This is a genomic window from Ruegeria sp. CE6 (assembly GCF_056537485.1).
In genome coordinates, this window is the sequence record NZ_JBQFRR010000004.1 from 228,843 (window position 1) to 283,109 (window position 54,267).

The 54,267-nt window shown below is 59.1% G+C and carries 60 protein-coding genes and 1 tRNA gene (1 of these 61 cut by a window edge); 33 read left to right on the forward strand and 28 right to left on the reverse strand.

All coding sequences use genetic code 11. The annotated features are described in order from the left end of the window. Positions 1 to 2,116, reverse strand: the 5' portion of a protein-coding gene (locus tag ACR0DK_RS17245; RefSeq protein WP_480737310.1) for a valine--tRNA ligase. The gene continues 1,046 nt to the left of window position 1, outside the view; the window shows 2,116 of its 3,162 coding nt (coding positions 1–2,116); its start codon is at positions 2,114 to 2,116; its stop codon lies off the left edge, out of view. 93 nt (positions 2,117 to 2,209) lie between these two features. Continuing rightward, positions 2,210 to 3,109 carry a phytanoyl-CoA dioxygenase family protein gene (locus ACR0DK_RS17250; protein ID WP_170404230.1) on the reverse strand — a complete coding sequence of 300 codons (900 nt, stop codon included), beginning with the start codon at positions 3,107 to 3,109 and terminating at the stop codon, positions 2,210 to 2,212. Between the two features lie 177 nt (positions 3,110 to 3,286). Between ACR0DK_RS17250 and ACR0DK_RS17255 the strand changes: the two genes are divergently transcribed. The 3 genes from ACR0DK_RS17255 (at position 3,287) to ACR0DK_RS17265 (ending at position 7,834) form a co-directional block, all read left to right on the forward strand. Continuing rightward, positions 3,287 to 5,578 carry a xanthine dehydrogenase family protein molybdopterin-binding subunit gene (locus ACR0DK_RS17255; RefSeq protein WP_480737312.1) on the forward strand — a complete coding sequence of 764 codons (2,292 nt, stop codon included), beginning with the start codon at positions 3,287 to 3,289 and terminating at the stop codon, positions 5,576 to 5,578. After that, positions 5,556 to 6,632: a DUF2235 domain-containing protein gene (locus ACR0DK_RS17260; protein ID WP_170397244.1), complete on the forward strand. Its 1,077-nt coding sequence runs from the start codon at positions 5,556 to 5,558 to the stop codon at positions 6,630 to 6,632. The genes ACR0DK_RS17255 and ACR0DK_RS17260 overlap by 23 nt, the downstream gene beginning before the upstream one ends. A 110-nt stretch (positions 6,633 to 6,742) precedes the next feature. Continuing rightward, complete coding sequence (locus ACR0DK_RS17265; protein ID WP_480737315.1) at positions 6,743 to 7,834, forward strand: Hint domain-containing protein; 1,092 nt, start codon at positions 6,743 to 6,745, stop codon at positions 7,832 to 7,834. 53 nt (positions 7,835 to 7,887) lie between these two features. Here the strand turns inward: ACR0DK_RS17265 and ACR0DK_RS17270 are convergent, their stop codons facing one another. Further along, positions 7,888 to 8,457, reverse strand: a complete 570-nt coding sequence (locus ACR0DK_RS17270) for a GcrA family cell cycle regulator (RefSeq protein WP_170397240.1) — start codon at positions 8,455 to 8,457, stop codon at positions 7,888 to 7,890. Positions 8,458 to 8,583: 126 nt separating this feature from the next. Between ACR0DK_RS17270 and ACR0DK_RS17275 the strand changes: the two genes are divergently transcribed. Beyond that, entirely contained in the window at positions 8,584 to 9,387 is an 804-nt protein-coding gene (locus ACR0DK_RS17275) for an ABC transporter permease (protein WP_170397238.1), read from the forward strand. Here ACR0DK_RS17275 and ACR0DK_RS17280 read toward each other — a convergent pair. Next, a complete protein-coding gene (locus ACR0DK_RS17280) occupies positions 9,369 to 10,259 on the reverse strand; it encodes a DMT family transporter (RefSeq protein ID WP_170397236.1) in 891 nt (296 codons plus the stop codon). The two genes, ACR0DK_RS17275 and ACR0DK_RS17280, sit on opposite strands and share 19 nt — an antisense overlap. A gap of 294 nt (positions 10,260 to 10,553) precedes the next feature. On the opposite strand from ACR0DK_RS17280, the gene ACR0DK_RS17285 reads away from it, so the two are divergent. Genes ACR0DK_RS17285 through ACR0DK_RS17295 form a run of 3 tightly spaced genes read left to right on the forward strand, consistent with a single transcriptional unit; the run spans position 10,554 to position 13,096 of the window. Then, the gene (locus ACR0DK_RS17285) at positions 10,554 to 11,741 is read left to right on the forward strand and encodes an aspartate aminotransferase family protein (RefSeq protein ID WP_170404221.1); all 1,188 of its coding nucleotides are present in this window, start codon (positions 10,554 to 10,556) and stop codon (positions 11,739 to 11,741) included. Between the two features lie 27 nt (positions 11,742 to 11,768). After that, positions 11,769 to 12,695 carry an ornithine carbamoyltransferase gene (gene argF, locus ACR0DK_RS17290; protein WP_170404219.1) on the forward strand — a complete coding sequence of 309 codons (927 nt, stop codon included), beginning with the start codon at positions 11,769 to 11,771 and terminating at the stop codon, positions 12,693 to 12,695. A 56-nt stretch (positions 12,696 to 12,751) separates the two neighbouring features. Beyond that, positions 12,752 to 13,096 (forward strand): tautomerase family protein, encoded by a 345-nt coding sequence (locus tag ACR0DK_RS17295; protein ID WP_170511329.1) that lies wholly within the window; start codon positions 12,752 to 12,754, stop codon positions 13,094 to 13,096. 27 nt (positions 13,097 to 13,123) lie between these two features. Here ACR0DK_RS17295 and ACR0DK_RS17300 read toward each other — a convergent pair whose 3' ends face one another. Further along, positions 13,124 to 13,720, reverse strand: coding sequence for a ferric reductase-like transmembrane domain-containing protein (locus tag ACR0DK_RS17300; RefSeq protein ID WP_370644448.1), 597 nt, complete (start codon positions 13,718 to 13,720; stop codon positions 13,124 to 13,126). 6 nt (positions 13,721 to 13,726) lie between these two features. Continuing rightward, on the reverse strand, positions 13,727 to 14,215 hold the full coding sequence (locus tag ACR0DK_RS17305) for a peptidase associated/transthyretin-like domain-containing protein (protein WP_170397223.1): 489 nt from the start codon (positions 14,213 to 14,215) through the stop codon (positions 13,727 to 13,729). 256 nt (positions 14,216 to 14,471) lie between these two features. On the opposite strand from ACR0DK_RS17305, the gene ACR0DK_RS17310 reads away from it, so the two are divergent. Further along, positions 14,472 to 15,437, forward strand: a complete 966-nt coding sequence (locus tag ACR0DK_RS17310) for a pirin family protein (protein WP_170424227.1) — start codon at positions 14,472 to 14,474, stop codon at positions 15,435 to 15,437. Between the two features lie 65 nt (positions 15,438 to 15,502). After that, entirely contained in the window at positions 15,503 to 16,477 is a 975-nt protein-coding gene (locus ACR0DK_RS17315) for a 2-dehydropantoate 2-reductase (protein ID WP_480737320.1), read from the forward strand. Positions 16,478 to 16,538: 61 nt separating this feature from the next. Here ACR0DK_RS17315 and ACR0DK_RS17320 read toward each other — a convergent pair whose 3' ends face one another. The 3 genes from ACR0DK_RS17320 to hrpB all read right to left on the reverse strand — a co-directional run bounded on the left by ACR0DK_RS17320 (position 16,539) and on the right by hrpB (position 21,198). Then, positions 16,539 to 18,017, reverse strand: coding sequence for an inorganic phosphate transporter (locus ACR0DK_RS17320; protein ID WP_170397220.1), 1,479 nt, complete (start codon positions 18,015 to 18,017; stop codon positions 16,539 to 16,541). A gap of 89 nt (positions 18,018 to 18,106) precedes the next feature. Continuing rightward, positions 18,107 to 18,565: an NUDIX hydrolase gene (locus tag ACR0DK_RS17325; protein ID WP_170404203.1), complete on the reverse strand. Its 459-nt coding sequence runs from the start codon at positions 18,563 to 18,565 to the stop codon at positions 18,107 to 18,109. A gap of 194 nt (positions 18,566 to 18,759) precedes the next feature. Beyond that, a complete protein-coding gene (hrpB, locus tag ACR0DK_RS17330) occupies positions 18,760 to 21,198 on the reverse strand; it encodes an ATP-dependent helicase HrpB (protein ID WP_480737322.1) in 2,439 nt (812 codons plus the stop codon). Positions 21,199 to 21,318: 120 nt separating this feature from the next. On the opposite strand from hrpB, the gene meaB reads away from it, so the two are divergent. From meaB to ACR0DK_RS17355, 5 genes are all read left to right on the forward strand, one after another. Beyond that, entirely contained in the window at positions 21,319 to 22,296 is a 978-nt protein-coding gene (gene meaB, locus ACR0DK_RS17335) for a methylmalonyl Co-A mutase-associated GTPase MeaB (RefSeq protein WP_480737324.1), read from the forward strand. Between the two features lie 170 nt (positions 22,297 to 22,466). Beyond that, entirely contained in the window at positions 22,467 to 23,660 is a 1,194-nt protein-coding gene (locus ACR0DK_RS17340; RefSeq protein WP_480737326.1) for a Hint domain-containing protein, read from the forward strand. Between the two features lie 119 nt (positions 23,661 to 23,779). Beyond that, entirely contained in the window at positions 23,780 to 24,067 is a 288-nt protein-coding gene (rpmB, locus tag ACR0DK_RS17345; RefSeq protein WP_008756960.1) for a 50S ribosomal protein L28, read from the forward strand. Between the two features lie 405 nt (positions 24,068 to 24,472). Continuing rightward, complete coding sequence (locus ACR0DK_RS17350) at positions 24,473 to 24,823, forward strand: glycosyltransferase family protein (protein WP_170404192.1); 351 nt, start codon at positions 24,473 to 24,475, stop codon at positions 24,821 to 24,823. A 45-nt stretch (positions 24,824 to 24,868) separates the two neighbouring features. After that, a complete protein-coding gene (locus tag ACR0DK_RS17355; RefSeq protein ID WP_170736443.1) occupies positions 24,869 to 25,333 on the forward strand; it encodes a copper chaperone PCu(A)C in 465 nt (154 codons plus the stop codon). Between the two features lie 68 nt (positions 25,334 to 25,401). Here the strand turns inward: ACR0DK_RS17355 and ACR0DK_RS17360 are convergent, their stop codons facing one another. Next, on the reverse strand, positions 25,402 to 26,010 hold the full coding sequence (locus ACR0DK_RS17360; RefSeq protein WP_170397206.1) for an HdeD family acid-resistance protein: 609 nt from the start codon (positions 26,008 to 26,010) through the stop codon (positions 25,402 to 25,404). 61 nt (positions 26,011 to 26,071) lie between these two features. After that, positions 26,072 to 26,770 carry an NAD-dependent deacylase gene (locus tag ACR0DK_RS17365; protein ID WP_170663844.1) on the reverse strand — a complete coding sequence of 233 codons (699 nt, stop codon included), beginning with the start codon at positions 26,768 to 26,770 and terminating at the stop codon, positions 26,072 to 26,074. A 28-nt stretch (positions 26,771 to 26,798) separates the two neighbouring features. Here ACR0DK_RS17365 and ACR0DK_RS17370 point away from each other — a divergent pair, with 28 nt between their 5' ends. Then, positions 26,799 to 27,242: a low molecular weight protein-tyrosine-phosphatase gene (locus tag ACR0DK_RS17370; protein WP_480737329.1), complete on the forward strand. Its 444-nt coding sequence runs from the start codon at positions 26,799 to 26,801 to the stop codon at positions 27,240 to 27,242. Positions 27,243 to 27,423: 181 nt separating this feature from the next. On the opposite strand, the gene ACR0DK_RS17375 is transcribed toward ACR0DK_RS17370, so the two are convergent. From ACR0DK_RS17375 to ACR0DK_RS17385, 3 genes are all read right to left on the reverse strand, one after another. Continuing rightward, positions 27,424 to 27,969 (reverse strand): hypothetical protein, encoded by a 546-nt coding sequence (locus ACR0DK_RS17375; RefSeq protein WP_223117711.1) that lies wholly within the window; start codon positions 27,967 to 27,969, stop codon positions 27,424 to 27,426. Positions 27,970 to 28,192: 223 nt separating this feature from the next. Then, positions 28,193 to 29,134 (reverse strand): LysR family transcriptional regulator, encoded by a 942-nt coding sequence (locus ACR0DK_RS17380; protein ID WP_170404783.1) that lies wholly within the window; start codon positions 29,132 to 29,134, stop codon positions 28,193 to 28,195. Positions 29,135 to 29,199: 65 nt separating this feature from the next. Continuing rightward, positions 29,200 to 29,508, reverse strand: coding sequence for a hypothetical protein (locus ACR0DK_RS17385; RefSeq protein ID WP_170404173.1), 309 nt, complete (start codon positions 29,506 to 29,508; stop codon positions 29,200 to 29,202). Between the two features lie 244 nt (positions 29,509 to 29,752). Between ACR0DK_RS17385 and ACR0DK_RS17390 the strand changes: the two genes are divergently transcribed. After that, positions 29,753 to 30,307, forward strand: a complete 555-nt coding sequence (locus tag ACR0DK_RS17390; RefSeq protein ID WP_480737332.1) for an RNA ligase family protein — start codon at positions 29,753 to 29,755, stop codon at positions 30,305 to 30,307. A gap of 86 nt (positions 30,308 to 30,393) precedes the next feature. Beyond that, on the forward strand, positions 30,394 to 32,193 hold the full coding sequence (gene lepA, locus ACR0DK_RS17395; RefSeq protein WP_170397199.1) for a translation elongation factor 4: 1,800 nt from the start codon (positions 30,394 to 30,396) through the stop codon (positions 32,191 to 32,193). Between the two features lie 28 nt (positions 32,194 to 32,221). On the opposite strand, the gene ACR0DK_RS17400 is transcribed toward lepA, so the two are convergent. Next, positions 32,222 to 33,169, reverse strand: coding sequence for an aldo/keto reductase (locus ACR0DK_RS17400; protein ID WP_480737335.1), 948 nt, complete (start codon positions 33,167 to 33,169; stop codon positions 32,222 to 32,224). Positions 33,170 to 33,356: 187 nt separating this feature from the next. On the opposite strand from ACR0DK_RS17400, the gene ACR0DK_RS17405 reads away from it, so the two are divergent. Next, complete coding sequence (locus ACR0DK_RS17405; protein WP_170397195.1) at positions 33,357 to 33,677, forward strand: hypothetical protein; 321 nt, start codon at positions 33,357 to 33,359, stop codon at positions 33,675 to 33,677. 130 nt (positions 33,678 to 33,807) lie between these two features. Continuing rightward, the gene (locus ACR0DK_RS17410) at positions 33,808 to 34,257 is read left to right on the forward strand and encodes a hypothetical protein (protein WP_170511300.1); all 450 of its coding nucleotides are present in this window, start codon (positions 33,808 to 33,810) and stop codon (positions 34,255 to 34,257) included. An 82-nt stretch (positions 34,258 to 34,339) separates the two neighbouring features. On the opposite strand, the gene ACR0DK_RS17415 is transcribed toward ACR0DK_RS17410, so the two are convergent. From ACR0DK_RS17415 to ACR0DK_RS17425, 3 genes are all read right to left on the reverse strand, one after another. Further along, positions 34,340 to 34,831 (reverse strand): hypothetical protein, encoded by a 492-nt coding sequence (locus tag ACR0DK_RS17415; protein WP_480737338.1) that lies wholly within the window; start codon positions 34,829 to 34,831, stop codon positions 34,340 to 34,342. A gap of 765 nt (positions 34,832 to 35,596) precedes the next feature. Next, a complete protein-coding gene (locus ACR0DK_RS17420) occupies positions 35,597 to 35,734 on the reverse strand; it encodes an entericidin A/B family lipoprotein (protein ID WP_010443271.1) in 138 nt (45 codons plus the stop codon). Between the two features lie 99 nt (positions 35,735 to 35,833). Continuing rightward, a complete protein-coding gene (locus tag ACR0DK_RS17425; RefSeq protein ID WP_170397190.1) occupies positions 35,834 to 36,175 on the reverse strand; it encodes an ArsR/SmtB family transcription factor in 342 nt (113 codons plus the stop codon). A gap of 309 nt (positions 36,176 to 36,484) precedes the next feature. Between ACR0DK_RS17425 and ACR0DK_RS17430 the strand changes: the two genes are divergently transcribed. From ACR0DK_RS17430 to ACR0DK_RS17455, 6 genes are all read left to right on the forward strand, one after another. Continuing rightward, entirely contained in the window at positions 36,485 to 37,117 is a 633-nt protein-coding gene (locus ACR0DK_RS17430) for an ATP-dependent Clp protease proteolytic subunit (RefSeq protein ID WP_039970058.1), read from the forward strand. 136 nt (positions 37,118 to 37,253) lie between these two features. Beyond that, positions 37,254 to 38,519 (forward strand): ATP-dependent Clp protease ATP-binding subunit ClpX, encoded by a 1,266-nt coding sequence (gene clpX / locus ACR0DK_RS17435; protein WP_170397188.1) that lies wholly within the window; start codon positions 37,254 to 37,256, stop codon positions 38,517 to 38,519. A 62-nt stretch (positions 38,520 to 38,581) separates the two neighbouring features. Continuing rightward, complete coding sequence (locus tag ACR0DK_RS17440) at positions 38,582 to 38,944, forward strand: RidA family protein (protein ID WP_170397754.1); 363 nt, start codon at positions 38,582 to 38,584, stop codon at positions 38,942 to 38,944. Between the two features lie 79 nt (positions 38,945 to 39,023). After that, the gene (locus ACR0DK_RS17445) at positions 39,024 to 39,407 is read left to right on the forward strand and encodes an NADH:ubiquinone oxidoreductase subunit NDUFA12 (protein WP_010443266.1); all 384 of its coding nucleotides are present in this window, start codon (positions 39,024 to 39,026) and stop codon (positions 39,405 to 39,407) included. A gap of 10 nt (positions 39,408 to 39,417) precedes the next feature. Then, complete coding sequence (mlaD, locus tag ACR0DK_RS17450; RefSeq protein WP_170466091.1) at positions 39,418 to 39,870, forward strand: outer membrane lipid asymmetry maintenance protein MlaD; 453 nt, start codon at positions 39,418 to 39,420, stop codon at positions 39,868 to 39,870. After that, positions 39,867 to 40,226, forward strand: coding sequence for a DUF2155 domain-containing protein (locus tag ACR0DK_RS17455; RefSeq protein WP_170397184.1), 360 nt, complete (start codon positions 39,867 to 39,869; stop codon positions 40,224 to 40,226). The genes mlaD and ACR0DK_RS17455 overlap by 4 nt, the downstream gene beginning before the upstream one ends. Here the strand turns inward: ACR0DK_RS17455 and aat are convergent. The 4 genes from aat to ACR0DK_RS17475 all read right to left on the reverse strand — a co-directional run bounded on the left by aat (position 40,190) and on the right by ACR0DK_RS17475 (position 43,410). Then, the gene (gene aat / locus ACR0DK_RS17460) at positions 40,190 to 40,822 is read right to left on the reverse strand and encodes a leucyl/phenylalanyl-tRNA--protein transferase (protein WP_170663837.1); all 633 of its coding nucleotides are present in this window, start codon (positions 40,820 to 40,822) and stop codon (positions 40,190 to 40,192) included. The genes ACR0DK_RS17455 and aat overlap by 37 nt on opposite strands. Positions 40,823 to 40,873: 51 nt before the next feature. After that, the gene (accC, locus tag ACR0DK_RS17465; RefSeq protein WP_170397180.1) at positions 40,874 to 42,220 is read right to left on the reverse strand and encodes an acetyl-CoA carboxylase biotin carboxylase subunit; all 1,347 of its coding nucleotides are present in this window, start codon (positions 42,218 to 42,220) and stop codon (positions 40,874 to 40,876) included. Positions 42,221 to 42,229: 9 nt separating this feature from the next. Then, positions 42,230 to 42,724: an acetyl-CoA carboxylase biotin carboxyl carrier protein gene (gene accB, locus ACR0DK_RS17470; RefSeq protein ID WP_170564810.1), complete on the reverse strand. Its 495-nt coding sequence runs from the start codon at positions 42,722 to 42,724 to the stop codon at positions 42,230 to 42,232. 149 nt (positions 42,725 to 42,873) lie between these two features. Then, positions 42,874 to 43,410: a helix-turn-helix domain-containing protein gene (locus ACR0DK_RS17475; RefSeq protein WP_170397176.1), complete on the reverse strand. Its 537-nt coding sequence runs from the start codon at positions 43,408 to 43,410 to the stop codon at positions 42,874 to 42,876. Positions 43,411 to 43,586: 176 nt separating this feature from the next. Between ACR0DK_RS17475 and ACR0DK_RS17480 the strand changes: the two genes are divergently transcribed. From ACR0DK_RS17480 to ACR0DK_RS17500, 5 genes are all read left to right on the forward strand, one after another. Further along, positions 43,587 to 44,882, forward strand: a complete 1,296-nt coding sequence (locus ACR0DK_RS17480) for a helix-turn-helix transcriptional regulator (RefSeq protein ID WP_170511509.1) — start codon at positions 43,587 to 43,589, stop codon at positions 44,880 to 44,882. Between the two features lie 78 nt (positions 44,883 to 44,960). Beyond that, positions 44,961 to 45,341, forward strand: a complete 381-nt coding sequence (locus ACR0DK_RS17485; RefSeq protein ID WP_170511295.1) for a response regulator — start codon at positions 44,961 to 44,963, stop codon at positions 45,339 to 45,341. Continuing rightward, positions 45,338 to 45,658 (forward strand): hypothetical protein, encoded by a 321-nt coding sequence (locus ACR0DK_RS17490; protein ID WP_170397170.1) that lies wholly within the window; start codon positions 45,338 to 45,340, stop codon positions 45,656 to 45,658. The genes ACR0DK_RS17485 and ACR0DK_RS17490 overlap by 4 nt, the downstream gene beginning before the upstream one ends. Further along, positions 45,646 to 48,327 carry an ATP-binding protein gene (locus ACR0DK_RS17495; protein WP_480737346.1) on the forward strand — a complete coding sequence of 894 codons (2,682 nt, stop codon included), beginning with the start codon at positions 45,646 to 45,648 and terminating at the stop codon, positions 48,325 to 48,327. Before ACR0DK_RS17490 ends, ACR0DK_RS17495 begins: the two co-directional genes overlap by 13 nt. 77 nt (positions 48,328 to 48,404) lie before the next feature. After that, complete coding sequence (locus tag ACR0DK_RS17500) at positions 48,405 to 49,499, forward strand: FliM/FliN family flagellar motor C-terminal domain-containing protein (RefSeq protein WP_480737348.1); 1,095 nt, start codon at positions 48,405 to 48,407, stop codon at positions 49,497 to 49,499. Positions 49,500 to 49,504: 5 nt separating this feature from the next. Here the strand turns inward: ACR0DK_RS17500 and ACR0DK_RS17505 are convergent, their stop codons facing one another. Genes ACR0DK_RS17505 through ACR0DK_RS17520 form a run of 4 tightly spaced genes read right to left on the reverse strand, consistent with a single transcriptional unit; the run spans position 49,505 to position 51,685 of the window. Next, on the reverse strand, positions 49,505 to 49,933 hold the full coding sequence (locus tag ACR0DK_RS17505; RefSeq protein ID WP_170397163.1) for a protein tyrosine phosphatase family protein: 429 nt from the start codon (positions 49,931 to 49,933) through the stop codon (positions 49,505 to 49,507). Between the two features lie 9 nt (positions 49,934 to 49,942). Further along, positions 49,943 to 50,374: a DUF6691 family protein gene (locus tag ACR0DK_RS17510; protein ID WP_170424184.1), complete on the reverse strand. Its 432-nt coding sequence runs from the start codon at positions 50,372 to 50,374 to the stop codon at positions 49,943 to 49,945. Continuing rightward, positions 50,374 to 50,802, reverse strand: coding sequence for a YeeE/YedE family protein (locus ACR0DK_RS17515; protein WP_170511517.1), 429 nt, complete (start codon positions 50,800 to 50,802; stop codon positions 50,374 to 50,376). The genes ACR0DK_RS17510 and ACR0DK_RS17515 overlap by 1 nt, the downstream gene beginning before the upstream one ends. Positions 50,803 to 50,821: 19 nt before the next feature. Continuing rightward, entirely contained in the window at positions 50,822 to 51,685 is an 864-nt protein-coding gene (locus tag ACR0DK_RS17520) for an MBL fold metallo-hydrolase (protein WP_170397158.1), read from the reverse strand. Between the two features lie 242 nt (positions 51,686 to 51,927). Between ACR0DK_RS17520 and ACR0DK_RS17525 the strand changes: the two genes are divergently transcribed. Next, on the forward strand, positions 51,928 to 52,143 hold the full coding sequence (locus tag ACR0DK_RS17525) for a hypothetical protein (protein ID WP_170397156.1): 216 nt from the start codon (positions 51,928 to 51,930) through the stop codon (positions 52,141 to 52,143). A 9-nt stretch (positions 52,144 to 52,152) separates the two neighbouring features. Here ACR0DK_RS17525 and ACR0DK_RS17530 read toward each other — a convergent pair whose 3' ends face one another. Continuing rightward, the gene (locus ACR0DK_RS17530) at positions 52,153 to 52,371 is read right to left on the reverse strand and encodes a hypothetical protein (protein WP_170397154.1); all 219 of its coding nucleotides are present in this window, start codon (positions 52,369 to 52,371) and stop codon (positions 52,153 to 52,155) included. A gap of 147 nt (positions 52,372 to 52,518) precedes the next feature. Between ACR0DK_RS17530 and ACR0DK_RS17535 the strand changes: the two genes are divergently transcribed. After that, positions 52,519 to 52,785: a DUF2312 domain-containing protein gene (locus tag ACR0DK_RS17535; RefSeq protein ID WP_170397751.1), complete on the forward strand. Its 267-nt coding sequence runs from the start codon at positions 52,519 to 52,521 to the stop codon at positions 52,783 to 52,785. Positions 52,786 to 52,795: 10 nt separating this feature from the next. Here ACR0DK_RS17535 and ACR0DK_RS17540 read toward each other — a convergent pair whose 3' ends face one another. Continuing rightward, complete coding sequence (locus ACR0DK_RS17540; RefSeq protein WP_480612840.1) at positions 52,796 to 53,671, reverse strand: hypothetical protein; 876 nt, start codon at positions 53,669 to 53,671, stop codon at positions 52,796 to 52,798. Between the two features lie 179 nt (positions 53,672 to 53,850). Between ACR0DK_RS17540 and ACR0DK_RS17545 the strand changes: the two genes are divergently transcribed. Beyond that, a tRNA-Thr gene (locus ACR0DK_RS17545) sits at positions 53,851 to 53,926 on the forward strand. The last annotated feature ends 341 nt before the right edge of the window (positions 53,927 to 54,267 follow it).

The following is a 54,267-nucleotide window of genomic DNA, read 5'->3' on the forward strand; positions in this document are numbered from 1 at the left end:
ACGGGTCGATCACGTTGCCGGTGGTTTTGGACATCTTCTTGCCCTTCTCGTCGCGGACGAGCTGGTGCAGATAGACGGTGTGGAACGGGATCTCGTTCACTACGGCCAGTTGCATCATCATCATCCGCGCGACCCAGAAGAACAGGATGTCAAAGCCGGTGATCAACACATCGGTTGGGAAATAGCGCTCTAACTCTTCGGTCTTTTCGGGCCAGCCCAGCGTGCCGATAGGCCAGAGGCCGGAAGAGAACCATGTGTCGAGCACGTCGGGGTCGCGCCAGACCGGGTAGACCAGCTTGGTCGGGTCTTGTTCGACTGCGTATAGGGCAAGGCTTTCGGCGAACTGATGGATCGCTTCCTGCTTATCGGCAACTTCGATGACCGTCGCGTGGCTCAGCGGGCTGGGTATGTTGGCATTGTCGTCGAGGAACTTCTCTGTAACTGCCTCAAGGCTTGCCGCGCATTCCATGACATTGCCACGATGCAGCATGCCGCCTTCGTTCAGCAAACGACCCAATTCGACCAAATCAAGGTCGCCGTCGTTTTCGTCGTCCTTGAAATTCTCAGCCGAGAGATCGAGGCCATACCAAACCGGTATCTGATGCCCCCACCACAGCTGGCGCGAGATGCACCAGGGCTCGATGTTTTCCAGCCAGTGGTAATAGGTCTTCTCGCCCGATTCAGGGATGATCTTGACCGTGCCGTCCTTGACCGCGTCCAGCGCAGGGCCGACGACCTTGGCGGCGTCGACGAACCATTGGTCGGTGAACATCGGCTCGATGACGACTTTCGAGCGGTCGCCGAAGGGCTGCATGATCGGTTTGCTTTCGACCAGCGGCACCAGCTTGTCCGCGCCTTCGTGTTCCGGCTTTAAAGCGGTCGAACCCAGACGTGGATCATCGGCGCGAGTCATGACAGCCAGACCGTCTGCAGTGATCTCCTCGACGACCTTCGCACGTGCCTCGAACCGGTCGAGGCCGCGCAGATGATCAGGGATCAGGTTGATCGCGTCGATCTCGTTCTCGGTGAACTCACGCCCGCGCGCGTATTCCTGCGCCTTGTCCGCCTCTTCGGCATAAGGCGCACCATCGGCGCGCATTGCGCCTTTGGTGTCCATCAGGCGATACATTGGAATGCCGCCGCGCTTGGCGACCATATTGTCGTTGAAGTCATGCGCACCGGTGATTTTCACCGCGCCCGAGCCGAAATCTGGATCAGGGTAATCATCGGTGATGATCGGGATCTGACGGCGATGCTCTTTCGGGCCTACCGGGATTTCGCAAAGTTTTCCGACGATGGGCGCATAGCGCTCATCGGATGGGTGAACCGCAACTGCGCCGTCGCCGAGCATGGTTTCGGGGCGAGTCGTGGCGATCGAGATATAGTCGCGCTCTTCCTCCAGCACGATATTCCCGTCCTCATCTTTCTCGACGTAGGTATAGGTCTCACCGCCCGCCAGCGGATACTTGAAGTGCCACATATGGCCCGCAACTTCGATATTCTCGACTTCGAGGTCCGAGATCGCGGTTTCAAAATGTGGGTCCCAGTTGACCAGCCGCTTGCCGCGATAGATCAGGCCCTTTTCGTACATGTCGACAAAGACCTTGATCACCGCGTCGTGAAAATTCGCAGAATTTTCGTGGCCCGTGCGCGGGTCACGCGGCGCACCCGCCATGGTGAAGGCGTTGCGCGACCAATCACAGGACGAGCCCAGGCGCTTGAGCTGCTCGATGATCGTGCCGCCGTATTCTCCCTTCCATTCCCAGACCTTGTCCAGAAACGCCTCACGTCCCAGCTCACGACGTCCCGGCTGCTGGGTGTTGGCCAACATCTTTTCCACCTGCATCTGCGTGGCGATACCAGCGTGGTCCTGACCGGGCTGCCATAGCGTGTCGAACCCGCGCATCCGGTGCCAGCGGGTCAGAATATCCTGCAGTGTGTTGTTGAACGCGTGGCCCACATGCAGCGCACCCGTCACGTTCGGTGGCGGGATCATGATGGTAAAACTCTCGTCGCGCGATTTGTTCGCGCCTGCCTTGAAGGCTCCGGCCGCTTCCCAGGCCTGATAGATGCGGGCCTCGGCCTCGGCCGCGTTGAATGTCTTTTCCATCGCCATGGGATGCGTCCTGCGTCAACAATATCGGGTCAGCGCCTGCAATAGCGAATGGACGCAGGAAGGGGAAGGCCCCGCGCGGCGGTCCTGCAATGATCAGCCGGGATTTGATGGGGCGGGCGCATAAAGATCCAGCTTTTCGCTGGCCCCTTGCCCCATCGCCTTGGCCTGATCGCTGCGGATGCGCGCGTGCAGGTCCAGCGCCTCAGGAGCAAACAGCTCGGTCGGCTCAGGGATATGGATGAAATTCCCCACCCGGTCTTCGCCCCGCGCCAGAATGGCATAGTCGCGATCCGCCACTTTTTGCTGCGCATTGGGGTTGAGATAACGGATAGCCAGGCCAATTCGACGATCATCAGATACGTTCGGCCCTGACCCGTGAATGGTCAGCCCATGGTGCAGCGACATCTGGCCGGGCTGCAACTCGATATGGGTTTTGTCTTCCTCCGCGACATCGACTGCCACCTCTTGCCCACGCGACAGCAGGTTGTTGTCGGAAAACGTATCATTATGCGGCAGGATCGGGTTCTTGTGGCTGGCCTTCACGAAATCCATGCAGCCACTTTCAACCGTCGCAGGGGACAGCGCGATCCAGGCAGTCAACTGGTCCGAGGTTTCACCCATACCCCAATATGTCAGGTCCTGATGCATGCCCACCACTTGCGTCGTGCGCGGTTCCTTGATGAACAGCTCAGCCGACCACAACAGCAGGTCTGGGCCCAAAACACCTTCGACAACGTCCAAAACGCGCGGGTCCAACGCGATGCGAGTGGCAAATGGCATCACCACATGCGCGTTGATGCGTTTGTACATGTTCAGGGGTAGCGGCAGGTCAGCCTCGCGCCAGCTGGCCTCGACATCCTCCAACTCGGCACGGTACCCGGCGGCTTCTGCGGCAGAGAACACGGGGATCGGAAATATAAACCCATCATCCCAATAGGCCTCGGCACTTTGGCTGTCCAATCGGCCATTCGTCAGCTTGATTTCTTTGGGCATGGAAACCTCCACTCGACTGAATTTAGGTTCAGCCTAGGCGCGGCCCAGATCGGCGCGCAACGCTGTTTCCAGACATGAATGTCGCTTTCAGACCGTGCGGAGTTAATTTTCTCAGCCACTGGACAAGGTCCTGCTTCACGCTAGGGTCGCGCATTCAGGCAGCCAGAGGATCATCCCATGGAAAAATTCGGCAAAAGCCAGCCCATCAAACGGACCGAGGACCAGCGGTTTCTGACCGGGCAGGGGCAATACATGGACGATTCTGTGCCCGAGAATGCGCTGTTCGCAGCATTCTTTCGCAGCCCGGTGGCGCATGCCACGATCACGTCGCTGGACCTTGAAGATGCACGTACAGCGGATGGGGTGCGCTTGGTCATGACGCTGGAAGATCTGACTGCTGCCGGGATCGATACGGTGATGAACGCGACTACAGTCGCCAACCGCGACGGCAGTCAAGGCGCTGCGTCCGAGCGGAACATGCTGGCCAAGGACCGCGTGCGTTTCGTCGGAGAACCCGTTGCGGTCGTCATTGCCGACTCGTTGTTACAGGCCCGCGATGCAGCCGAATTGATCTGGATGGAAACCGAAGACCTGCCGGTCAAGATGGATGTCGCTGCGGGTGGCGAACCTTTGCATCCACAAGCCCCCGACAACCGCGCCTTTGACTGGGGCTTGGGTGATGAGAAGGCGACCAATGCCGCCTTTCAGGCAGCGGCGCGCACCGTCGCGCTGAACGTGCATGACAACCGGGTCATCGTGAGCTCGATCGAACCGCGTGGCTGTCAGGCCGATTGGTCGGGTGGCCGTATGCATTTCTCATATGGCGGGCAGGGTGTCTGGGGGATGAAAGCGCAACTGGCACAAAAGCTGAAACTGGACCCCGAGGCGATCCGTGTTACTACGCCAGATGTCGGCGGCGGATTTGGTATGAAGGCGATGCCTTATCCCGAATATTTCACCGTTGCTGTTGCTGCCATGAAACTGGGCCAGCCCGTGCACTGGATGTCGGACCGGTCCGAAGCGATGTTGTCAGATCACCACGGCCGTGACCTGACGTCGCTGGCGGAGCTCGCCTTTGATGCCGATCACAAGATCACTGCTTACCGGGTCCACAGCAAGATCAACCTTGGCGCTTATAACAGCCATTTCGCGCAGGCGATCCAGACCAGCCTGTTCAGTAAGGTTTTGATGGGTGTCTACGATGTTCAGACCACCTACTTGCGGGTCGAAGGATTCTTCACCAACACCACGCAGGTCGACGCCTATCGCGGTGCCGGGCGACCCGAGGCGATCTATGTGCTGGAACGCGTCATGGACCGTGCTGCGCGTGAGTTGGGGATTGATCCGTGGGAGTTGCGGCGCAAGAATTTCATCCGACCCGAAGCCTTCCCCTATAAGACCGTAACCGGCGAAACCTATGATGTGGGTGAGTTCAACATGGTCCTCAGCCGCGCCGCCGAACAGACTACGGGCTTTGAGGCCCGCAAGGCGGCGGATGCGGAAAACGGCCTGATCCGGGGGCAGGGGCTTTGTTACTATATCGAAAGTATTTTGGGAGACCCTTCCGAAGGCGCGAAGATCGAGTTTTGCGAGGACGGAACGGTGAACCTCTATGTCGGCACTCAGTCCAATGGGCAAGGGCATGAGACCGTCTATGCCCAGTTCCTATCGGACCAGACAGGGATTCCTTCACACCTGATCAATGTTGTGCAAGGCGACACGGACAGGCTGGCGCAGGGCGGCGGGACTGGCGGTTCACGCTCGGTCACGACCCAAAGCAACGCGACACTGGTCACAGTTGATACGATGATCGCCGCATTCACGCCCTATCTTGCGGATAAGATGGGGGTCGAGGAAATCGATGTGACCTTCGACCATGAAACCTTCCGCGCGCCGGGGTCCAACCTGACCCCCACGCTGACCGAGGCGGCCGAGATGGCGCGCGCGGACGGGCGCACGGATCTGTTGCATCACGAAGCCCGCGCCACGCTAGATGCACGCAGCTATCCCAATGGTGCACATGTTGCCGAAGTCGTTATCGATTCTTTCACTGGTGAAACATGGGTCGACCGCTACACGGTGGTGGATGATTTCGGCAATCTTATCAACCCGATGCTGGCCGAGGGGCAGGTGCATGGCGGCGTGGTTCAGGGTATCGGCCAAGCACTGACCGAGCATGTTGTTCATGATGCCGAGGGGCAACTGCTCACGGCTTCGTTCATGGACTACGCCTTGCCCCGCGCTGCTGAGATACCCATGATAGAGTTTACCTCGGCGCCGGTTCCGTCAACCGCCAACCCGATGGGGATGAAAGGCTGTGGCGAGGCAGGCACCGTGGGCGCACTGGCCGCAGTGGCGAACGCGGTACAGGATGCGCTCTGGGATCACGGGGTGCGGCAGGCGGATATGCCTTTCACACCTCACAAAGTTTGGGAATTGTTGACGCATGGTTCTGTCGCGGCTGAGTAGAAAGGTACTGGGATGGCTCGGACGGCCTCTGCGGTCCGAGCACTCGGCCGAAACGCGCCACCGCGAACCTGTCAGCCATGTCATCATTCTTGACGGCACCATGTCGACGCTGGAAGCAGGGCGGGAAACCCACGCGGGCCAGACCCTGCGTCTGTGCTGCGAGATGGGCAGCCAGGTTTCGGTTTTCTACGAATCCGGCGTGCAGTGGGAAAGCTGGAAGTCGACTATGGACGTGATGATGGGGCGGGGTATCAACCGTCAGATTCGTCGGGCCTATGGTTATTTGGCTTCGCGTTACAAACCCGGTGATAAGATCTTTTTCATCGGCTATTCACGCGGCGCATACGGGGTCCGCAGCCTTGCGGGCGTGATCGATGCTATCGGGTTGCTCAAGGCCGAACACGCCACTGTCCGCAATATCAAACAGGCCTATCGACACTATGAATGTAACGCCAATGGCGAAGCGGCGGCGGTCTTTCGTCGGGAGTTCTGTCACGAGGATGTCGCCATCGAGATGGTCGGCGTCTGGGACACGGTCAAGGCGCTGGGCCTGCGCCTTCCGCTGCTCTGGCGCTGGGCCGAGGAACGCCATGCCTTCCACAACCACCAGCTTGGCCCTGCCACCCGCCACGGCTATCACGCCATGGCGCTGGACGAGACCCGCGAGGTGTTCGAGCCGGTGCTGTGGAAATGCACGCCTGACTTCAAAGGCCATATCGAGCAGGTTTGGTTCCGCGGCACCCACGGCGATGTTGGCGGCCAGCTGAACGGGTTCGAAGAGGCCCGCCCCCTCAGCAACATCTCCCTGATCTGGATGCTGGACAAGGCCGAGCTGCACGGCCTGCCATTGCCCGAGGGCTGGCGCGACCGTTTCCCTACCGATCCGCATGCGCAATCCGTGGGCACCTGGCGTGGCTGGGGTAAGATTTTCCTGCTGCGCAAGCATCGCAAAGTAGGGCGTGACCGGTCAGAGAAACTGCATGTCTCGGTTTCGCCCGAGGAACTACCCCGATGGGTGCCGATGCCAAATCTGCCTTCGCATCCGGCGCAGTGACAGAAGCAACAGCTTGCCTTCCTACGAAAGATGTATCAACAGCAGCCACAGCATTTCTGTCCCGTCAGTGCCGGGTGGACGTCTTAGTATCATCGAAAGACATGTGATTTATGCCGGATCCATACTTTTCTGAGCTCAAATACTTAGGTGGCCCGACCCTGGATTTTATCGAGGTCGCGGTTGACGCTGGTACGGATGTCTCGGGGTTGGTCGTGACGATCTATTTGAGCAATGGCTCGATCCGAACCACCAATACTCTGGCCGGTATCACGCCGACAACGGTTGCCGGTCGCGATATCTATGTCATCGACACGACAAGTTCCGGGACATTTAACGGATTGGGTAAAACCAATGGTATCTCGCTTTCCGAAGGGACAACGGTTTATCAGTTTAATTCTTTCAGCGATCCTCCAAGTCCCGGCCCGATCACTGCGAACACTGGCCCGGCCAATGGTGTGCAATCCACAGTCATCGGGCAGGCCGGCGCTGGCGATTCCCTGATTTCGACCGACAATGGCGGCACATATACAGTCAATACCGATCCCACCCCGGGCAGCATCCCCTGTCTGACTGCGGGCACACTCGTATCCACTGATTTGGGTCCGGTGCCGGTAGAAGATCTGAAGCCTGGCCAGCTGCTTTTGCTGGCGCGGGGTGGCAACCAGCCTTTGCTGCAGATCTTGCGCCGTTCACTCACTGCGCGCGAGTTGCGCCGCAATCCGAAACTCTATCCAGTGCGAATTTGCGCGGGCGCACTTGGACAAGGCCTGCCCCGACGTGATCTGCTTGTCTCGCGTCAGCATCGCATGCTGGTGTCCTCGGCGATTGTGAAACGCATGTTCGGTCGTTCTGAGGTTCTGGTCGCCGCGATAAGGCTGACCGATCTGCCGGGGATTTATGTCGATGAAACCGTAGACAGCGTCACGTATTTCCATCTGGTCCTGGCGACGCACGAAGTGATTATCGCCGAGGGTGCCCCGACCGAAAGCTTGCTGATAGGACAGGAAGCGTTGAATTCACTCCCTCCTGCAATGGTCGAGGAACTTACTGTATTGTTTTCGGGCATTTCGACCGGGAGCCTCTCGGATACCAGTTATCTGGTGCCGGACAACGCGCGTCAGAAACAGCTGGTGTCGCGCCACGCTCAACACGCCCGATCATTGCTATCCGACTATACGGAAAGCACCCGTTCCGCAGACTAATGTCAATCGGGCGCTGGCCAATCAAGGCCAACCCCCGCTGTCATGTCTAAGAATTACCGCCGACGATCTCTGCGCGAGCTCATCGGCTGGAACGCCACGCCCACATGCGCTTCGCAATAGGGTTTGCCCGCCTCGACGGGCAGGCCGCAGAACCAGAAATCCTCGGTCGCGGGGTCGCCGACAGGCCATTTGCAGGTCTTTTCGGTCAGCTCCATCAAAGACAGCTTCTTGGCCTTCTTTTCAATCTCGTTGACCTTGGCCAAAGCCTCGGGGCTGATCTCATTGGCCGACGGTTGCGGAGGCAGCGGCTGGCCGGCGGGTATGATCTGGCGACGGGCCGGGGTGACCGGTTTGGCCTCAGGGGCTGGCACCGGACGGGCCGGTTCGGTCTTGGGTGTCGGTTTCGGTTTGGCCTCGGCCTTGGGCGCTGGGGCCGGTTTTTCCTTAGGCTCGGCCTTTGCCGGGCTTGCACCGGTGGCGCGATTCGACAGACCCAGACGGTGCACCTTGCCGATCACCGCATTGCGGGTCACGCCGCCCAGTTCCTTGGCGATCTGGCTGGCCGACTGGCCCTCGCCCCACATCTTTTTCAGCAGCTCTACACGCTCGTCAGTCCAGGACATCATTTGCCTTTCAAAAGCGGAAAGCGGCCCCGGATTCGGGCCGCCTTGGGAAATCATCTCAGCGCCCTATTCTAAACACTGCGGCCCGAGTTACAAGCGGTCTTCGAATCAGGTATGGGGCAGAGCATGCATAATCTCATGGATCACGACGCACGCCGCTTTGGCGCGGTGAATTGGATGGGCCTCTATACACTGGCGCAGCGCGAAACCCTGCGCTTTCTGGCCGTGTGGACGCAGACCCTGCTGGCACCGCTGGTGACGGCAGGCCTGTTCCTGCTGATCTTCAACATTGCCATTGGTCCCAGCCGACCGGATGTGATGGGGGTGCCGTTTCTGACCTTTCTGGCACCGGGCATCATGATGATGACCGTGATTCAGAACGCCTTTGCCAATACATCGTCATCGATGGTGATCGCCAAGGTTCAGGGCAATATCGTCGATACGCTGATGCCGCCGCTATCGCCGCTGGAAATCCTGTTGGGTTATCTGGCCGGAGGCATCGCCCGCGGAATCCTGATCGCCCTTGTTGTCGCAATCGCTCTGGCGTTGGTTCTGGGCATCGTGCCGCAGAACCCGCTGATCGCACTGATATTCGTGGTTTTAGGTGGCGCGTTCATGGGCGCGCTTGGGCTTTTTGCCGGGATTTTTGCCAACAAGTTTGACCAGATGGCGGCGATCACCAACTTCATCGTCACGCCTTTGGCTTTCTTGTCCGGCACTTTCTATTCTGTGCAGGCGCTACCGCCAGTGCTCAATCGGCTAAGCCATGCGAACCCGGTCTTCTATCTGATTGACGGGTTGCGCTATGGGATGATCGGCGTGTCCGACAGCTCTCCTTGGTTGGGCATGGCGATCTGCGCCAGCGCGACATTGTTGGTTGGAGGATTGACCTGGCAGATGTTGCGCACCGGCTACCGGCTCAAGGCCTGACGGTGTATCGCCTCGCGCCAGACCAGAATCAGACCTCCGGTCAGGATGATGGCCGAGCCGATCAGGCTGATCCCATCCGGTATCACCTTGAATACCGCGAAATCGTAGAAGGCAGCGAAGATCAGCGTAGCGTAGCTGATCGGAGCCACAAAAGAGGCATCCGCCCGCGCCATTCCGTTGACGAAACAAGCCTGCGCACAGGCCATTAGCACACCAATCGAGGCCAGCGCCGCCCATTGCTGAGGCGTCGGCATCTGGAAAACGAAACTTACCGCGACTGTCGCAATGGTCAGACCCATCGCATTGTTGATCAGCAGAATCTGGATCGGTATTTCTCGGCCCGAGAGCTTTTTGATAAAGATCAGTTCCATCCCAATTATTACTGCTGCGGTCAGGGCCAGTAATGCAGCGGGTTGAAAGCTAGCGGGCGTTGGACGCAACAGAACCAAAGCACCGATCAAGGCCACGATGGCGGCCAACCAGCGCCACGGGCCGACACCTTCTTTCAGCAGTGGGATCGCCAACATCATGGCAAAGACCGGGTTCAGGAACGAGATCGCCGTCGCATCCGCGATCGGTATGAAAGCAACGGATGCAAACATCAGCGTGATCCCCAGCCAGCCGAAGCTCGTCCGTCCGATATGCAGACCCCAATGCGGGCGGCTCAGGCGGGGGCGCATGATGCCGACGGCTGTCACGATTACCAGAAAGGCAAACAGAAACCGTCCATGGCTGATCTGCATCGGATGCAGGGCAGGGCCAAGCACATCCGTCCCCAGTGCTTTCGCCAGCAATGTGGTCCCTGCGAGAAGGGCGCTGGCCGCAAGGATCAGCAGGGCCGCAAGGGCAGGATTCTGACGTATCGGTGTCATGGTTCAGCCGTGCGCCAGCGTCGGGTAAATGACAAGCGGTAAATCCCGGTCTCAGAATGATTTTTGCCCCGATCGCAAAAACGGGGTTTTCAGACCCGGTGCACCCCGCTATACGGCCTCACATGATCAATACCGCACATATCCTGCGCCTCCGACGCCGACGCCTGACCGCATAATCGGCCCGTTTGATCCGTTTGCGCTGTCCAAATCCGCGCAAACCCCACCAAATCAGTTGACGACCATGGCCCCAGTGTATCACTCACAGGGCTCAAGCTATTCGAAAAGGATGATCCGATGATCCCGTCCGTTCTGCCGACCTATAACCGCGCGCCCCTGACATTCGTGAAGGGCGAAGGCGCCTGGCTGACCGAGGCGGATGGCCGACGTTTTCTGGATCTGGGCGCGGGCATAGCGGTAAACGCGCTGGGTCATGCGCATCCGGCGCTGGTGGCGGCCCTGACGGAACAGGCGCATGCGCTGTGGCATGTTTCAAACCTCTATAACATCCCGCAACAGCAGGCACTGGCGGACAAGCTGGTGGAACACACCTTTGCCGATACGGTGTTCTTCACCAATTCGGGCACCGAATCCTGCGAATTGGCCGTCAAAATGGCCCGCAAGTATTTCTATGACAAAGGTCAGCCCGAGAAGGTCGAGATCATCACTTTCGACGGCTCATTCCATGGCCGGTCATCGGCGGGTATCGCCGCCGCCGGGTCCGAGAAGATGACCAAAGGTTTCGGCCCGCTGCTTCCCGGCTTTGTCCATCTGACATTCGGAGACCTCGACGGTGTCACCAACGCTATCACCGACACCACGGCAGCCATCCTGATCGAACCGGTTCAGGGCGAAGGCGGCATCCGCCCCGTTCCGGATGCAGAGCTGAAAGCCTTGCGCCAGATTTGCGATGATAACGGCCTTTTGCTGATCCTCGATGAGGTCCAATGCGGCGTTGGGCGGACCGGCAAACTCTTTGCCCATGAATGGGCCGGCATCACGCCGGATATCATGATGGTCGCCAAAGGCATCGGCGGCGGTTTTCCTCTGGGTGCGGTTCTGGCCACCGAAGAGGCCGCCAGCGGCATGACGGCAGGCACCCACGGCTCGACCTATGGCGGCAACCCCTTGGGCTGCGCTGTAGGCTGCGCGGTGATCGATCAGGTCGCCACTCCGGCCTTCCTCGAAGGGGTGAATCGCAAGGCGGGCCTGCTGCGTCAGAAGCTCGAAGGCCTGATCGCGGACCACCCCGAAGTATTCGAGGAGGTGCGCGGCTCAGGTTTGATGCTTGGCCTGAAATGCAAACCCGCCAATATCGACGTGGTCAACGCTGGCTATGACAACGAGGTCATAACGGTCCCCGCCGCAGATAACGTGATCCGCCTGCTGCCGCCGCTGACCCTCACCGAGGATGACATCGCACAAGCCCTGATCCGCCTCGAGAAAACTGCGGCACAAGTCGAAAACGCAATGGCTTCGGCCTGAACTCGCCTGATTAAAAAGTGAATTAAAATGAACCACTTCCTTGATATCCACAAAACTGACGCAGGTGATCTGCGGAACATGATCGATCAGGCCAGCGCGATGAAACAGGCGCGCCTTGGGCGCCCCAAAGCTGCCCCGGACGACGAGCAGCCTCTGGCAGGCCGCATGGTTGCGCTGATCTTTGAAAAGCCGTCAACACGGACCCGCGTGTCCTTCGATGTCGGTGTGCGCCAAATGGGCGGGCAGACCATGGTGCTGTCCGGCAAGGACATGCAGCTGGGCCATGGTGAAACCATCGCCGACACCGCCCGCGTCCTGTCGCGCTATGTCGACATGATCATGATCCGAACCTTTGATGAAACCATCCTGACCGAGATGTCCGAATACTCGGACGTTCCCGTCATCAATGGTCTGACCGATCGTACACATCCCTGCCAAATCATGGCCGATGTGCTGACCTATGAAGAGCATCGCGGCCCCATCGCAGGAAAAAAGGTCGTCTGGACCGGCGACGGCAACAATGTCTGCGCTTCATTTCTGCATGCCGCCGGTCAATTCGGTTTCGACCTGACATTCACCGGCCCGGCGCAGCTGGACCCAGAAGAAGAATTCATGGGGCTTGCACGCCAGAAGGGCTCGAAAATCGTGATCGAACGGGACCCGCACAAAGCTGTTGAAGGGGCCGACCTCGTGGTCGCCGATACTTGGGTCTCAATGCACGATTCTCAATCCGCGAAGGAGCGCCGCCACAACATGCTGCGCCCCTATCAGGTCAACGCCGAGCTGATGTCGCATGCCAAGCCAGACGCGTTGTTCATGCACTGCCTGCCTGCGCACCGCGAAGAAGAGGCCACATCCGAGGTCATGGACGGCCCAAACTCGGTGATCTTTGACGAGGCCGAAAACCGCCTGCATGCGCAAAAAGCCGTGATGCGCTGGTGTCTGGGCGTCTGAGGCCGACAGCAATCTGGGAGAGCCATAGATGGCTCTCTTAAATCTCGGAGCAACCAATGCCACACATCACTCTGGAATTCTCTGCCGGGCTCGAAAAAACTCATGATTTTCAAGCCATCTGTGAGCAGCTCTATTCCGTGCTCGCCGCGCATGAAGAATTCGATGCCCCAACACTCAAAATCCGTGCCACCTCGTTTCCGTATTTCCGCATCGGGACCGAACCGCAGACGTTCATTCATGCCACGCTCTTGTTGTTGCAAGGCCGAGATGAGGCAACGCGCGCCGAGTTGAACGCGATCATTCTGAATGTTCTGGCTGCGTCTGCGCCCACGGTCGGCAGCATCACCGTGCGGGATGTTGAAATAGATCGCGCGACCTATGCCAAACGCCTGTCAGCCTGACGCGGCCCCGGTATGCGTATGGGAGGACTAAACGCGTCGGGACACTTCCCAGACCCGTAGTCTGGCGAGCGTAGCGACGCACGCCAGAACTACCAGCACACACAATGCGATCTTGGTCATGATCTCCATTGTGCCCTCAATCAGCAGGGCGTGTACGACACTGCCCAGAATGGTTACCAGCGCCAGTCCTGTGTGCCCCAGACGCCAGAGCCGAAATCGCAGGTTCAGGCGTAGGCGCAGAACGCCCATCGTTGCTGCAGCAAAACCCGTCCACATCGCGATCACACCCCAGACGGAAAAGGGTGTGGCTGATACGAATAGAAGCGCGTCCACGACATCCGGCGGGCTCGTGATCCACAAACCGCCCACATGGATTACGATCGCTGCGACAAGGGCCAGACCGCACCGCCTGTGCCATAAGCGGCTGCGCACAGGTGAAAGCCCAGGCAACCAGCGTCCGGCCAGCAAGGGTTGCATCAGCAGAAGGCACATCCCGACGATGCCCGCAAACCCGGCTAGGATGTAGATCGGCTCGCGCCACGCCAGATAAGGGCTGAATGCTGCCGCGATAACCGGCACCAGAAGGGCGACAATCAACGCTGCCCAGATCAGTATGCGCCTCAACACGTATCAGGCAGGCTGCAAGACGAAATGCGCTGCAAGCGTTTTGTCTTTCGCGCTCGACATCACCGGGCGCAGGAACACCGTCTCGAATTCGCCGCTGTCATAGGCCAGATGTCCATGCGGTTGGCCAAAGGCGGGCACGATTTGTGGCATCTCAAGCCGAAATTCACCGTTCGCATCCGTCAGCGTCGCCCCATGGCTGCGCTGGTCGCGCTCGTGCCCCTCGGTCGTATGCGCCCAGATCTGGATACGCTGGCCGGGCAAGGGGGCTCCGTCGCCTGCGCGGCGCACGGTGCCGGTCATCCAGAAACCTCCGCCGCCGATGCGCTGCACAATAGGGGCGCCGGGGCGATAGTTGTTCGATCCGCCCCGCATGGATGGGGTCGGTGCAACGCCCTGCGCCCGCGCGGGCGTGGTCAGCCCGGCCGTGCCTAGCGCTGCAAAACAGCCCGCCGTAACCAACGCGCTGCGGCGGGTAAGAAGAACGTGCGACATCGAGAGGGCTCCTTTCGATAACGGGCATGGTGTCTGGCCTGACACTCAATCTAGCACGTTTGTTGCGAAAGCCGAGTTAAGCTGGTCTGAAGATCGGGTCATTTCATCACCGTCACGTGAGCGTTGCCGCCGTTTCCGCCCATCGTGCACTGTATATGTGCACTCATGCGCTATGCCCGATATCAAATCATACTATATTCCACATTATCAAACATATTGAAGCCTAAGCCAGATCCTGACCCAAGGGAGAGCGAGAATGAGCTGGAATCCGACCCATACCCCCGACTGCCGGTCCGAGAACCCGGCGCTAGACAGCCTGATCATCCCCCGTGCCCGTGATCTGGGCGGGTTCGAGGTGCGCCGCGCGCTACCCTCGGTCAAACGGCAACTGGTCGGCCCCTTCATCTTCTTCGACCAAATGGGTCCGGCCGAATTCATCACCGAAGGCGGTATTGATGTTCGGCCGCATCCCCATATCGGACTGGGTACCGTGACCTATTTATATCAGGGCGAGTTTGAACACCGCGACAGTCTCGGCACGCATCAGATGATCTACCCCGGCGAGGTCAACTGGATGGTCGCTGGGCGTGGTGTGACCCATTCCGAACGTACCAGTGACCAAACACGCGGCAAGAAACACAGCCTGTTTGGCATCCAGACTTGGATCGCCCTGCCCGAAACTCACGAAGATATGGCCCCCGATTTCGAACACCACAAACAGGGCGCGTTGCCTCATATTCAGGATGCAGGCGTCAGCGCCCGCCTGATCCTTGGTTCCGCCTATGGCGAAACCAGCCCGGTCACCATGCTGTCCGAGACCTTTTATCTCGACGTCCAGCTCGAACCGGGTGCCTCCTTCCCACTGCCCGACAATCACGAGGATCGCGGTGTCTATGTCACCACAGGCTCGGTCGAGATCGCAGGCGACAGCTTCGAGGCGGGTCGCATGATGGTCTTCCGCCCCGGCGATCACCTGTCCGTGAAGGCCGGACCACTGGGTGCGCGGCTGTTGCTGCTGGGCGGCGCGACCTTGAACGAAGATCGCTACATCTGGTGGAACTTCGTCTCCTCTTCGAAGGAGAAAATCGAAACCGCCACACGCGAATGGAAAACTGCCGACTGGGCGAACGGCGCCTTCCACCTGCCGCCCGGTGATGATCAGGAGTTCATTCCGATCTCAGAAGACCTCGAACGCACCCGACCCAGACGCGCCCGCGTCTGACCTCACGTCACGCTGGCTCCGATGAACGATCCCGGCGATCCTTGGAGGCACAGCGGAGGTAAGCCATGAATATCGTCATCGCCGGTGCAGGCAGCATTGGCTGCTTTTGCGGCGCATTGCTGGCCGCAGCGGGACACAGCGTGACGCTGCTGGGCCGCGCGCGGGTGCTGGACGCCATCCGGGGACAGGGGCTGACGGTGACAGATTTCTCGAACCTGCATCGGCACGTCGCCGCCGCACAACTCCTGCTCAGCGAAGACCCTGCCTGTCTTGGGGATGCCGAGTTAGTCATCGTCACGGTAAAAACCGGCGCGACCGCCGAGATGGCCACGCTGATCGCCGCATACGCCACGGAAACGGCCCCGGTTCTGTCTTGGCAGAATGGGCTCGAGAACGCCCGCACCCTGCGCACCGCTCTTCCCGGACGCGACGTTCGGGCTGGAATGGTGCCCTTCAACGTGGTGCCGACGGGCCCGGCAACCTATCACCGCGCCACATCGGGCGAGATCGTCATCGAGCGTGGCTCCCGGTCTCTGGCTGAACGCCTAAGCGCCCCAGATCTACCCGTCAGCGAAAGCGACCAGATCGAGGCAGTGCAATGGGGTAAGCTGGTGATCAACCTCAACAATGCATTGAACGCATTGTCCGGCCTGACCTTGCAAAACCAACTGCTCGACCGAAACTGGCGTCGCCTGATGGCTGATCAGATGGCCGAGGCGCAGCGTGTTTTGAAAGTCGCCGAGATCGAGGCCACCTCCACAACGCCACTACCCGCATGGATGACACCGCACATTCTACGTCTGCCAACGCCAATTTTTACACGGATTGCGGCAAAAATGCTGACCATCGACCCCAATGCGCGCACCTCGATGGCTTATGATCTGACGGCGGGACGCCCGACCGAAATCGACAGTCTACAGGGCGAAATCATCAAACTCGGCCAACAGTACGCGATCGCAACCCCGATCAATAGCCGAGTCTCTCAACTCATCCATCAATCACCGGACACGCCGCTCACAGTCGACCAGATCATAACCTGATCCGTCTCTTCATCTGGCCTAAAATACCTCGGAGCGCGAGGCAGAGCCTCGCAAAATCCGATCAAGCGAACGCAGTCAAAACCCAGAAAATTAGCGCCGACATCACTGCCGCTGCCGGTACCGTGATCACCCAGGCCGCCACGATGGTCATGAAATGCGACCGCCGCACCAGCTTGCGCCGCCGCCGTTCCTCGCGCGCCAGTCGCAGCTCTGCCGGTCGCTGGCGGTTCGAGTATTTCCACCGCCGTTCTGCATGCCACTCCCGATAGAAGCCAACACCAAAGACGGCCCCAACCGCGATATGAGTCGAACTGACCGGCAGACCCAGCCAACTGGCGACGATGACCGTGATCGCCGCCGATAGCGCGACACAGAACGCCCGCATCGGGTTCAGCTTGGTGATCTGGCTGCCGACCATACGGATCAGCTTGGGACCGAACAGGAATAGGCCGAACGAGATGCCAAACGCGCCGATCACCATGACCCATGTCGGGATCGATACTTTCGTGGCAAAATCTCCGAACTCGGCCGCATGCACGATCGCCGCCAATGGACCCACCGCATTGGCCACATCATTGGCCCCATGCGCAAAGCTCAAAAATGTGGCCGAAATCACCAGAGGCAGACCAAACAATGTCTTCAACGACCGGGTCCGGTTCTCCAACCCTTCAGACTTGCGCTTGACCCACGGTACCGTCGCAGCCCAGACCAGGCCGCCAAAGGTCAGACCGATCAAAAGGGCAAATTGAAGATCAATTTTGACGATCCGCTTCAGGCCTTTGACCGACAAGTAGGTGGCAAACGCCCCTGCCATCACGGCAACCAGAATGGGCACCCAGCGCCGCGCTGCCGCGATCTTGTCGTCCTGATACTGGATCTTGTGTTTGATCAATGCCAGAAAGGCGGCTGCAATCATCCCGCCCAAAACGGGTGAGATCACCCAACTGGCGGCAATCGCGCTCATCGTGCCCCAACTCACCGCACTTAGGCCCGCCGCAGCAATGCCGGCACCCATCACGCCGCCGACCACCGAATGCGTGGTCGAAACCGGTGCCCCGACCCAGGTAGCCAGATTGACCCACAGTGCCGACGATATCAGGGCCGCCATCATCGCCCAGATGAACACATTGCTGTTCTGCACCGACATCGGATCGATGATGCCCTTAGAGATGGTCGAAACCACATCCCCCCCTGCCAGCAACGCGCCTGCGCTTTCTGCGATGGCGGCAATCAGGATGGCTCCGCCCATGGTCAGAGCATTGGCCCCCACTGCCGGGCCCATATTGTTGGCTACGTCGTTGGCACCGATATTGATCGCCATGTAAGCGCCGAATGCCGCAGCTGCGACAACGATCACGCCACCATCGGCCCGTCCGAACAGAAGCGCTGCAGCCAAACCTGCCAGCGCGATAAAGGCCAGTGCAATTCCGGGGGCCAACAGAGGACGCGATACTTGGGCATTGGCGTGCTCAACGCGCGAGATACGCTGCAGGTCGCGGTCCAGTGCGTGCCAACGGGCTTTGGTGGGGTGGTCTGACATCGGTTCACAGCGGCTGTTTTGAATGATGCCCGCCGCTAAACGGTTCCAATGGGCGCGGCAACCTTTGTCATCAGTTTTTTACAATATTGTTACAATTGCAGTAGCAAGTCGCGCAGTTCCGGCTCTTGCACGCGTTCGGCGGCCACCTTTGGGGACACCCAGCAGCGCTTACGCTGATCGGACTCGGGGAATACATCCGCCAGATCGGTCACCTCGATCCGATAAACGCTGGTGATAACCGGCAACGCCGTGCCGTCATCCAACCTTTTGTCGTAAGAGTAATGACCAACGGGATCTTTCTGCACCTCAGTCGCGCGCACTCCAGCCTCTTCCCAGGCTTCCCGCAATGCGGTTTCCGGCCCGTTGAGCCCATCAATGGGCCAGCCTTTGGGGATAATCCAGCGTCCGGTGCCCCGACTGGTGATTAACAAAACGTCGTCACCGGGACCTGCCTTGCGGGTACACAACGCAGCAACCTGCACCCGGCTTGGGCGCTGGATCAGCGGTCGCGCGACCTCTTCCCAGATGTTGCGTATCCATGTCGTCATGCCAGGCCTGCTCGGGCGTGTTCTTTTTGTAATTCGAAGAAGTTACATAATCATGTATTGCTGAGTTAACAATACCGCCCTCGGATAACCGCAAAATATGGCCTGAACTTTCGGTGTTTCGTGTATTTTTGCAGCAATTTGTGCGCTTTGCACTGTTTCCGCCAATGAGGCTTATTTACGCCCACCTGATCAACTCAGCCTTTGCGCCGCTTCGCGCGCAGCGTCGGATCCGCCTGAGTTGGATCTTCGGGCCAGGGATGTTTTGGGTACTGCGCCCGCATGTCCTTGCGCACATCGGCATATGACCCGGCCCAGAATCCGGGCAGATCACGGGTGATCTGGATCGGTCGCTGGGCCGGTGACAGCAGCGTGATCTTCAAAGGCTCGCCCCCAACCACCGGATGTTGCGTAACGCCAAATACCTCTTGTAGCCGAACCGAGATTTCGGGCACCGCACCGCCATAGTCAATTGGCAGCTTGCGGCCCAACGGAGTCACAAACGAGCCCGGCGCCCGCCGATCCAGTTCCTGCATCTGGTCCCAGTCCAGCCGGGCGCGCAGCGCGGGCAGCAGGTCGAACCGCTTCCAGTCATCGGCATTGCGCACACCCGAGAGCATCGGCAGCAGCCAGTCTTCCAGCGTATCCATCAGCCCGGTTTCCGAGAAGTCCGGCAAATCAGCGCCTTCCGCGCGGATCAACTCGACCCGAGCGGCCAATCGCGCTGCGGCCCCGTTCAGCCGCACACCCAGATCGCGCACCCCGTCCAACATCGCCCGCGCCAACGCATCCTCGGGGACATCTTTCCAGATGCGGTCGTCCAGCGTGATTGCTCCGAACCGCTCTTGCCTGCGCGCCACCACACGGCGTTCGCGTTTCGACCAGTCGCAGCTGTCGACCCACGCGATCTGATCGCCGAATAGATCGCGAATTTCCCCCTCGGAAATCTGCGCTGCCATGCGCACGCGCGCTTCACGCGGGTTCCCATCCGTATCCGTCACCACAAGATAGGGTGCACCCGCCAACGTATCACCGGCTTCCAGCACGACGCCTTTGCCACCCGACAGGACATAACGCGGGACATCTCCCTTGCGTCGCTGTCCGATGCGATCGGGATAGGCCAGCGCCGCCATCGCCGCCGGGCTCAGACCGCCCGCATCCTTAGATTGCGCGCGCAACCGTTTTGCTTCGCCCTTGATCCGATCCAGCGCGCCCATGTTGACCTGCCAGACCCGATTGCGCTGAAACGCGCGCACGTCCCGCAGCACCTCAAGCCTCAAAGACAGATCGACCGGCGCGCCCCGCAGCGGATCGCGTTCCGCCATCAGCGCCGCCAGTGTCGCGGCCTCAGGTCCCGCGTGCAGCAGCATGTGCCCCAGCCGAGGATGCAGCGGCAGCGCCGCCAGCGCCCGCCCATGTTCGGTGATCCGGCCTTTGCCATCCAGGGCACCCAGCATCGCCAGCAACGCGCGCGCCTCAGCCAGCGTGCCTTCGGGCGGCGCGGTCAGAAACGCAAGATCACCCGGTTCTGCGCCCCAGAGCGACAATTCCAACGCCAGCCCGGTCAGATCGGCAGCCTCGATTTCGGCAGGCGGGTAGGCGGCCAGTGCACCTTCGTCGCCCTTGGACCACAACCGATAGCAGACACCTTCGGCCACACGCCCCGCACGGCCTGCGCGCTGCGTCGCTTCGGCCCGCGTCACCCGCTCGGTCACCAGCTGCGACATGCCTGATCCGGGATCGAACCGCGCCCGCCGGGCTTGCCCCATATCGACCACCACGCGGATATCGGGAATAGTCAGCGAGGTTTCGGCAATCGACGTCGCCAGAACTACCTTGCGACCTTGCTTAACCGGCGCAATCGCCGCGCGCTGGGCGGCAAAGGGCAGTGCTCCGAACAAAGGCCGCACTGAACAGGTGTCGGGTAGACGGCTGGCCAAAGCCGCCTCGGCCCGCCGAATTTCACCTTCACCGGGCAGGAACACCAGCATGCCCCCTTTGGTTTCCCGTTCGGCTCGCACCACCAGATCGATCAGCGCGTCTAGTCGCCGCGCCTGCGGCGCCAAAGGCCGGTCCAACCAGCGGGTCTCGACCGGATAGCTGCGCCCTTCGGATGTCACCAGAGGCGCGTTCATCAGCTGGCCCACCGGTTCAGCATCCAGCGTCGCGGACATCGCCAGCAAGATCAGGTCATCGCGCAACGCTCCAGTCACCTCAAGGCACAGTGCAAGCCCAAGATCGGCGTTCAGGGACCGTTCGTGGAATTCATCGAATATCACAGCACCTACGCCGGGCAGGTCAGGTTCGGATTGCAGCATCCGTGTCAGGATACCTTCGGTCACAACCTCGATGTGCGTCGCCTTTGAAACTTTCACGTCTCCACGGACACGATAGCCCACGGTCTGGCCCACGGGCTCACCCAGCGTCTCAGCCATGCGTTCGGCGGCGGCGCGGGCGGCCAGCCGCCGGGGTTCCAGCATGACGATCCGGCCCTCGCACAGACCGGCCTGCAGCATCTCAAGCGGCACGCGGGTTGTCTTGCCCGCACCCGGCGGCGCCTGCAGCACCGCGCGCCCATGCGTTCGCAAGGCGTTCAGAAGATCGGGAATGGCGTCATCAATGGGCAACCGGGTCATATCGCCTTATCGCCAAAGCCTCGGCCAAGGTCCAGCGTCGCCAAACTCGGCTCCGGTTGGGGCTGGACAAACCGGGTCATCCCCCCTCATCTAGGGCAAATTCCAGCCGGGGACTTACCGATGAACATTGCCGAGCTTGGCGACAGGATCTTGAACGGAGAGCGCAGGGCATTGGCCCGTGCGATCACACTGGTCGAAAGCGGGCGTGAAGATCATCGGGCGCAGGCAACCGTGCTGCTGGATCAATTGAGCGGCGCCGGACGCCAGGCGTTGCGGATCGGCCTGTCGGGCACGCCGGGTGTGGGCAAATCGACCTTTATCGAAAGCTTCGGCATGATGCTGACGGGGCTGGGGCTGCGCGTTGCGGTTCTTGCAGTTGACCCCAGCTCGGCCCGTTCGGGGGGCTCGATCCTGGGCGACAAGACCCGCATGGAAAGGCTGAGCCGCGAGAAAAACGCCTTTATCCGCCCGTCCCCCAGCCAGAGCCATCTTGGTGGCGTGGCGCGCCGCACACGCGAAGCGATTGCACTTTGTGAGGCGGCTGGTTTTGACGTCGTGCTGATTGAAACCGTGGGTGTGGGCCAATCGGAAACCGTTGTGGCCGAGATGTCTGACCTGTTCCTGCTGCTGCTGGCCCCGGCGGGTGGAGATGAGTTGCAGGGCGTCAAGCGCGGCATCATGGAGATGGCCGACATGATCCTGATCAACAAGGCCGATGGCGACCTGAAAGCGACTGCAACCCGCACCTGCGCCGATTACGCGGGCGCGCTGCGTCTGCTGCGCAAACGCCCGCAGGACCCCGAAGGGTTTCCCAAGGCCATGACCGTTTCAGCAGTTGAAGAGCATGGGCTGGAACAGGCTTGGGACGAGATGCAGGCCCTGACAACCTGGCGGCGCGAAGCCGGGCATTGGGTATTGAACCGCGCCACACAGGCACAATACTGGTTCGAGCAAGAGGTACGCCACGCATTGCTTGCGCGTCTCGAAACGCCACAGATGCGCAGTCGGATGAGCGATCTTGGCGCTCAGGTCAGTGCGGGCCACCTCAGCCCATCGGCGGCGGCCGAACAAATCCTCTCCGGGCTGTCCGACGCGTAACACTCTGGCGGTATGATGCGTGCGCGGCTGGTGCGCTGACCGCTAATCGTGTATTAAAGCTACATATATTGTTGTGTTTGAGTGTAAGTCACTGCGTTTGAACCGGGTTGAGAAAGGGCTTGGTCAGCTCGGATCGTGCCCGGATTCTCCGAGGAACGGGACACGTCAGAATGCCCAATATCAATGGTACCAACGGCGACGACGATATCGATGTCACAAATGACAACGGTACTCTGAACGGAAACCCGGCGACGCCTCCGGTGACCGGTATCCGTGGCCGTGGCGGCGATGACGATATCACCATCACCAATAGCACCATTGCCAACAATGTCCTGGGCAATGCAGGCACCGACACGATCATTGTCACCAACAGCACGGTTGGCGGGCGCATCGCTAGCGGGTCGGATGCGGATACGGTTGATATCAGGGGGTCAACCGTCGGCGATATCCGGCTTGGTGCCGGTAATGACACGCTGAATTTCACCAGCACCACGGTGTCGGGTGACATTCGCGGCGGCAGTGGAACCGACACGCTGAACCTCCCTGAGGGCACTGTTATCACGGACGATACTTTCGGGGTGATTACGGTCGAAGACGGGGTTGGTTATTCAGTCTCGAGCGGCACATTTACCCTGCCTTCAGGCATCACCGTCACGTATTCAGCGTTCGAGAACGGGTCGGGTATGCCCTGTTTCACGCGCGATACATTGATCACGACACAGGATGGGCGATCCCTGATCCAGTCGTTGCGCACCGGTGATCTGGTCCACACACTTGGGCAGGGCCTGCACCCGATCCGTTGGATCGGGCGGCGCGAATTTGATCGCTTCCAGCTTGAAGCCAACCCCAGACTCTGGCCTGTGCGTATCCTTGCAGGGGCATTGGGTGAGGGGCTGCCGCATCGCGATCTGCTGGTCTCGCGCCAGCATCGGATGCTGGTGCACTCAAAGATCGCCCAACGCATGTTCGGCACGACCGAGGTTCTGATTCCGGCCATCAAACTCACTGCAATGCCGGATATCTACATTGATGAAAGCGTGGAAAGCGTCGAGTATTACCACCTGCTGTTCGACCGCCATCAGGTGATCTTTGCCGAGGATGCGCCAACCGAAAGCCTCTATACCGGCCCCGAAGCGCTGAAAATGCTGAGCGCCGCGTCGCGTCGCGAGATATTCGAGATTTTTCCCGAACTGACAGACCTTGACTACCGCGCCGACCCGGCCCGCATGATCCCCGGCGGGCGGCTGCAAGCGCAGTTGATCACGCGGCATTTGAAGAATAACAAGCCGCTGTTGCGGATGTCCCCGATCTTGACCTCAAATGAATTCAACTCGGGTGCAAAGATTTCGCCGCAGCCGTCTTGACCCTTCGCGCGATTCCCACTAAACGCATCCAACCAGTTTTCGGGCGCGACTTCGGGTTGCGCCCCTTGTGATTTGGCCGCGGGTCTTGTACCCGGCCTCCAGAAACAAAGGAAGAAACCATGTCGCGCCGTTGCGAACTGACCGGAAAAGGCCCGATGACTGGCAACAATGTCAGCCACGCCAAAAACAGAACTCGTCGCCGTTTTCTGCCCAACCTGAACGACGTTACCCTGCAGTCGGAAACCCTGGGTCGTGGCGTCAAGCTGCGCATCTCGGCAGCTGCCCTGCGCTCGGTCGACCACCGCGGTGGTCTGGACGCGTTCCTGGCCAAAGCCAAGGATGACGAGCTGTCGGCGAACGCCCTGAAAGTGAAGAAAGAAATCGCCAAGGCGCAAGCCTCGGCCTAAGCGCTTTCTCACGCTAGAATTCAGCCCTGCACCCTGCGGTGTGGGGCTTTTCTTTTTTGCATTCGCTGCCCCTGTGCGAATGATTGTCTCTGAAATGGTAATAAAACGCCCCGCTTCGTGACGTTGTTCACAGAACGCCTGCTGAATATCGCATATGTTTATGCATATTCATGTTGAGGGGGTTACCATGTCACTCAAAGCAAAGAATTTTCTGTTTTTACTGCCACGATCAATTGCAAAAGCCGTGATCCGCTGCACCCGGATGCAGCGCCGGGTAAACCGACTGCATACGGGGATGAATGCCGAGGCGTTCAGGCCGCCGAAAAGCTGAGCTAGGCCATACTGTCTCAGCCACTGCTTTGCGCTTGAAGCCGGTTCAGTGGGCGGCGTATATACCAAGCTGACATGACAGGCTTTTTCCGCACATTTCTGCCTTATACGCTGTCCTTGATGGTGATCCTCACCGGGCAGGGACTGGCCGTGTCGCGGGGTATGGAGCGCGCGGTCGGGCAGATGGTTTTGTGCACCGGCAGCGGACCGGTCGTCGTCTATATGGACGAAGACGGCCAACCGACCCGCGCACCGCAATACTGCCCTGACTATGCGCTCAACCTGCTGGGCGCGATCCATGAAGCCTCGGTTGCCGTACCTCCGGCCCCGCCGCGCGCGCTCCCCGCGCCGTCGCTCCTTTCCCAGCATCTGATTGCCGCGCCGCTGCCGCGACACCCAGCTCGTGCCCCGCCGGTTTCTGCCTGATTCCAGTTTCCAAACTCTATCAGACAGTTACCAAGGAGAGGCATAATGACCCTCAAATCCAGCCTGCTTGCAGTCCTGACTACCTTTTCGCTGACCGGTGCGGCGCTGGCTGCCGATACCATCTCGGTCGAAGACCCTTATGCACGGTCTTCGGGCAAAACCGCGAAGGCGGGTGCCGCCTTTATGATGATCCAGAATCAAGGCGATACCGATGACCGCCTGATCGGCGTGACCTCGGATGCGGCTGCCCGAGTGGAACTGCACACTCATAAGGTTGACGAAAACGGTGTCGCCAAGATGGTGCATGTGAAGGAAGGCTTCGCCATTCCGGCGGGCGAAACCCACATGCTGAAACGCGGCGGTGATCACGTCATGTTCATGGGCCTGACCGCGCCTTTCGAACAGGGCGGAACCGTTCCCGTCACTCTGATCTTCGAAAATGCTGGAGAGGTCGCGGTCGAGATCCCGGTCGATCTTGAGCGCCAGGACAAAGGCGGCCATTCGAACTAACGCCTGTCTTAAGGCTGTGGTACAGCCATCATCCATACGACAGGCCGGGCAATGCCCGGCCTGTTGCGTCATCTGTTGACGGTTTTCATCTCCAATCGATCGCCCGCTTTTTTGAACCGTGCCGCCAGAAAGAACATCACCACCGCCGAGGTCAGCGCGAAGAAGGCAATTGCCCAGCCCAACGCCACCATGCCGCTGCCGGGCCAGAAGATCAGCACCAGCCCGACGATGAGTGCGAAGATACCTGAATTACGCACCGTTGCGCGCTCGGGGTCTTGTGGATGCATTTGCGGCAGCGCCATGAACGAGCCGATCGCAACGAACAGCGCCATCGCCCCCATGAGGGTGAACGCCAGCCAGGCCACGCCCTGTGGCCAGATCAGCAACACCAAACCGATCAGCGCGGCACCGATACCGACGCCTCCGATCAGCCCGCGCCGCCCAAAACCCAGCCAGGTCAGCGCGCCATCCAGAATCAGCAGCGCCCCTACCAATCGCAGCAATAATGAGATGCTGCTGGTCGGCCAGAACAGCGCTGCAATCCCGATCAGACCCGCGAGAATTCCACGCAGCAGAAAGGTCCACCACAGGCTGGCCAGATTGGTACTTAACGTATCGCGCGCGTCGATACTGCTGTCGTCAAGGATTTCTCCGTCTTTGGGCGGTAGATCGGTCATGTCACTCACTCGGGTTTGCGTTTTCTGCACCATAGACGGGAAGACGCGCCGCTGTCTGCCCCTATCGCGTGCTGCCTCGCGCCAACAGCTCATCGACCCAGCGCGGTACTGCCTCCGAGGCTGGCCCCAGCCGGGTTTCATCAAATATTCCGGCGGATGGCTCAAGGTTCAATTCGATCGTCCGCGCGCCCACGGCCCGCGCCTCTTGTACAAACCCTGCCGCCGGATAAACCTGCCCCGAGGTGCCGATCGAGGCGAACAGCGATGCTTCCATCAGATGGTCGTAGATCTCATCCATGAAATATGGCATCTCGCCGAACCATACCACGTCGGGCCGGGCCGAGGGCTGGTGACAGGACGGGCAGGGCTCACCCACATCCATTTCGGGTGGCGAAGCCCAACGATATCCGCACGCCTCACACAAAGCCCCAGCCAAGGTGCCATGCATATGGATCACATGCGCGGCCCCTCCTGCCTCGTGCAGGCTGTCGACATTCTGGGTGACAAGGATCACCTCTCCAGGCCAGCCCTGCTGCAACCGGGCCAGCGCCTGATGCGCCGCGTTGGGTTGCGCCTTGGCGGCCTGTACTCGGCGGGCATTGTAAAACTGATGCACCAGCGACGGATTGCGGGCAAAGCCCTCGGGCGTGGCCACATCCTCGATCCGGTGCTGCGCCCACAGGCCGCCTTCATCGCGGAACGTGCCCAGTCCGCTTTCGGCCGAAATCCCGGCGCCGGTCAGAATGACGATCTTTTCCATACCCGCCTCACGCGTTACACCCGTTCCCATGACACACCGTATCCTTTTCGTCTGCCTGGGCAATATCTGCCGCTCACCCGCTGCCGAGGGCGCTTTTCGCGCCCGCGCCCCGCATCACCAGACCGACAGCGCCGGAACCTCGGGCTGGCATATCGGAGACCCGCCCTACGGCCCAATGCAAAAGGCCGCCCGCGCGCGTGATATCGACCTCAGCGACCTACGCGCGCGCCAGTTCTTGGCCGAGGATTTCAACCACTTCGACCTGATCATCGGAATGGACGCAGAAAACATCGAGGGTATCGAGGCCCTGCGCCCCGACGGCATCACCACCCCGGTCCGCCTGCTGACCGATTTTGCGCCTGACAGCGGCGCGGACCACGTGCCCGATCCCTATTACACCCGGGATTTCGACGGCGCGCTGGACCTGATCGAAGAGGCGGTGCAGGGGCTCGAGGCACATGTGCGGGCCTAGCTTGAATATACCATTCATTTACGACGGCAGATGCGGACGGCATTGTTCCCCATGCGATATATGTCCAATTCTGGACTGATGGGTATGTCGAACTCAATTTGTAACAACTAAATTTGAGCCAAGTGTTTCAAATAGGTTCTACGGCAAAAATGGGGCAAAGCAGGTGGTGGCTGAAGCTTCCTTATGTAGCGCTATCCTCATCCGGGCATGGGCAAATCTCATCCATTGCTTCCAGAACGATCTTAGCAATAACAGTAACTGGAACAACGGTGTCGGCCGTAAATTCAGCGATTTCAGTCGTCAGAGCCATCGCTTCCTCAAGTAGTATAGCTATTGTCTCATTGTTCTCTCGGAACTTATCGTATGCCTCGGTTGCCAACAGTACGCGATCTTCCTGAAGGCTCCGGATAAAGCCGACAGCAGTCCGGGCTTGTTTGCGCCGTCGGCAATAGTCGATTTTGTCACAAAAATCCTCAGGTTCGCCAGGTGGTTTTCTCTTGACTTGTCGAGCAAGCAAGCGACCCGACCAGCCAATAAACCGTGCCTTCTGCTCTTGCCACCAGCTAACAATCGAGTAGCTTCGACCATGCGCGTTAGCTATGCGTCTGAGATCGCTTGAAATTTGTCGATCGAGCGCTTTGGGTGTCAGAAGCAACGCTTGTTCAAGAGTTAGAGCATCTTTGTAACCCGGCGGCTCTGCACCGATGCCATCTATAGTCATCGTCATTCTAAAAAAACTTTCGTAGCAAATTCAAAACATGAAGCGCACACTATGTTGCAAAGGCAATGCTTGGCAACGTACTTTAATGAAAATGGTGACTTGCCGCTAAAAAGAGAGGCGCCAGAGTCCATCTGGTTTCGTTGTAGAAGAAATGCTGCGTTCTTGAGATAAACTTTTGAAAGTCGCAAATTAGAGCGATAGCAAATAATCGTATTCGCTGCCTCTCGCTCTATCCCACCACCTTCAACTGACCAGCTAACCACGGCAATTGCGCAATCGCTGGATCAACGATCTGGCTGCGCATCAGGCGTCGGATCATGTCGGCCACCTCCTGCGGTACCTGATCGGACCAGTCGGTCCGTGTAAACAAGGAAATGGTGCGCGCGAATTCACCGAACGGGGCTGGGTGCGCCTCCATCCCGTCGTGGAAGCGGGCGGCGCGCATATAGCCCAGCGGCGTGGTGATCGCCCAGCCAAGGCCGCGCGCAACCATCGCCATCAGCGCGAGGTGTGAGCCGATTTCGAACCGTTCCTCGAACTCCAGCTGCTGCCGGGCCAGATGGCTTTCGATCTGACGGCTGATCAACTGCTCGCGGGCATAGCGCAGAAAGGGCAGATCCTGCACTGGTTGCGCAACGCCCTTAGGCGCGACCAGAATGAACGGATCCTGCACCAGCGGATATTCGACCACGCCCTCCAGCACCTCGCCAGAATGGGCCGAGACCGCCATGTGCAGGCGCTGCGCTTCCAGCTCGGCAAACAGGTCCAGGCTGGGCAGCGTGATCAGCTTGAATTTCGACCGGGTCAGACTGTCGGCCAGCAACGTCGCCAATCGCGGCGTCAGGTCGTTGTCGAAATCGTCGATCAAGCCGATGGACAGGGTGGTCAGATGCCCCAGATCCATCACTGCCAGTTCGCCTTGCGCCATCTGCAACTCGGCCAGCACTGCCTCGGCCCGCGCCAGGAAACTGCGGCCGGCCTGCGTCAGTCGCATCGGTCGCCGCCCGTGATCCACCAGATCGGTGCCCAAAGCCTTTTCCAGATTGCGCAACTGCTGGGAAACCGAGGGCTGGCTGAGCCCCGTGATCTCGGCCGCCTGCGCCACCGATCCGGTCCGCGCCAGCGCCTCGAACACTTCAAGGCCCCGCAGGGTCAGCCCTTTCATCACCATCGCACATACCTTTCGCTGCGCCATTTCTGAGGCGCAGCGGGCATCAGGTCAAGGATTGACAGGGCTCAGTTGCAGATCGCTTGCGCCATCTGGCCAAAGTTCTGATACCGATCCCACAGCGCATCATCGCGCGCGGTCTGCGACATCTTCAACTCCTGCGCCTGATGCGGGTTGGTGAACCACTTGGCGACGGTCTTCTGATCACTACGCGTCAGCGCCTGATCCGCCACGCGCTGAATACACCGGCACCGCGCCCGCGTCGCCGCCTCACGGTCAGATGCCAGACACGCCCGCTTGATTTGCGCCGCGTCCACCGTGTGGGCCACCGACGTCAGCGATGCCGCACAAAATGCGATTAAGAGGAACTGTTTCATACTCGAGCCTCGTTTTTTGCCTGCCCGGACGGGTCTTATGCCCCTCTCGGTCTGCGGCGGAGTATGAATCAAAGTGGATTCGGGATCAATTGGGTGGTTCGAAAAAGTGATTGCACGCGGCTGGGATGTCGCGTTTTCTGGCCAGACATTGTTTAAATCTCTTTCATGAGACCACTATGCTTAAGAAATACGGGCGCACTTCCATCTGCCGGAGTCTCCCGGGGCGACCAGCGATGATAAGATCATGTCCAGCGTTGACGAACTGGCTTCGGCTGATGAGGTTGTCTTCATCGAAAAACTGGACGGTGAGAATACAACGATTCATAGTCAGGGCTGCCATCCTCGCAGCATTGACGCGCGACACCACCCGTCCCGAGATTGGATGAAGGCCTTCGCTGCCGGAATTTCGCCACAGCATGACGAAGATGAGCGCATAGTCGGTGAATATCTGTTTGCTCGCCACTCGATAGCGTACTCGGCGTTGCCGACTTATTTCCTGGGCTTCGCCTGGATCAAGGCAAAGCGCGTGCAATCGTGGGACGCGACGCTTTCACGCTTTCTCGAGCTGGGGATTACTGCCGTTCCCGAACTCTATCGCGGACGGTTCTCTGTTAAGGTTCTGGCAGATGTGATCGCGGGCCTGGATCTGGATACTCACGAGGGTTTTGCCGTTCGCACAATTGCAGCGTTTGACGAAGAAGAACTGCCCACTCACCTCGCGAAATACGTGCGCGAGGGTCATGTGCAAAGCGAGACGCATTGGATGAACGCAGAGCTGGTTAAAAACAGGCTGGTCTGACTGGACGGAGGCCTCGCAAACAAAGGGTTTCGCTGGGTCTCGTCCCACCTTGACCACAGCCCAATTCCGACGCATATCCCCAACCCATGACAGACCTCGCTCATATCCGCAATTTCTCCATCGTCGCGCATATCGACCATGGCAAATCCACCCTTGCTGACCGGCTCATCCAAGAGACCGGAACGGTTAAGGATCGCGACATGAAGGAACAGCTGCTCGACAGCATGGATATCGAGCGCGAGCGTGGCATCACCATCAAAGCCAACACGGTTCGCATCGACTATACCGCCGACAACGGCGAAGCATACGTGCTGAACCTGATCGACACTCCCGGCCACGTGGACTTTGCCTATGAGGTCAGCCGCTCCATGCGTGCGGTCGAGGGGTCGCTGTTGGTTGTCGACTCGACCCAGGGGGTTGAGGCGCAGACGCTGGCGAATGTGTATCAGGCCATCGACGCCGACCACGAAATCGTGCCGGTGCTGAACAAGATCGACCTGCCCGCGTCCGATTGTGACCGCGTGGCCGAACAGATCGAGGATGTGATCGGCATCGACGCGACCGACGCCATTCAGGTCAGTGCCAAGACGGGGCAGGGCATTCACGAAACGCTTGAGGCAATCGTGCAGCAACTGCCCGCGCCGCAGGGCAATCTGGACGCGCCGCTCAAGGCGATGCTGGTGGATTCCTGGTACGACGCCTATCTCGGCGTCATCGTTCTGGTCCGCATCATGGACGGCACGCTGAAAAAGGGGATGCGGGTGAAGTTCATGTCGAACAACACCCTGCACCATGTCGACCGCGTCGGCGTCTTCCGGCCTGAGATGGAGATGGTGGATTCGCTGGGCCCCGGTGAGATCGGCTTTCTCACCGCCTCGATCAAACAGGTCCGCGACACCCGCGTCGGCGACACCATCACCAATGACCGCAACGGCACCGAAGAGGCCCTGACGGGATTCAAACCCGCGCAGCCGGTGGTGTTCTGCGGCCTCTTCCCCGTCGACAGTTCCGAATTCGAAGACCTGCGCGATGCGATCGACAAACTGGCCCTGAACGACGCCAGCTTCAGCTTTGAAATGGAAACCTCGGCGGCATTGGGCTTTGGCTTCCGCTGCGGTTTCCTCGGCCTGCTGCACCTAGAGGTCATCCGCGACCGGATCGAACGCGAATACGATATCGAGCTCATCACGACGGCTCCCTCGGTGATCTATCACGTCTACATGAAAGACGGCGAGATGATCGAGCTGCACAACCCCGCCGACATGCCCGACCCGTCGAAGGTCGACCATATCGAGGAACCGCGCATCAAGGCGACCATTCTGGTGCCGGATGAATACCTCGGCGACGTGCTGAAACTCTGCCAAGACCGCCGTGGCATCCAGCTGGACCTGACCTATGCAGGCACCCGCGCCATGGTCGTCTATGACCTGCCGCTGAACGAGGTCGTCTTTGACTTCTACGACCGCCTGAAATCGGTGACCAAGGGTTATGCCTCGTTCGACTACCAGATGACCGGCTATACCGAGGACAATCTGGTCAAGATGTCGGTGCTGGTGAATGACGAACCGGTCGATGCGCTCTCGACCATGGTTCACCGCGATCGGGCCGAGATGCGGGGCCGGGCGATGTGCGAAAAGCTCAAAGACCTGATCCCGCGCCACATGTTCAAAATCCCGATCCAGGCCGCCATCGGAGGCAAGGTCATCGCCCGCGAGACCCTCTCGGCGCTGCGCAAGGACGTGACCGCCAAATGCTACGGAGGCGACGCCACGCGGAAACGCAAACTGCTGGACAAGCAGAAGGCGGGTAAGAAAAAGATGCGTCAGTTCGGGAAGGTGGATATCCCGCAGGAGGCGTTTATTTCAGCGTTGAAGATGGACAGCTAAGGCTGTCCTTCCTCTCCGTTGATCGGTTCTATACGGCCTCAGGATCAGCGTCACTCTGACCAAGTTCCGCGAGTTCACTCCAAACCGCTCTTGGGATATCCCAATCCGCCCATTCGAGTGTTTGTCTCACATGCTGTGGCCAAGTCACTCCACACACCGTTGACGCAATTTTTGCGTCCCGCATCGAGAATTGCAGCGCTAAGGCGCCTAAGGGCACGTCATAGCGGGCACAGATTTCCTCAACCGCGCGCACGGGTGCGAGCGTTTCTTCTGTTGCTGGCTGATAGACGTAGAAATGATGGATTGCGCTGCCTCTGGCCAAGATTCCGCCGGCGTAAGGCGCTGCGTTCAATACCGTAACGTCCTTCGAGTTGGCCAGTTCGATCAGCGGCGCCGCATTCATGTTTACAAGCGTGTGCCGGTTGTGAGTCATCACCACGTCGAAATCCCGTTCGCGCAGCATTGGCATCAACACATCCACCTGCCCGCCCGCCAGACCAACTGCAGTTGCCAATCCTTCCTCTTTAATTTTGAATAATTCGTCCAGCGCACCTCCGCTGCGGGTAATCTCAGTTACGTCACCAGCGTATTCCGGGTCGTGCAGATGAAGGATGTCCACGCGATCTACCTCAAGAGCCTTGAGGCTTTGTTCAAAGGACCGCCGCGCTTGGGCGGCGTCGAAAACATTCGTTTCCATGTCACGGTCTACTTTTGTGGACAGAACGCGGCCTTTCGGCCAGCCACCGAGTTCACGGATGACACTCCCGATGCGCTCCTCGCTACGCCCCAACGCATAGCCTCGGGCGGTGTCGATAAACCCGTCGGGCCGGGCAAGTATGGCGCGTATGGTCTCGTGCGCCCTATTCTCATCAACTTCGTAACCGTAAATCTGTGGAATGTTGCCTATACCGGTTGATCCAAAGCCAATTCGTGGGATTCGCACTCCGGTTTGACCTATTTCGCAAAGTGTTGTCATTGCACCCCTCCCCAGTCGCATATGAATAATTGAATTTTGAACAGGTCGACCCATCACTGCAAGTTCGGGGGCAAAAAAACACAAGAAGAAAAGCGAGAATGGAACCTGAAACTGTGACCCACCTCACAGCCCTAAATCAGCCCATCTGCTACAGTTGACCTAATGGCAACCTTTGCAGGAGGCCCTTATGTCTACATCGCTTGTTCCCCTTATCGCTTTTGGATCAGCAGGCCTTTATTCCGTTGCCATGATCGCGATGAAGTTCTGGTGGAAACTCCCCGGCGTGGGTCTTGGTCTACTGATCGTCGCGACCCTGCTGGCCGGGGCCACGCTCGAACTCGCCGCGCTGCGCGAGGAACGGCTGGGCATCATCTATACCGGCATTCTTGGGGCCGAGGTTGTTCTGATCGCCATCGCCTCATTCTTTCTGTTCGGCGAGAACTTCTCGTATCGCGAGGCGGCAGGTATCGGTCTGGTCATCCTCGGCACTGCGCTGGCCTGGGCCTGACGCAAACATTACCGGTTCATGAAGTTTCCCTTAGGTAAGTTGTAACTGGCGCACCTCCGCCCAATCTGTATGCCACAGCAAGGATGTTCGCTTTTGAACTCCAAAGGGTCGCTTTCAGGAGGAGATCCCCATGACCAGATACATGACTGCCGGAGCCGCCGCTCTGGCCACGTCCCTCGCCCTCGGAACCGCAGCACTGGCCGATACCACACCGGATCTGCGCGGCACGTGGTTGGGAAGTTATACGACCGTGCAGCCCAGCCATTATTACAAGGGGGATCAGCCCCGCTTTAATCAGGCCGAATGGATGCTCGACGTCCAGATGCAGGAAGACAATGTCTTCTGGGGCCCCAGCAAGTGGCGCCGCGAGGGTGATACTGAATGGAACGAATACGAAGCCACCGGAACCATCAGCCTCGATGGGTCTGGCGCGATCGGCATCGTTGAAACATCCCCGCTGGTGATTGGCGCCAATGCGTTGATCGATGCGCGGTACGAGGACGGCAAGATCTTTGCCGATTTCCGTAGCCTGCGGAACGGAACGACCTACAGCACAGTTCTGGAACGTCAGGTGAACTGAAGCGTTTCCGGCCCGATCGGATGTTAAAGGGGGTTAATGCCGCTGAGATTTGTGACTGCGGCAGGAGTAGTAGGTACCCCGTTCAGGTCGGAGCGCTTCTCATAAACAACAGTCTCCACAGGGAGGCGACGGGCCGGGCGGCGATCTCGCCGCCCGCGACAGGGTCCAGACCCCCGCGCTTGAGAATGCGGCGTTCCTCGGCACGGGTCATCCGGATCTCGCGGACCTTCAGCGCGGCGTCGCGCGCGGTGAGGTAAGAACCGTCCGGCCCAGGTTCCATCCCCGGAATACCACGCCCCTTCGACCACCACCCGCGCAGCCCACTGAGCGGGTGTTTGCGTCCGATGGTGTCATCATCCAGTAACTCCCAGATCCGCTGCGCCTCGTTCATCGACACCAGTGCGGCGATCGGTTTGCCATAACGGGTCAGCACGATCACTTGCCGGGGGTCTTGCGACAAGGTGGCCAGTTCGCCCAAACGGGCGCGGGCTTGAGAAATGGTCAGGCGCATAGGCGAATCTCCGGTTGTACGATTCGAAAGATTGGGGGCTTGAGTGTTGTACAACTCGGACAATACCCCCCTAATTCAGCGCGCGGGACCTTCGCAGGTGCAGAAACCAAGCGAATTCTGGCCGGCGATCCATATTTGACTTTTTCCATCCCCAAGCCTGCGCGATGACGCGAATTCTCGGGTTATCCACATGGCTCTCCCGGCGGATATCAACAGCTTATCCCCGTCTAATTTTTATGCTGCAGTGCTATTTTCTTGCCGGATCATGACGCTGATGTAACAGTCTGGTTACTGCTTCTGATCTTCGGAACAGGGGCGGGATGCAAGGGCCAAGTGGGCCACAGCAGCGAAGGCGGATTTTAGGATTTGTTTGTAGTTGCAATGGCTTACCGGTGGTGGAGCAGGTGGTCTGGGCTTCGGTTCGGGTTAAATGCTCAGCCTCTCAGAAGGTCCGCGCGGACTGCGACGCGACATAGCGCGTGTGGCAGTGGCCAATGTCCCTTCGGGGGCCGAGGCAACTGGACCGGGAAGCCCCTCGGGCGGAACGGACCGGCAAGGCGTCAGGAGTGTCCGCAAGGATGCATGCAAAGACCGCGTCTGAGCACCTGACGCCTTTTCCTTTTTGAGAACCCAAGGTTCATACAGGCTACCACGCACCACCCTCCGGACCAGAACGGGGTTCTTTCGCTTGCGCAAAAGAACCCCGTCAAAGTGTCAGAAATGCAATGCCGCGTCTATGCACCTGTACCGGCACACTACTCGGGTTGGGTCGGTGTGGCAACTACATATTGCGGGTAAGCGTTGCCTGAACGCAACATCCCGTCACGATCAGATGTTTTCCTGAACGTCCTCGGCCGCGTTCTGGATGGCATCTCCGGCGTTTTCGATATCTTTGCCAGCGCCCTTTGCGGTTTCACAGGCGGTCAAGGTGAACAGGGCCAGGCCAATCAGAATTGCGCGGATCATCGGTTGCTCCATAAGTGCTTGTTTCGAATTGACTAGCAGCTTTCCCGGGCCATAGCTACAGGTTTTGCATGGCCGATTTCGAAGGGCTAAATACTAGGCTCAGGTCGCATCCTGAGCGCAAAACAGTTCGTACACCACTTCCAGTATTCGGGCTGGTCGATCATCTGCCAGCCGGTAATATATCGCCTTGCCTTCGCGACGAGGAACAACCAGCCCCTCAAGTCTGAGCCGCGACAGTTGCTGAGAAACGGCGGCTTGGCGGGCCGATAGCAATTGTTCCAGTTCAGTAACGGATTTCTCGCCCGAGACGAGGTGACACAGGATCATCAAACGCCCTTCGTGGCTTATGGCTTTCAGAAAGTTCGATGCGCGCGTTGCGTTTTCAACCATCCGGTCAAGGTCGCCGGGTGACATATCCTCGGTCATTTGCGGAAAAGCCATGATCGTATTCCCTCGTTAGTGCCGCCGAATCCCGACGCCTGACCGGCGCCGCATCCGCAGCGAGAACTCTAGGTACAATTTCCAGGCATGTATTTCCATATGCATGGATCAAAATAGCGTGATGTAACCAGCACGTTTCCGCGCAATCCGTCAACCGACCTGTAGCGGCGTGTGCATTCGGGTCGTGCAGGTAGACGGAATTCGCGGGAACGTTCGGCCCCCCTTGCAGCCCCCCTGTGGCGGCACTAAGACTCGGGTAACTACTCTTCGGGTAATGTCCCGATCCATCGCAAAACAGGCAGGTTCCGAATGTTCGATCCAGTTGATACATATATGAACACACTCGTCCCCATGGTTGTCGAGCAGACCAGCCGGGGCGAGCGCGCATACGACATCTTCTCGCGCCTTCTGAAAGAGCGGATCATTTTCATCAACGGCCCCATCCATGACGGTATGAGCCATTTGGTGGTCGCTCAGCTGCTGCACCTTGAGGCGGAAAATCCGAACAAGGAAATCTCGATCTACATCAACTCTCCCGGTGGCGTGGTCACCAGTGGTTTGTCGATTTACGACACAATGCAGTATATCAAGCCGAAATGTTCCACATTGGTGATCGGTCAAGCGGCGTCGATGGGTTCGGTTCTGCTGGCCGGGGGCGAGAAGGGAATGCGCTTTTCGCTGCCTAACAGCCGGATCATGGTGCACCAGCCCAGCGGCGGTTATCAGGGCCAGGCGAGCGACATCATGATCCACGCGGCCGAGACGCAAAAGCTGAAAGATCGCCTGTATGACATCTATGTGCGCCATACCGGGCAGACCAAAAAGGCGGTTGAAAAGGCGCTGGATCGTGACAATTTCATGAGCCCGGAAGAGGCCAAGGATTGGGGCCATATCGACGAGATCGTCGAGAACCGCGCCAAGATGGATGGTGACGAGGCCTAGGTTCAAATCCGCGCGCGTCCGGCGTGAGGGATGATTTTGAGATTGTAGCTGCCAGAACGCTGGCCTAAGCTGCAGGCATATACGGCAAGCGCGGCCTTTGAGAGGGGCCGCTGAGACGGAGCCCGAGGGGTAAAGCATGGCGACGAATTCAGGCGGTGACGGCAAGAACACGCTCTATTGCAGCTTTTGCGGCAAAAGCCAGCATGAGGTGCGTAAGCTGATCGCAGGCCCGACCGTGTTCATCTGCGATGAGTGTGTCGAGCTGTGCATGGATATCATTCGCGAGGAAACCAAGGCCAGCGGTCTGAAATCCTCGGACGGTGTGCCAACACCCAAGGATATCTGCGAAGTGCTGGATGACTATGTGATCGGTCAGGCCACCGCCAAGCGGGTGCTGTCGGTTGCGGTACATAACCACTACAAGCGTCTCAATCATGCCCAGAAAGCGGGCAGCGATATAGAACTGGCAAAATCCAACATCTTGCTGATTGGCCCCACCGGCTGCGGCAAAACCCTGCTGGCGCAAACGCTGGCGCGGATTCTTGACGTGCCGTTTACGATGGCGGACGCGACCACGCTTACCGAAGCCGGTTATGTGGGTGAAGATGTTGAAAACATCATCCTCAAACTGCTGCAGGCCAGCGAATACAATGTCGAACGCGCACAGCGCGGCATCGTCTATATTGACGAGGTCGACAAGATCACCCGCAAGTCTGAAAACCCTTCGATCACCCGCGATGTATCGGGCGAGGGCGTTCAGCAGGCCCTGCTGAAACTGATGGAAGGCACCGTGGCCAGCGTTCCTCCGCAGGGTGGGCGCAAACATCCGCAGCAGGAATTCCTGCAGGTGGATACCACCAACATCCTGTTCATCTGTGGTGGCGCATTCGCCGGACTAGACAAGATCATTGCACAGCGTGGCAAAGGCTCGGCCATGGGCTTTGGTGCTGACGTGCGTGACAATGACGAGCGCGGCGTGGGCGAGATCTTCAAGGATCTGGAACCCGAAGACCTGCTGAAATTTGGCCTGATCCCCGAATTCGTCGGCCGTCTGCCGGTTCTGGCGACGTTGGAAGATCTGGACGAAGACGCTTTGGTCACCATCCTGACCAGCCCGAAAAACGCTCTGGTCAAGCAATACCAGCGGTTGTTTGAGTTGGAAGATGCGGAACTGGCCTTTACCGATGATGCGCTGAAGGCGATCGCCAAGAAAGCCATCGAACGCAAGACTGGTGCGCGCGGTCTGCGTTCTATCCTGGAAGACATCCTGCTGGATACAATGTTCGAGCTGCCGGGCATGAAGAACGTGACCGAAGTTGTGGTCAACGAAGAGGCTGTGACGTCGGACTCTCAGCCTTTGATCATCTACGCAGACGCAGCGGAATCGGCTTCGGCGGGTTGAACCGCATAGATTAATGCACACACGGCGCGGCAATGTCCGCGCCGTTTTCGTTTGAGGACACGATGACAGTAAGACGTATCTCTTCGGGTGGTGAGTTTGAAGCCAAGGTTGGCTATTGCCGCGCGGTTGTCGCGGGTGGTTGGGTTCATGTTGCGGGAACTGTTGGGCAAGGTGAAACGGTAGTGGAGCAATGCCGCTCGGCGCTGTCTATCATCGAAAACGCGCTGGCCGAGGCGGGTGCTTCATTCTCTGATGTCGTGCGCATCACTTATATGTTGCCGGATCGAACCGAATTTGAACCTTGCTGGCCCATTCTGGCCGAAACCTTTGGTGCGAACCCTCCTGCAGCGACGATGATCGAATGTGGATTGATCGATCCGAAATACCGGATTGAAATTGAAGTCACCGCTATCCTGCCGGAATGACGCAGGCAGCGCTGGCAGTACTGGACCTTAGCGTGCCTTTGGTCCATATCTTCGGGGACAGAAATGCCGGAGGCAGCCGATGGGAATCCTGAACAGTCTTTTGCGGGCCGTGACCTGGTGGAACGGGGCCACCCTGAACACGCAGTTCTACACTGCGCGCAAGGGGATCAAGGTCGGTGAGGACGACGAGGGCAACGTGTTCTATCGCAATGCCGACGACAGCAAGCGCTGGGTGATTTTCAATGGCGAAGCCGAGGCCAGCCGGATCGATCCCGATTGGCATGGCTGGCTGCACCGCACATGGGATGAACCGCCAACCGATAAACCTCTGGCGCACAAGTCCTGGGAAAAACCGCATCAGGAGAATCTGACCGGCACCGCGCTGGCCTATGCACCTGCCGGTTCTCTGCGTCGTGCCGATCCGGTTGAACGTAGCGATTACGAGGCGTGGAGCCCGGAATAAGCGAGGCCAGATGTCTAATCATACGAAGACCGAAGTTATCGTCGGCGGTGCCGTGCTGGCCTGCGCCATTGCGTTCGGTGTTTACGCCAGCCAATCCACAGGCCTGTCTCAATCCGGCGCAGGATACGAGCTGGGCGCGTCTTTCCGCTCGCTCGAAGGTGTGGGCGTCGGCACGGATGTACGCCTTGCCGGGGTCAAGATCGGGACGGTGACTGGCGTTACGCTAAACTCTGATACGTACCGCGCGGACACCCGATTTTCCGTGGCAGATGGTATTCTTATTCCAGACGATAGCGCCGCTGTGATTTCTTCCGAAGGCTTGCTGGGTGGCAACTTTGTTGAGGTTATGCCGGGCGGTTCCCCGTTCTATTTTGAGGCGGGTGATGAGATTACCGATACACAAGGCGCGGTCAGCCTGATCTCGTTGCTGGTCAAATTCGTGGCCGGGGACGGAAGCGAATGATCCGCGCTGCACTGGTGGCTCTGATAGTCACCGCAACCGGAGCTGCTGCGCAGCAAAAGGTCGAATCCGGCCCCGGCGCAATGTTGCGCGGGTTGGACAAGGTCAGCGGGCAGACGGTGGACATCGAAATGCAGAACGGCGAGACCACGTCGGTCTTTGGTCTGGATGTCGCGCTGGGTGATTGTCGCTATCCAGCCGAAAACCCGACAGGTGACGCCTTTGCCTATCTGACCATCTGGGAGCAGGGTAAGGCGCAGCAGCTGTTTGATGGCTGGATGATTGCGACCTCACCCGCGCTGAACGCGTTGGATCACGCCCGCTACGATGTCTGGGTGATCCGTTGTATCACACCCTGAGGGGTCTGCTGCAGATCAGCGGTGAAATCTGCTTTCAGGTCAAGCGCTTGTTTCAATTCGCTATGATAAACCGCACGCGGGATCTCGATCGCGCCTAACGAGGCCAGATGCGCCGTCAGAAACTGCGTATCGAACAGTGTGAACCCGGTTTGGCGCAGTCGATCCACCAGATAGGCAAGTGCAATCTTCGATGCGTCCGTGCGACGCGAGAACATGCTTTCGCCAAAAAAGGCCGCGCCGAGGACTACGCCGTAAACGCCGCCAATCAGTGAAGCGCCGTCCCAGACTTCGAGGGAATGCGCGCGGCCGGTCCGGTGTAGTTCCTGATACAGACGGCGCAGTTCGGGATTGATCCAGGTATCCGATCGGTCGGCGCAGCCATCCACGACGCCCGCAAAATCGCGATTGATGCTTACCGAAAACCCACAGGTCCGGATACGCCGCGCTAGGCTGCGGGAGATGTGGAACCCATCCAGGGGGAACACGCCGCGAAACTTCGGGTCGACCCAGAACAACTCGGGGTCGTCGCGATGCTCAGCCATCGGAAAAATGCCGATGGAATAGCCATGGAGCAGAAGTTCAGGGGAAAGGCTCATGCCGGGTGCCTCGGGGCCGAAGGGGGGTTGTCCTTCGGCCCTTTGGTCAGATTAGGCCATGTTCTCCGCAAGCCAGTGCTCCAGCCAGTGGATGTTGTACTCGCCGCTGTGCAGGTCAGGTTCCTGCAGCAGCGCGTGGAACAGCGGCACGGTGGTGTCGATACCGTCGACGATCAACTCGCCCAAAGCACGTTCCAGACGGGCCAAAGCTTCAGCCCGGTCACGGCCCTGAACGATCAGTTTGGCGATCAACGAGTCGTAATATGGCGGGATCGAATAGCCGTCATAGAGCGCGGAATCCATCCGCACGCCCAGACCACCTGGCGCGTGATAGGCCGTAATCTTGCCCGGGCAGGGCGAGAAGTTCGGCAGTTTTTCCGCGTTGATGCGAACCTCGATGGCGTGGCCATTGATCTCAAGATCGTCCTGACCGAACGACATGTCCTCACCAGCGGCGACGCGGATTTGTTCGCGCACCAGATCGACGCCGAAGATGCCTTCGGTCACGGGGTGTTCCACCTGTAGACGCGTGTTCATCTCGATGAAGTAGAACTCGCCGTTTTCATAGAGGAACTCGATGGTGCCTGCGCCGATATAGTTGATCTTGGCGACCGCATCGGCACAGATCTTACCGATCTTGGCGCGTTCTTCCGGCGTGATACTGGGGCCGGGGGCTTCTTCGAACACCTTCTGGTGGCGGCGCTGCAGCGAACAGTCGCGTTCGCCCAAATGCACTGCCTTTCCCTTGCCATCGCCGAAGACCTGAATCTCGATATGGCGCGGGGTTGTCAGATATTTCTCGATATAGACCTCGTCATTGCCAAAGGCGGCCTTGCCCTCGGCGCGTGCGGTCATGAAGGCGCTTTCCATCTCATCGGCGTTTTGTGCCACCTTCATGCCGCGACCGCCGCCACCGGCGGTTGCCTTGATGATGACGGGATAGCCGAACTCTTCACCAATGCGCTTGGCGTCGGCCAGCGTTGGCACACCGCCGTCAGAACCCGGAACGCAAGGTACACCCAGTTCCTTCATCGTGTCCTTGGCGGTGATCTTGTCACCCATGACACGAATATGTTCGGCGGTGGGTCCGATGAAGGTAATGCCGTGATCTTCGACGATCTGCACGAACTCGGCATTCTCGGACAGGAAGCCATAGCCGGGATGGATCGCCTGCGCGCCGGTGATTTCACAGGCCGAGATGATCGCGGGCACGGACAGATAGCTTTGCGGGCTGGGCGGGGGGCCGATGCAGACCGATTCGTCCGCCATGCGCACATGCATCGCATCGCTGTCGGCGGTGGAGTGCACGGCAACCGTCTTGATCCCCATCTCGCGCGCAGCACGGATCACACGCAGGGCGATCTCGCCTCGGTTGGCAATCAGGATTTTGTCGAACATGGGCCCGCCTTACTCAACGATGACCAGAGGCGTGCCGAATTCCACAGCATCACCATCGCCGACTAGAATGCGTTTGATGGTGCCCGACCTGGGTGCGTGGATGTGGTTCATTGTCTTCATGGCTTCGACAATCAATAGCGTGTCACCTTCCGAGACCGATGCACCGACCGAGATAAACGCAGGCGCGCCCGGTTCCGGTTGCATGTAAACCGTGCCTACCATGGGCGAGGTCACAGCGCCTGGATGGCTGGCGGGATCATCCACGGCAGCGGGCGCTTCGGCAGCGGCCGGCGCGGCAGCAGGTGCGGCAACCGGTGCAGCCGCAGGAACCGCAACCTGAACCGGAGCGGCCACGGTCTGCGACATGCGGCTGACACGGACATTCAGGCTGTCTTCCTCGCCATATTCGCGCTTGACCTGCAATTCGGTCAGGTCATTCTCGCGCAGCAGTTCGGCCAGTGCCTTGATAAACGCGACATCCGCTTCGTGTTTGGTATCTGTCATGAGTGTCCTCGAAGGTTCCCCTATGCCCGTCTGTTTGCTGCGGGCTTGGTTTGATTACGCAGGGTTATAAGCCATGCAGACGGCCATGAAAAGCGCCGTCTAAGCCTGCCAAATGGGGGTTTTTGCGCGAATTACGAGGGCTGTCGCGATTACAGCGGCGTTCCAGACAATTTTGCGACCAGTTCTGGTAGCTTGCGGGCTCCGTATTTTTCCAAAAGTCGGGCGCGATAGGCCTCGATCGTGCGGTAACTTAGCCCAAGTTCAACGCCAATTTCCTTCGCGGATAAACCCCGGCATGACAGGATGGCCACTTCGCGTTCGCGGGTTGTCAATTGCACCAAGGGGCGCTCTTCCGAGATGTCCGAAAAGCTCCATATCCCGTGCCGGAACGGATCGTCTGGCGTCAGCGAACGCCCCCGCGCGCGGCACCAGAACAGGTCACCGTCGCGTCGCCGCATCACCCGTTCGTCTGTGTAATAGCCTGTATCGCGCATCACCTGCAGACTACGCGCGCCGATCCGTTCCCAATCGGCGACCGAAGGATAAAGATGCAGCAGGGGCATGTTGCGATAGTCAACCTCATCCCCGCCAAAGGTCCGCGCAAATTGCAGATTGCACCGTCGGATGATCCGGTTCTCAAGCTCAACAAGGCCGATGGGGGCGTATTCAAAGGCGGGATCGCTCATGTTCTTATGGTGACGGGTATTGCGTCGAAAGAGAAGGGTGGGCGGCAGGAAAGGGTGGGTTTCTTTCTCTGGCCGTTGTCAAAGTTGTAAATCTTCTTTGAAAATTAGTCGGCAACAGATAATAATTACTTAGTTAATCTGAAAATGCAGCCGCAGTAGCCAAGGACATAAACGCCATGCGCGACACGCTGACCGGCAGCCGGATACGCGAAAGACGGCAAATCTCTGGGCTGCGACAGGCGGAACTGGCGCGGCAGGTGGGGATTTCGGCATCGTATCTGAACCTGATCGAGCACAACCGCCGCCGCATTGGGGGCAAACTGCTTGTCGATATCGCGGCGGCTTTGTCCGTCGAGCCGTCGCTGCTGACTCAAGGGATCGAAGAGACGCTCATCGCCGCTCTGCGCGAGGCAGCGGCGGATGCAGTCGGCCAAAAGGCCGAGGTGGACGGGCTGGAAGAATTCGCCGGCCGCTTTCCCGGTTGGTCGGGTGTTCTGGCGCAGATGCATCGCCGCGTAGTGTCGCTGGAGCGCACTGTCGAAGTTCTTTCCGACCGACTGACCCATGACCCGCATCTGGCGGCCTCAATGCACGAGGTGCTGTCGACCGCCGCCGCTATCCGCTCAACAGCTGCAATCTTGGCTGAACCGGGAGAGATCGAACCGGAATGGCGCGACCGGTTCCATCGCAACTTGCATCAGGATGCCGAACGACTGGCCGAAAGCTCCAAAGCGCTGGTGACCTATCTGGATGACAGTGACGGGCAGCGCGATCTGCGCGGTATCCCACTGGACGCGGTCGAGGCGTTTTTTGCCGAGCAAGGATATCATTTCCCGGAACTCGAAGACGGTGGGCAATTGACCGAAGTGCCGCTGGATGGGCTCGATTCCGCTGCGGCCAACACTGTGGCCTCGGGGTTGCTGGACCTTTATGCCGCCGACGCGCGCGCTATGCCGCTGGATCAGGTGTGTGCCGCGCTGGATGCAGCAAACCCCGATCCGCTGGCGTTGGCGACGGTGTTTTCAGTGGATCTTGCTACGGTATTGCGACGGTTGGCCTTTCTGCCTGAAGGCACGCTGGCGCGTCCGGCTGGCTTGGTGATTTGCGACGCCTCCGGCAGCGTTCTGTTTTTTAAACCCGCGCCGGGGTTTGCTCTGCCGCGCCATGGCGAGGCCTGTCCGCTCTGGCCCTTGTTCACCGCCTTGAATCGGCCCTTGGTCCCGATCCGGAAACGGGTCGTTCAGCTTGGTCGAACCGCTGCCGAGTTTGAGTGTTTTGCAATCGCAACCCCTCAGCCAGCTAAGGAATTCGGGGCCGAGCCGGTCTACCGATCGGTCATGCTGGTGCTGCCGGTCGAAGACACGGTGCAGCCTGCGGAAAACGCGGCGCAAGCCGGAGCCAGTTGTCGGATATGCCCGAAACGCGAATGCAGCGCGCGGCGCGAGCCATCGATCCTGAGCGAAGGGTTTTGACAGTTTCGTGACGCAGCGCTTAATCTGGGCTGGACGGGTGGCCGGACGTGCAATCCGTCATGGGGAGGATATGCAAATATGAGCCGCAAGGTTCTGTTGATCGAGGATGAGCCCAACATCACCGAGGCGATCCGGTTTCTGCTGACACGCGAGGGGTGGCAGGTTGAAACCCATGCCGAGGGAACGGATGCGGTGCAGGTGATTCTGTCCGCGCGGCCCAATCTGGTGATTCTGGATGTGATGTTGCCGGGAAAAAGCGGGATGGATGTACTGCGCGATCTGCGCGAACATGATGAAATGAAGGCGTTGCCGGTTTTGATGCTGACCGCGCGCGGGCAATCCCGCGATCGTGAAATGGCCGAGCAGGCAGGGGTCAGCCGATTCATGACCAAGCCGTTTTCGAATACCGAAGTCCTGACAGCGGTGCGCGACCTGCATGCGCAGGCGTCTCAGTTATGAGCTCCGCGGGCGACGGCAAAGATCGGCCCTCGCCAGTTCGTCCGTCCCTGTTTCTGGAACGGCAAAGCTATCGTCGGCGCAGGCTGGCGGATGCAGCGCGGCTGCTGCCTTTTCTGGGTGCCGCAATGCTCGCGCTGCCGCTTCTATGGCCGGATGACAGCGCAGGCGCCGAGGCTCTGTCGCTGTCGACGGCCATGTTCTACATCTTTGCGTGCTGGGGTGTTCTGATCCTGATCAGCGTGATCTTCGGCTTCGTCGCCAAACGCATGACCGCGCGCGAGACTGCCGAGCCCGAGGCCGAGACATGGCAACCCTGAATGTCCTGATTCTGGTCTGTCTGGGCTATGTGGTTCTTCTGTTCGGCGTCGCCTTCGCAGCGGACAGGCTGGCTGCGCGTGGCGGCGGGAAATGGTTGCGTTCCCCGCTGATCTACACCCTGTCACTGTCGATCTATTGCACTGCATGGACGTTTTATGGCGCGGTTGGCAACGCCGCGCGTTCTGGGCTTGAATTCGTAACCATCTATCTGGGTCCTACACTGGTGATGATCAGTTGGTGGTGGGGCCTGCGCAAACTCGTGCGCATCGGACGCAGCCAGCGCGTGACGTCGATCGCTGACCTGATCTCGTCACGATACGGCAAGTCCAACACACTGGCGGTCTGCGTGACCATCCTGGCGGTGTTGGGCGGCACGCCTTATATCGCGCTGCAATTGCAGTCGATCACGCTGTCCTTTTCGATCTTTGCCGAGGCCGATCCCTCAGGTCTCTATCGCGAAGGCTCTAGCGTGTTCTGGGTCGCGGCGGGCTTGGCCGTCTTCGCGATCCTCTTCGGGACGCGCAATCTGGATGCCAATGAGCGCCACCACGGCGTTGTTACCGCTATTGCGTTGGAATCTGTGGTGAAACTCTTCGCCCTTCTGGCCGTTGGCATCTTTGTTGTCTGGAGCGTCGCTGGCGGCTTGGGGCCGATGATGGATCAGATCGATGCCTCGGAAATTGGCCAATGGCATGTGGATGCCGGGCGCTGGACCACTTTCATTTTCCTTTCGGCGGCGGCCTTTGTCTGCTTGCCGCGGATGTTTCAGGTCATGGTGGTCGAGAATGACGATGAGAGCCACCTGCGCACCGCCGCCTGGGCCTTTCCGCTCTACCTGCTGCTGATGAGCTTGTTTGTCGTGCCCATCGCCGTCGTTGGGTTGGACCTGATGCCCGAAGGCTCGAACCCCGACCTGTTTGTGCTGACCGTGCCGCTGTCGCAGGGCAATGACTGGTTGGCGATGCTGTCGTTCATCGGCGGGTTTTCCTCGGCCACATCAATGGTGATCGTTACCGCGATGGCGCTGTCAACCATGGTCTCGAACCATGTGGTCATGCCGATCTGGCTGAATACGCAGGAAGGCACCGCGTCGGTCTCTGGTGATGTGCGAACAGTCGTGCTGATGGCGCGGCGCGTCTCGATCGCGGCGATCATGGCGTTGGGCTATTTCTACTTCCAGCTTTCGGGGGGCGGGGCTGCCCTGACCTCGATCGGACTGGTGGCCTTTGCCGGGATTTCCCAGATTCTGCCCGCACTGGTGGGCGGCCTGTTCTGGCGCGGAGCGACCCGAACTGGCGCGTTGGTCGGGCTCAGCGTCGGGTTCTTTCTCTGGATTTACACCCTGCTGCTGCCTGGCATGGGTGGCGGCATTGTCCCGGCATCGGTGATTGAAAACGGACCCTTCGGCTGGGGCTGGCTCCGCCCGCAGGCGTTGTTCGGGATCGAAGGGATCGACCCGATGGTGCATACGGTCATGTGGTCGCTGTCGCTGAATACAATCGCCTTCTGCGTCGCCTCGATGCTCAGCTTCCCCAGCCCGCTGGAACGCCTTCAGGGTGCGCAATTCGTAAATGTATTTGACCATTCGGTTTCAGCCCGTGGCTGGACCGGTTCGGTGGCGCAAAGCGAAGACCTGATGATCATGACCCAGCGGATTCTGGGCACTATTCCCGCGCAAGAGTTCTTTCAAGCCGAAGCCGAGCGCCAGAATGGCCGCCCCGGGCGTCTGCCTGAACCCACACCACAGTTTCTGGAACGGCTGGAACGTGAACTCAGCGGCTCGGTGGGGGCCGCAACCGCCCATGCGATGATCGGCCAGATCGTCGGTGGGGCGTCTGTTTCGGTCGAAGACTTGCTGGCCGTGGCCGACGAATCCGCGCAGATGCTGGAATATTCCAGTCAGCTTGAGGCGAAGTCGGCTGAGCTTAGCCGTACAGCGCGGCAATTGCGCGAGGCGAATGCCAAGCTTACGCAAGTCTCGAAACAGAAAGACGCGTTTCTTAGCCAGGTCAGCCACGAATTGCGCACGCCCATGACCTCGATTCGGGCGTTTTCTGAAATTATGCGCGACACCGATGGCCTCAGCGCCGAGGAACAAATCCGTTATGCTGCGATCATACATGATGAATCGCTGCGTCTGACCCGGCTACTGGATGATCTGCTCGACCTTAGCGTGCTGGAAAGCGGCCAGGTTAGCCTGAACATGGGCGAAGCCACCCTAAGCGAAGTTCTGGACCGCGCCGTTTCAAGCGCGCTGGCGGGCAGTGATCGTAAGATTGGCGTACGGCGGGTGCGCGCAAGTGAACGTATCCCGCTGCACACGGATCTCGACCGGCTGGGGCAGGTGTTCATCAACCTGATTTCCAACGCCCAGAAATATTGCGACGCCATTGAACCGGTGCTGACCATCTCGGCCCATGATGTCGGCGGGCAAGTGGTAATCGATTTCATCGACAACGGTGGTGGTATCCCGGCCGAGGCGCAATCGATGGTATTCGAAAAATTTGCCCGCGTCGGCTCGGACAAGGCAGGCGGGGCAGGGTTGGGGCTGGCGATCTGCCGAGAGATTATGCAGCGCCTGGGCGGCGAAGTTGCCTATCTGCCGGGGCAGGGAGGGGCGGCCTTCCGCGTCAGCCTTCCGCTGGCTTTTCGTCAGGCCGCGCAATGAGGGCGTCATAAAGACATTCGTAACCTCCGCCGGGTTAGACAAATTGTCATCGCATCGACAAACGGCGGAACGGGGCCATGACCACATCAGCACTGGCACGAAAGCTTTCAGCGGGGCAATGCGGTGCCGACACGCCCCGCTCGGTCCTGCGCGCCTTGCGGCTGGGGTTGGCACGCGCCTCCGGCGAAAGCATGGGGCTGGCGCTGTCGGTCATCGGGGCAAAGCAGGCCGTACGTGCGCAGGAAGATATAGCCGAGCGGCTGAATGAGGGGTGGTTGATGCTGCTGTTTACCTCGGATCAGGGCGGCCTGGCTGCGGCCTGTCTGGACCCGGGTTGCGTCTCTGCCATCGTCCAGCAGCAAACGATTGCCATGGTCACCTCTGACCCACCACCCGAGCGTGCGTTTACCGACACCGACGCTGCCATGGTCGCCCCTCTGATCGAGGATATGCTGAGCCGGGCGCTGAAACTGGTTGAGTCCCCGGCAGACATGGCCAGCCTGTCCGGGTATGAGTTCACCTCACGCGCCGAAGGTCGGCGCGCACTGAACCTGGCGCTGGTGGATGAGGTCTATCGCATGTTTGATCTGACGGTCGAACTTGCCGGTGGTCCGCGTCAGGGCGAGGTCAGTATCCTGCTGCCCGAACGCCCGCTCTCGGATCAGGAACAGGTTGCGGATATCACCCAATCGGGGGTGAATCTGGATCAGGCATCCGGGGTAATTCGGGCTGAGCTGAACACCGTGATCTGCCGCCTGTCTTTGCCGCTGACAGCGCTTTCGGGATTGTCCGTCGGGGATGTCCTGTCGCTGCAGGGCGCGCGGGTGGATCGGGTTGAAGTTCTGTCAATCGATCGTGCCCGAACCGCCATCGGACGTCTGGGACAGTGCGGCGGAATGCGTGCGGTACGGATCAACGAACAAGGCCCTCCTACTGCGTTGCCCGCCAAGGACTGCGCCGGATTTCTGGCCAGCAAATCAAGCTCGACGCCCTCGGCCCCGGATGACGAGATGTCGTCCCCGCTTGATGACGATATTGTAGCGCATGATCTGACGACCGAGGATTCCCTCCTGGAACCCGACGACTTGTTGCCTGCCAGTTCCGAACAGCGTGTCACGGAAATCTCGCACCTCGCCGGTCTGCCAGCGCCCGAAGGCAATGGCCGCGACTAGGAGGCTTATCCGCGCCCTCGCAGCTGTTCCAATGCCGGGCGCAACCCGTCGAGCGCATAGCCTGCTTTTCCGGTCGCATCGAGGATTTCATCCGTGCTTAGCCGATCGCACTGTCCCAGCGCCCAGACCACCGAACATCGTGTGCCAGAGGCGCAATAGGCCAGAACCGGCCCGCTGCAGCTTTCGGCCAGATCGCGTTGCAGCGCCACGTTTTCCGGTGTCATCGTCTGGTGTGTCAACTCCAGAACCTCATATTCCATCCCGGCCTCGCGAACGGCTTGACCGATGGCGTCTGACTGCTGATCCGGCGGAACTTCGGTATTGGGACGGTTGCAGATCACCTTGACGAAACCGGCTTCGGCAATGGCTGGCACGTCCTCCACCGAGATCTGAGGTGAGACGGCGTAGCGGGGGGTTATCGGTCGAATCTCCATGGCAATTGCTTAGGCTGCGTCGGCGATCCTGTCCAGTTGCGCACCCAGCTTTGGTGCCGCAAACATGCCTGCGATCATCGCAATCAGGAACACAATCCCGCCAACGCCCCCATATCCAAGCGAGGCCATCGCCGGACCCGGGCACAAACCCGCCAATCCCCAACCGACGCCGAACAGGACCGACCCGACGATCAGACGGCGATCCAGTTCAACACGGGGCGGGGCGGGGAACTGTCCGCCCACAACAGGGACCCTGTTCCGTGTCAATCGCCACGCCACCAGCATCGGCAGGATCGCCCCGCCCATGACAAAGGCGAGCGTCGGGTCCCAATTGCCGAACACATCCAGCCACCCCTGCACCTTGGTGGTGTCGGTCATGCCTGAGATCAAAAGCCCGATGCCGAACAGCGATCCGGCGAGAAAAGCAAACACTGCGCGCATTAGATCACCCCCAAAGCATGGCGAAACAGCGCAACCGTCAGGCCACCTGCAAGAATGTAGAACACCGTTGCGACGATCCCGCGCAACGAGAAGCGAGAAATCCCACAAACGCCGTGACCCGACGTGCAGCCATTGGCGATCCGTGTTCCAGCCCCCACCAGCAGCCCAGCAAGGATCACGATCGCCAGATCCGGGGTCAAATGGGTCTCGGCCTGCGGCGCAATCAATGGGCGCAGCAATAAGGGCATCCCGATCAAGCCAGCGACGAAAGCCAGGCGTTCCGTTAATACGCTCCGGTCGCTGCGTTCCAACAGCCCGCCCAATATGCCGCTCGCCCCCATGATCCGCCCATTACACAGCAGATAAACGCTGGCACCCAGCCCGATCAGCAGACCACCAGCCAGACCCGAAATCCATTCGATATTCATTGTCTCGTCTGCCCTAGTATCAAAGCTTATTGACTGGGATTTTCATGAAAACGTCGCCCTGCTCATCCGCTGGTGGCATCTGACCGGCCCGCATATTGACCTGCAGCGAGGGCAAAATCAGGCGCGGCATCGCAAGGGTTGCATCCCGCGCATCGCGCATCTCGACAAATTCTTCGACGCTGCGGCCCTGACCGATATGAACGTTCAGCGCCTTCTGTTCGCCAACTGTGGTCTCCCACGCGTATTCATCGCGACCAGGCGCTTTGTAATCATGGCCTACAAAAATCCGCGTCTCGTCGGGCAGAGACAGGATTTTCTGGATCGAGGCATATAAGTCCGCCGATGACCCGCCGGGAAAATCGCATCGGGCAGTTCCGAAATCCGGCATGAACAGCGTATCGCCCACAAAGGCCGCATCGCCGATCACATAGGTCATGCAGGCTGGCGTATGGCCTGGCGTGTGCAAAACGTCCCCGCGCATCTGGCCGATGTGAAAGCTGGACCCTTCGGCAAACAGTGCATCGAACTGGCTGCCATCACGCTGAAACTCGGTGCCTTCGTTGAAGACCTTGCCGAACGTGTCCTGAACGACCACGATATTCTCGCCAATCCCGATCTGACCACCCAGCTTTTCCTGTAGGTAAGGGGCTGCTGACAGGTGGTCGGCATGGACATGGCTTTCCAGAATCCATTCCACCTTCAGTCCCTGTGCCGTCACATAGTCGACAATCTGGTCGGCCGAGCTGGTGTCGGTCCGCCCCGAGGCGTGATCGAAATCCAATACACTGTCGATGATGGCGCAGGCCTGCCCCTGAGGTTCCTGCACAACGTAAGAGACGGTGAAGGTCTGCGGGTCGAAAAAAGCTTTCACACTTGGCGTCATGGGTTCCTCCGTTCAGCTTGCATACATATAACAATAGTGGAATATGTTTAAAGCCCCTAATCACGAGTTGATGTCTGTCAAAGCAATCTCCGCAATTTGAGCGTATGCTTTAGGCGACCATGGACATATTGACGGTTTTTTGCCTGAATAGGCAAGAATTCGCGATGTTTTGTTCCGGTCTCGTGCTCGTCTTAAACTCGTTACCTATATCAGGCAAATTGGCACCATATGGGAGGAAGGAAATGACTGCTCAGGATCTTTTTACCGAAGCGGAACGGCTTGAACAAAAGCTGAATGGTGCGTGTCTTGAGACCCGGCTAGAGCTTCAGCCACATGTCAGCATGGTTCTGGATAAAATGCGCGCGCAGGGGGTTCATATCCCATCGCGCTTACGTCGGCTGGATGCTGCGCTATGCGAAGACGTGCTTGAGGCGCGGTTCGACAATATGCCGATCTGATCGATCTGGTTATCCCAGCGAAATGCCCAGGATAACCATCATCAGCCCAAGTACCGACAGGAAAAGCGACGCCAGATTCCAAGGCAGAACACCCTGAACTGCAGCGCGCAACTCGTCATCCGTCAGGTTGGCTTTGCGCGCTTTCATCACTTGCAGGATGCACCAGACCAGACCGACCAGCCCGGCCACAGACAGGGCGGCCCCGCCCCAGACGATAATGTCGAACATGGTTGTTTACGCTCACCCTTTGAATCCGTGACCGCGCTTATCGGATCGGCGCAGGTCAGACAAGCCCACCGTGCAGAATGCACGCTTGCGGTCGGGTCGGTGCCGATGTATCCGGCACCTTATTTTCAGCCCTTGGGAGAGACGCAGATGGAAGACATCACCGAAGATCAGGCCGCAGCCAACTACCGAGTGACCGCAGGCGAGCTGCGCCAGTTCGTCGAACGGTTCGAGCGTCTTGAGGCCGAAAAGAAAGATATCGCTGACCAGCAGAAAGAGGTCATGGCCGAGGCCAAGGCTCGCGGCTACGACACCAAGGTCATGCGCAAGGTCGTCGCTCTTCGCAAGCGCGACAAGGACGACATCGCCGAGGAAGAGGCGGTACTGGAAATGTACAAGGAAGCGCTGGGCATGTAGCGCCAGCCGCTTACGGGTTCAGAAAACGTATATCTGGCATGGTCTGCAGCCGTGCCAGATCCTGCTCATAAAGCTCGGTAAAGGCGGTAACGATATCTTCGTTCCAGCCAGGCAGCTCCACCTCTTCTTCGATTTCATCCGTCAGCGCATGCTGCTGAAACATCTGCGCCAGCCTGCCCCTGAGCACGGGATCATTGGGGGCCGCTTGATGCTCTAACAAGCTCTGAATCTCCTGTTTGCCCATGTCTGAGACAAGTGAGGACAGCAGAGCGTATTCCTGTTCCAGCGGCGTGTCCTCGGGTAGCCCTACAAGTGCGCGCGCGATGTCGCCGCAGATCAGCGGCGAATCCTCGTTGCTCCACAAAGTGATTTTGACATCTGGTGCTAGGTCGCGAATGTCTTCGATCATGGCAAGCCAACTCAGGCAACTCAGATCGGTGGTGGCAATGATATGCTCGCGCTCAGGCGCCGACAGCAGCATCAGCACCTTGGGAATAAAGCTGCCGGGATTACGTAGCCCCACGAATAGCTCAACCGTCGAATCGCTGAACAGATTATCCAGATAGGCCAACCTTTGACCGGCATTCGCGTAAAATTGCCCATCCATGATGATGGAAGGCCGTTCCCCCAGGTAAAGCGCGCTCGACAAGATCGCCCGGTCGACCTGCTGCCCATTGGGGAACAGTTTATGAAATCGCGCCAGTGTATCCTGATGTGATGGCCGGTCGGCAGAGGGTTTCAGCGCAGGTCGAAAGATCTTTCTGAACGGACGAAGCCCCCAGAAGGCAGTATGATTTCCCGCAACCAGATCCGCATTCGCCTGCAGTAGATTGAGCAGGTGATCATGGTCGGTAAAGTGCGCTCCGGCTTGGATGACCATCTGCATATCGGAATTGTCCTCACCTCGGTCGGGATCGCCGCTTGGGTTACAACCTGTCCCCGGTGCAGTCAAATTCGGATGAGGCCTGATATTACTGTTATCCTAAGGCAAACCAGCACAAAGTTAAGATGACCCGAAATTTCGGGCTTGCAGTCGCTGTTCCGAGATATTAATCGACACCCAGTGCCCCTATAGCTCAGCTGGTAGAGCAACTGATTTGTAATCAGTAGGTCCGCGGTTCGAGTCCGTGTGGGGGCACCATCTCTTCAGATATCTATGTATATTTGCTCGATCTGGCTCGCGACCTATGTGGTCTTGGGGGCAAATATAGGGGAACAGAAGATTCAGTAGTCGTGCTTTATTGCGCCTCAAATCTTACTGTGATGCTCCGCGCTCATCGCCCGTTTTCTACAATTAGTACGCGGCCGTCCAATGTCGAGGTTTACCAGAAACTCGGCGCCCGCAACCATCGGAAACCAGCAAATATCGCATTAAGCGGTCGACCCTTAGTCTTCTTTATTAAGTTTTGATTAATCTCGAATCAAATAGACGCTGATATCTTGTACGCTAGAGGCGCCAGAGCCACCTACTCAGATAACTAT

Excerpts from the sequence above, each read along its gene's own strand:
- ACR0DK_RS17405 (WP_170397195.1), top strand. The coding sequence starts at position 33,357 with ATGTCTACATCGCTTGTTCCCCTTATCGCTTTTGGATCAGCAGGCCTT.
- meaB (WP_480737324.1), top strand. The coding sequence starts at position 21,319 with ATGAACATTGCCGAGCTTGGCGACAGGATCTTGAACGGAGAGCGCAGG.
- ACR0DK_RS17370 (WP_480737329.1), top strand. The coding sequence starts at position 26,799 with ATGACACACCGTATCCTTTTCGTCTGCCTGGGCAATATCTGCCGCTCA.
- aat (WP_170663837.1), bottom strand. The coding sequence starts at position 40,822 with ATGAGCCTTTCCCCTGAACTTCTGCTCCATGGCTATTCCATCGGCATT.
- ACR0DK_RS17540 (WP_480612840.1), bottom strand. The coding sequence starts at position 53,671 with ATGCAGATGGTCATCCAAGCCGGAGCGCACTTTACCGACCATGATCAC.
- ACR0DK_RS17515 (WP_170511517.1), bottom strand. The coding sequence starts at position 50,802 with ATGAATATCGAATGGATTTCGGGTCTGGCTGGTGGTCTGCTGATCGGG.
- ACR0DK_RS17295 (WP_170511329.1), top strand. The coding sequence starts at position 12,752 with ATGCCACACATCACTCTGGAATTCTCTGCCGGGCTCGAAAAAACTCAT.
- ACR0DK_RS17400 (WP_480737335.1), bottom strand. The coding sequence starts at position 33,169 with ATGACAACACTTTGCGAAATAGGTCAAACCGGAGTGCGAATCCCACGA.
- accC (WP_170397180.1), bottom strand. The coding sequence starts at position 42,220 with ATGTTCGACAAAATCCTGATTGCCAACCGAGGCGAGATCGCCCTGCGT.
- ACR0DK_RS17525 (WP_170397156.1), top strand. The coding sequence starts at position 51,928 with ATGACTGCTCAGGATCTTTTTACCGAAGCGGAACGGCTTGAACAAAAG.
- ACR0DK_RS17350 (WP_170404192.1), top strand. The coding sequence starts at position 24,473 with ATGACAGGCTTTTTCCGCACATTTCTGCCTTATACGCTGTCCTTGATG.
- ACR0DK_RS17485 (WP_170511295.1), top strand. The coding sequence starts at position 44,961 with ATGAGCCGCAAGGTTCTGTTGATCGAGGATGAGCCCAACATCACCGAG.
- ACR0DK_RS17360 (WP_170397206.1), bottom strand. The coding sequence starts at position 26,010 with ATGACCGATCTACCGCCCAAAGACGGAGAAATCCTTGACGACAGCAGT.
- ACR0DK_RS17495 (WP_480737346.1), top strand. The coding sequence starts at position 45,646 with ATGGCAACCCTGAATGTCCTGATTCTGGTCTGTCTGGGCTATGTGGTT.
- ACR0DK_RS17340 (WP_480737326.1), top strand. The coding sequence starts at position 22,467 with ATGCCCAATATCAATGGTACCAACGGCGACGACGATATCGATGTCACA.
- ACR0DK_RS17500 (WP_480737348.1), top strand. The coding sequence starts at position 48,405 with ATGACCACATCAGCACTGGCACGAAAGCTTTCAGCGGGGCAATGCGGT.
- ACR0DK_RS17255 (WP_480737312.1), top strand. The coding sequence starts at position 3,287 with ATGGAAAAATTCGGCAAAAGCCAGCCCATCAAACGGACCGAGGACCAG.
- ACR0DK_RS17325 (WP_170404203.1), bottom strand. The coding sequence starts at position 18,565 with ATGACGACATGGATACGCAACATCTGGGAAGAGGTCGCGCGACCGCTG.
- ACR0DK_RS17275 (WP_170397238.1), top strand. The coding sequence starts at position 8,584 with ATGCATAATCTCATGGATCACGACGCACGCCGCTTTGGCGCGGTGAAT.
- mlaD (WP_170466091.1), top strand. The coding sequence starts at position 39,418 with ATGTCTAATCATACGAAGACCGAAGTTATCGTCGGCGGTGCCGTGCTG.
- rpmB (WP_008756960.1), top strand. The coding sequence starts at position 23,780 with ATGTCGCGCCGTTGCGAACTGACCGGAAAAGGCCCGATGACTGGCAAC.
- ACR0DK_RS17365 (WP_170663844.1), bottom strand. The coding sequence starts at position 26,770 with ATGGAAAAGATCGTCATTCTGACCGGCGCCGGGATTTCGGCCGAAAGC.
- ACR0DK_RS17390 (WP_480737332.1), top strand. The coding sequence starts at position 29,753 with ATGTCCAGCGTTGACGAACTGGCTTCGGCTGATGAGGTTGTCTTCATC.
- ACR0DK_RS17355 (WP_170736443.1), top strand. The coding sequence starts at position 24,869 with ATGACCCTCAAATCCAGCCTGCTTGCAGTCCTGACTACCTTTTCGCTG.
- ACR0DK_RS17530 (WP_170397154.1), bottom strand. The coding sequence starts at position 52,371 with ATGTTCGACATTATCGTCTGGGGCGGGGCCGCCCTGTCTGTGGCCGGG.
- ACR0DK_RS17425 (WP_170397190.1), bottom strand. The coding sequence starts at position 36,175 with ATGGCTTTTCCGCAAATGACCGAGGATATGTCACCCGGCGACCTTGAC.
- ACR0DK_RS17475 (WP_170397176.1), bottom strand. The coding sequence starts at position 43,410 with ATGAGCGATCCCGCCTTTGAATACGCCCCCATCGGCCTTGTTGAGCTT.
- ACR0DK_RS17510 (WP_170424184.1), bottom strand. The coding sequence starts at position 50,374 with ATGCGCGCAGTGTTTGCTTTTCTCGCCGGATCGCTGTTCGGCATCGGG.
- ACR0DK_RS17505 (WP_170397163.1), bottom strand. The coding sequence starts at position 49,933 with ATGGAGATTCGACCGATAACCCCCCGCTACGCCGTCTCACCTCAGATC.
- ACR0DK_RS17410 (WP_170511300.1), top strand. The coding sequence starts at position 33,808 with ATGACCAGATACATGACTGCCGGAGCCGCCGCTCTGGCCACGTCCCTC.
- ACR0DK_RS17480 (WP_170511509.1), top strand. The coding sequence starts at position 43,587 with ATGCGCGACACGCTGACCGGCAGCCGGATACGCGAAAGACGGCAAATC.
- ACR0DK_RS17380 (WP_170404783.1), bottom strand. The coding sequence starts at position 29,134 with ATGGTGATGAAAGGGCTGACCCTGCGGGGCCTTGAAGTGTTCGAGGCG.
- ACR0DK_RS17250 (WP_170404230.1), bottom strand. The coding sequence starts at position 3,109 with ATGCCCAAAGAAATCAAGCTGACGAATGGCCGATTGGACAGCCAAAGT.
- ACR0DK_RS17535 (WP_170397751.1), top strand. The coding sequence starts at position 52,519 with ATGGAAGACATCACCGAAGATCAGGCCGCAGCCAACTACCGAGTGACC.
- ACR0DK_RS17490 (WP_170397170.1), top strand. The coding sequence starts at position 45,338 with ATGAGCTCCGCGGGCGACGGCAAAGATCGGCCCTCGCCAGTTCGTCCG.
- accB (WP_170564810.1), bottom strand. The coding sequence starts at position 42,724 with ATGACAGATACCAAACACGAAGCGGATGTCGCGTTTATCAAGGCACTG.
- ACR0DK_RS17285 (WP_170404221.1), top strand. The coding sequence starts at position 10,554 with ATGATCCCGTCCGTTCTGCCGACCTATAACCGCGCGCCCCTGACATTC.
- ACR0DK_RS17430 (WP_039970058.1), top strand. The coding sequence starts at position 36,485 with ATGTTCGATCCAGTTGATACATATATGAACACACTCGTCCCCATGGTT.
- ACR0DK_RS17310 (WP_170424227.1), top strand. The coding sequence starts at position 14,472 with ATGAGCTGGAATCCGACCCATACCCCCGACTGCCGGTCCGAGAACCCG.
- ACR0DK_RS17385 (WP_170404173.1), bottom strand. The coding sequence starts at position 29,508 with ATGAAACAGTTCCTCTTAATCGCATTTTGTGCGGCATCGCTGACGTCG.
- ACR0DK_RS17305 (WP_170397223.1), bottom strand. The coding sequence starts at position 14,215 with ATGTCGCACGTTCTTCTTACCCGCCGCAGCGCGTTGGTTACGGCGGGC.
- ACR0DK_RS17455 (WP_170397184.1), top strand. The coding sequence starts at position 39,867 with ATGATCCGCGCTGCACTGGTGGCTCTGATAGTCACCGCAACCGGAGCT.
- ACR0DK_RS17320 (WP_170397220.1), bottom strand. The coding sequence starts at position 18,017 with ATGTCAGACCACCCCACCAAAGCCCGTTGGCACGCACTGGACCGCGAC.
- ACR0DK_RS17440 (WP_170397754.1), top strand. The coding sequence starts at position 38,582 with ATGACAGTAAGACGTATCTCTTCGGGTGGTGAGTTTGAAGCCAAGGTT.
- ACR0DK_RS17375 (WP_223117711.1), bottom strand. The coding sequence starts at position 27,969 with ATGACGATGACTATAGATGGCATCGGTGCAGAGCCGCCGGGTTACAAA.
- ACR0DK_RS17315 (WP_480737320.1), top strand. The coding sequence starts at position 15,503 with ATGAATATCGTCATCGCCGGTGCAGGCAGCATTGGCTGCTTTTGCGGC.
- ACR0DK_RS17260 (WP_170397244.1), top strand. The coding sequence starts at position 5,556 with ATGGTTCTGTCGCGGCTGAGTAGAAAGGTACTGGGATGGCTCGGACGG.
- ACR0DK_RS17280 (WP_170397236.1), bottom strand. The coding sequence starts at position 10,259 with ATGACACCGATACGTCAGAATCCTGCCCTTGCGGCCCTGCTGATCCTT.
- ACR0DK_RS17445 (WP_010443266.1), top strand. The coding sequence starts at position 39,024 with ATGGGAATCCTGAACAGTCTTTTGCGGGCCGTGACCTGGTGGAACGGG.
- ACR0DK_RS17265 (WP_480737315.1), top strand. The coding sequence starts at position 6,743 with ATGCCGGATCCATACTTTTCTGAGCTCAAATACTTAGGTGGCCCGACC.
- lepA (WP_170397199.1), top strand. The coding sequence starts at position 30,394 with ATGACAGACCTCGCTCATATCCGCAATTTCTCCATCGTCGCGCATATC.
- argF (WP_170404219.1), top strand. The coding sequence starts at position 11,769 with ATGAACCACTTCCTTGATATCCACAAAACTGACGCAGGTGATCTGCGG.
- hrpB (WP_480737322.1), bottom strand. The coding sequence starts at position 21,198 with ATGACCCGGTTGCCCATTGATGACGCCATTCCCGATCTTCTGAACGCC.
- ACR0DK_RS17270 (WP_170397240.1), bottom strand. The coding sequence starts at position 8,457 with ATGTCCTGGACTGACGAGCGTGTAGAGCTGCTGAAAAAGATGTGGGGC.
- clpX (WP_170397188.1), top strand. The coding sequence starts at position 37,254 with ATGGCGACGAATTCAGGCGGTGACGGCAAGAACACGCTCTATTGCAGC.
- ACR0DK_RS17520 (WP_170397158.1), bottom strand. The coding sequence starts at position 51,685 with ATGACGCCAAGTGTGAAAGCTTTTTTCGACCCGCAGACCTTCACCGTC.
- ACR0DK_RS17420 (WP_010443271.1), bottom strand. The coding sequence starts at position 35,734 with ATGATCCGCGCAATTCTGATTGGCCTGGCCCTGTTCACCTTGACCGCC.